This window comes from Agrococcus sediminis (assembly GCF_007923295.1).
Lineage (GTDB): Bacteria > Actinomycetota > Actinomycetes > Actinomycetales > Microbacteriaceae > Agrococcus > Agrococcus sediminis.
Genome location: NZ_VOIR01000012.1, coordinates 222,917 through 276,524 on the forward strand (window position 1 = coordinate 222,917; position 53,608 = coordinate 276,524).

Annotated in this window: 64 protein-coding genes (2 of these 64 cut by a window edge); 2 read left to right on the forward strand and 62 right to left on the reverse strand. The window is 73.1% G+C overall.

The window, feature by feature from the left end; genetic code table 11:
• The 26 genes from FQ330_RS04715 to FQ330_RS04840 all read right to left on the reverse strand — a co-directional run.
• Positions 1 to 281, reverse strand: the start of a protein-coding gene (locus tag FQ330_RS04715; protein WP_146355663.1) for a PTS mannitol transporter subunit IICB. Its footprint begins 1,294 nt before the window's first position; only the first 281 of its 1,575 coding nucleotides appear in the window; the start codon lies at positions 279 to 281; its stop codon lies beyond the left edge, outside the window.
• A gap of 25 nt (positions 282 to 306) precedes the next feature.
• A complete protein-coding gene (locus FQ330_RS04720) occupies positions 307 to 561 on the reverse strand; it encodes an HPr family phosphocarrier protein (protein ID WP_128189870.1) in 255 nt (84 codons plus the stop codon).
• Positions 562 to 639: 78 nt separating this feature from the next.
• A complete protein-coding gene (gene map / locus FQ330_RS04725; protein WP_128189869.1) occupies positions 640 to 1,470 on the reverse strand; it encodes a type I methionyl aminopeptidase in 831 nt (276 codons plus the stop codon).
• The gene (locus FQ330_RS04730; RefSeq protein ID WP_128189868.1) at positions 1,470 to 2,051 is read right to left on the reverse strand and encodes an adenylate kinase; all 582 of its coding nucleotides are present in this window, start codon (positions 2,049 to 2,051) and stop codon (positions 1,470 to 1,472) included. The genes map and FQ330_RS04730 overlap by 1 nt, the downstream gene beginning before the upstream one ends.
• Positions 2,052 to 3,383, reverse strand: a complete 1,332-nt coding sequence (gene secY / locus FQ330_RS04735) for a preprotein translocase subunit SecY (protein ID WP_128189867.1) — start codon at positions 3,381 to 3,383, stop codon at positions 2,052 to 2,054.
• A gap of 60 nt (positions 3,384 to 3,443) precedes the next feature.
• A complete protein-coding gene (gene rplO / locus FQ330_RS04740; protein WP_128189866.1) occupies positions 3,444 to 3,908 on the reverse strand; it encodes a 50S ribosomal protein L15 in 465 nt (154 codons plus the stop codon).
• A complete protein-coding gene (gene rpmD / locus FQ330_RS04745) occupies positions 3,901 to 4,089 on the reverse strand; it encodes a 50S ribosomal protein L30 (protein WP_021010879.1) in 189 nt (62 codons plus the stop codon). Before rpmD ends, rplO begins: the two co-directional genes overlap by 8 nt.
• Positions 4,086 to 4,802: a 30S ribosomal protein S5 gene (rpsE, locus tag FQ330_RS04750; protein WP_225792692.1), complete on the reverse strand. Its 717-nt coding sequence runs from the start codon at positions 4,800 to 4,802 to the stop codon at positions 4,086 to 4,088. The genes rpmD and rpsE overlap by 4 nt, the downstream gene beginning before the upstream one ends.
• Positions 4,799 to 5,170: a 50S ribosomal protein L18 gene (rplR, locus tag FQ330_RS04755; protein WP_128189875.1), complete on the reverse strand. Its 372-nt coding sequence runs from the start codon at positions 5,168 to 5,170 to the stop codon at positions 4,799 to 4,801. The genes rpsE and rplR overlap by 4 nt, the downstream gene beginning before the upstream one ends.
• Positions 5,170 to 5,706 (reverse strand): 50S ribosomal protein L6, encoded by a 537-nt coding sequence (gene rplF / locus FQ330_RS04760; protein WP_128189865.1) that lies wholly within the window; start codon positions 5,704 to 5,706, stop codon positions 5,170 to 5,172. Before rplF ends, rplR begins: the two co-directional genes overlap by 1 nt.
• Positions 5,707 to 5,712: 6 nt before the next feature.
• Entirely contained in the window at positions 5,713 to 6,111 is a 399-nt protein-coding gene (gene rpsH, locus FQ330_RS04765; protein ID WP_128189864.1) for a 30S ribosomal protein S8, read from the reverse strand.
• An 82-nt stretch (positions 6,112 to 6,193) separates the two neighbouring features.
• Entirely contained in the window at positions 6,194 to 6,754 is a 561-nt protein-coding gene (gene rplE, locus FQ330_RS04770; RefSeq protein WP_128189863.1) for a 50S ribosomal protein L5, read from the reverse strand.
• Positions 6,747 to 7,118 (reverse strand): 50S ribosomal protein L24, encoded by a 372-nt coding sequence (rplX, locus tag FQ330_RS04775; protein WP_128189862.1) that lies wholly within the window; start codon positions 7,116 to 7,118, stop codon positions 6,747 to 6,749. The genes rplE and rplX overlap by 8 nt, the downstream gene beginning before the upstream one ends.
• A gap of 3 nt (positions 7,119 to 7,121) precedes the next feature.
• The gene (gene rplN, locus FQ330_RS04780; protein WP_123697054.1) at positions 7,122 to 7,490 is read right to left on the reverse strand and encodes a 50S ribosomal protein L14; all 369 of its coding nucleotides are present in this window, start codon (positions 7,488 to 7,490) and stop codon (positions 7,122 to 7,124) included.
• Positions 7,491 to 7,516: 26 nt separating this feature from the next.
• Positions 7,517 to 7,801: a 30S ribosomal protein S17 gene (gene rpsQ / locus FQ330_RS04785; protein ID WP_146355665.1), complete on the reverse strand. Its 285-nt coding sequence runs from the start codon at positions 7,799 to 7,801 to the stop codon at positions 7,517 to 7,519.
• Positions 7,801 to 8,118: a 50S ribosomal protein L29 gene (gene rpmC, locus FQ330_RS04790; protein WP_146355667.1), complete on the reverse strand. Its 318-nt coding sequence runs from the start codon at positions 8,116 to 8,118 to the stop codon at positions 7,801 to 7,803. The genes rpsQ and rpmC overlap by 1 nt, the downstream gene beginning before the upstream one ends.
• Complete coding sequence (gene rplP, locus FQ330_RS04795) at positions 8,118 to 8,537, reverse strand: 50S ribosomal protein L16 (protein ID WP_128189859.1); 420 nt, start codon at positions 8,535 to 8,537, stop codon at positions 8,118 to 8,120. Before rplP ends, rpmC begins: the two co-directional genes overlap by 1 nt.
• Before the next feature lie 2 nt (positions 8,538 to 8,539).
• Positions 8,540 to 9,274, reverse strand: coding sequence for a 30S ribosomal protein S3 (rpsC, locus tag FQ330_RS04800; protein WP_128189858.1), 735 nt, complete (start codon positions 9,272 to 9,274; stop codon positions 8,540 to 8,542).
• The gene (rplV, locus tag FQ330_RS04805) at positions 9,274 to 9,642 is read right to left on the reverse strand and encodes a 50S ribosomal protein L22 (RefSeq protein ID WP_123697049.1); all 369 of its coding nucleotides are present in this window, start codon (positions 9,640 to 9,642) and stop codon (positions 9,274 to 9,276) included. The genes rpsC and rplV overlap by 1 nt, the downstream gene beginning before the upstream one ends.
• Positions 9,643 to 9,666: 24 nt before the next feature.
• Positions 9,667 to 9,948: a 30S ribosomal protein S19 gene (gene rpsS, locus FQ330_RS04810; protein WP_021010891.1), complete on the reverse strand. Its 282-nt coding sequence runs from the start codon at positions 9,946 to 9,948 to the stop codon at positions 9,667 to 9,669.
• A gap of 12 nt (positions 9,949 to 9,960) precedes the next feature.
• Positions 9,961 to 10,800, reverse strand: coding sequence for a 50S ribosomal protein L2 (gene rplB, locus FQ330_RS04815; RefSeq protein ID WP_128189857.1), 840 nt, complete (start codon positions 10,798 to 10,800; stop codon positions 9,961 to 9,963).
• A 19-nt stretch (positions 10,801 to 10,819) separates the two neighbouring features.
• Entirely contained in the window at positions 10,820 to 11,119 is a 300-nt protein-coding gene (gene rplW / locus FQ330_RS04820; RefSeq protein ID WP_128189856.1) for a 50S ribosomal protein L23, read from the reverse strand.
• Complete coding sequence (gene rplD / locus FQ330_RS04825; RefSeq protein ID WP_128189855.1) at positions 11,119 to 12,066, reverse strand: 50S ribosomal protein L4, sunset domain variant; 948 nt, start codon at positions 12,064 to 12,066, stop codon at positions 11,119 to 11,121. Before rplD ends, rplW begins: the two co-directional genes overlap by 1 nt.
• 2 nt (positions 12,067 to 12,068) lie before the next feature.
• Positions 12,069 to 12,719 carry a 50S ribosomal protein L3 gene (rplC, locus tag FQ330_RS04830; protein WP_128189854.1) on the reverse strand — a complete coding sequence of 217 codons (651 nt, stop codon included), beginning with the start codon at positions 12,717 to 12,719 and terminating at the stop codon, positions 12,069 to 12,071.
• A gap of 8 nt (positions 12,720 to 12,727) precedes the next feature.
• Positions 12,728 to 13,036: a 30S ribosomal protein S10 gene (gene rpsJ, locus FQ330_RS04835; RefSeq protein WP_021010896.1), complete on the reverse strand. Its 309-nt coding sequence runs from the start codon at positions 13,034 to 13,036 to the stop codon at positions 12,728 to 12,730.
• Between the two features lie 378 nt (positions 13,037 to 13,414).
• On the reverse strand, positions 13,415 to 13,645 hold the full coding sequence (locus FQ330_RS04840; RefSeq protein WP_146355669.1) for an antitoxin: 231 nt from the start codon (positions 13,643 to 13,645) through the stop codon (positions 13,415 to 13,417).
• A gap of 101 nt (positions 13,646 to 13,746) precedes the next feature.
• On the opposite strand from FQ330_RS04840, the gene FQ330_RS04845 reads away from it, so the two are divergent.
• Entirely contained in the window at positions 13,747 to 14,646 is a 900-nt protein-coding gene (locus FQ330_RS04845; protein ID WP_146355671.1) for an arginase family protein, read from the forward strand.
• Here the strand turns inward: FQ330_RS04845 and FQ330_RS04850 are convergent.
• Genes FQ330_RS04850 through hutH form a run of 6 tightly spaced genes read right to left on the reverse strand, consistent with a single transcriptional unit; the run spans position 14,627 to position 22,136 of the window.
• The gene (locus FQ330_RS04850) at positions 14,627 to 15,772 is read right to left on the reverse strand and encodes an FAD-dependent oxidoreductase (RefSeq protein WP_192575846.1); all 1,146 of its coding nucleotides are present in this window, start codon (positions 15,770 to 15,772) and stop codon (positions 14,627 to 14,629) included. The two genes, FQ330_RS04845 and FQ330_RS04850, sit on opposite strands and share 20 nt — an antisense overlap.
• Complete coding sequence (locus FQ330_RS04855; RefSeq protein WP_146355675.1) at positions 15,769 to 16,491, reverse strand: methyltransferase domain-containing protein; 723 nt, start codon at positions 16,489 to 16,491, stop codon at positions 15,769 to 15,771. The genes FQ330_RS04850 and FQ330_RS04855 overlap by 4 nt, the downstream gene beginning before the upstream one ends.
• On the reverse strand, positions 16,488 to 17,630 hold the full coding sequence (locus tag FQ330_RS04860; RefSeq protein WP_146355677.1) for a type III polyketide synthase: 1,143 nt from the start codon (positions 17,628 to 17,630) through the stop codon (positions 16,488 to 16,490). The genes FQ330_RS04855 and FQ330_RS04860 overlap by 4 nt, the downstream gene beginning before the upstream one ends.
• Before the next feature lie 32 nt (positions 17,631 to 17,662).
• Positions 17,663 to 18,877 (reverse strand): imidazolonepropionase, encoded by a 1,215-nt coding sequence (hutI, locus tag FQ330_RS04865; RefSeq protein WP_146355679.1) that lies wholly within the window; start codon positions 18,875 to 18,877, stop codon positions 17,663 to 17,665.
• Positions 18,877 to 20,532: a urocanate hydratase gene (gene hutU, locus FQ330_RS04870; RefSeq protein WP_128190613.1), complete on the reverse strand. Its 1,656-nt coding sequence runs from the start codon at positions 20,530 to 20,532 to the stop codon at positions 18,877 to 18,879. The genes hutI and hutU overlap by 1 nt, the downstream gene beginning before the upstream one ends.
• Entirely contained in the window at positions 20,532 to 22,136 is a 1,605-nt protein-coding gene (gene hutH / locus FQ330_RS04875; RefSeq protein ID WP_146355681.1) for a histidine ammonia-lyase, read from the reverse strand. Before hutH ends, hutU begins: the two co-directional genes overlap by 1 nt.
• Before the next feature lie 144 nt (positions 22,137 to 22,280).
• Here hutH and FQ330_RS04880 point away from each other — a divergent pair, with 144 nt between their 5' ends.
• Positions 22,281 to 23,027 carry an IclR family transcriptional regulator gene (locus FQ330_RS04880; protein ID WP_225792693.1) on the forward strand — a complete coding sequence of 249 codons (747 nt, stop codon included), beginning with the start codon at positions 22,281 to 22,283 and terminating at the stop codon, positions 23,025 to 23,027.
• A gap of 4 nt (positions 23,028 to 23,031) precedes the next feature.
• On the opposite strand, the gene FQ330_RS04885 is transcribed toward FQ330_RS04880, so the two are convergent.
• The 30 genes from FQ330_RS04885 to FQ330_RS05025 form a co-directional block, all read right to left on the reverse strand.
• A complete protein-coding gene (locus FQ330_RS04885; RefSeq protein ID WP_146355683.1) occupies positions 23,032 to 23,571 on the reverse strand; it encodes an OsmC family protein in 540 nt (179 codons plus the stop codon).
• A 135-nt stretch (positions 23,572 to 23,706) separates the two neighbouring features.
• Positions 23,707 to 23,964, reverse strand: a complete 258-nt coding sequence (locus tag FQ330_RS04890; RefSeq protein WP_146355685.1) for a hypothetical protein — start codon at positions 23,962 to 23,964, stop codon at positions 23,707 to 23,709.
• Positions 23,965 to 23,991: 27 nt separating this feature from the next.
• Positions 23,992 to 24,471, reverse strand: a complete 480-nt coding sequence (locus FQ330_RS04895; protein WP_146355687.1) for a hypothetical protein — start codon at positions 24,469 to 24,471, stop codon at positions 23,992 to 23,994.
• Positions 24,472 to 24,559: 88 nt separating this feature from the next.
• Positions 24,560 to 24,790: an SCO4848 family membrane protein gene (locus FQ330_RS04900; RefSeq protein ID WP_146355689.1), complete on the reverse strand. Its 231-nt coding sequence runs from the start codon at positions 24,788 to 24,790 to the stop codon at positions 24,560 to 24,562.
• A complete protein-coding gene (locus FQ330_RS04905) occupies positions 24,783 to 25,214 on the reverse strand; it encodes a DUF1801 domain-containing protein (RefSeq protein ID WP_146355691.1) in 432 nt (143 codons plus the stop codon). The genes FQ330_RS04900 and FQ330_RS04905 overlap by 8 nt, the downstream gene beginning before the upstream one ends.
• Positions 25,215 to 25,223: 9 nt before the next feature.
• On the reverse strand, positions 25,224 to 26,012 hold the full coding sequence (locus FQ330_RS04910; protein WP_146355693.1) for a hypothetical protein: 789 nt from the start codon (positions 26,010 to 26,012) through the stop codon (positions 25,224 to 25,226).
• 85 nt (positions 26,013 to 26,097) lie between these two features.
• Positions 26,098 to 27,291 (reverse strand): elongation factor Tu, encoded by a 1,194-nt coding sequence (gene tuf, locus FQ330_RS04915; RefSeq protein WP_146355695.1) that lies wholly within the window; start codon positions 27,289 to 27,291, stop codon positions 26,098 to 26,100.
• Between the two features lie 149 nt (positions 27,292 to 27,440).
• Positions 27,441 to 29,555, reverse strand: a complete 2,115-nt coding sequence (gene fusA / locus FQ330_RS04920; protein WP_128189941.1) for an elongation factor G — start codon at positions 29,553 to 29,555, stop codon at positions 27,441 to 27,443.
• Positions 29,556 to 29,643: 88 nt separating this feature from the next.
• Positions 29,644 to 30,114 carry a 30S ribosomal protein S7 gene (rpsG, locus tag FQ330_RS04925; protein WP_128189940.1) on the reverse strand — a complete coding sequence of 157 codons (471 nt, stop codon included), beginning with the start codon at positions 30,112 to 30,114 and terminating at the stop codon, positions 29,644 to 29,646.
• Complete coding sequence (rpsL, locus tag FQ330_RS04930; RefSeq protein WP_021010916.1) at positions 30,114 to 30,488, reverse strand: 30S ribosomal protein S12; 375 nt, start codon at positions 30,486 to 30,488, stop codon at positions 30,114 to 30,116. The genes rpsG and rpsL overlap by 1 nt, the downstream gene beginning before the upstream one ends.
• Positions 30,489 to 30,723: 235 nt before the next feature.
• The gene (locus tag FQ330_RS04935; RefSeq protein ID WP_146355697.1) at positions 30,724 to 31,371 is read right to left on the reverse strand and encodes a hypothetical protein; all 648 of its coding nucleotides are present in this window, start codon (positions 31,369 to 31,371) and stop codon (positions 30,724 to 30,726) included.
• 10 nt (positions 31,372 to 31,381) lie between these two features.
• Entirely contained in the window at positions 31,382 to 33,058 is a 1,677-nt protein-coding gene (locus tag FQ330_RS04940; RefSeq protein WP_146355699.1) for a hypothetical protein, read from the reverse strand.
• Complete coding sequence (locus FQ330_RS04945) at positions 33,055 to 33,330, reverse strand: hypothetical protein (protein WP_146355701.1); 276 nt, start codon at positions 33,328 to 33,330, stop codon at positions 33,055 to 33,057. The genes FQ330_RS04940 and FQ330_RS04945 overlap by 4 nt, the downstream gene beginning before the upstream one ends.
• Positions 33,331 to 33,401: 71 nt before the next feature.
• Positions 33,402 to 34,025 carry a protein TPRXL gene (locus FQ330_RS04950; RefSeq protein ID WP_146355703.1) on the reverse strand — a complete coding sequence of 208 codons (624 nt, stop codon included), beginning with the start codon at positions 34,023 to 34,025 and terminating at the stop codon, positions 33,402 to 33,404.
• Complete coding sequence (locus FQ330_RS04955) at positions 34,022 to 34,822, reverse strand: hypothetical protein (RefSeq protein ID WP_192575847.1); 801 nt, start codon at positions 34,820 to 34,822, stop codon at positions 34,022 to 34,024. Before FQ330_RS04955 ends, FQ330_RS04950 begins: the two co-directional genes overlap by 4 nt.
• Complete coding sequence (locus FQ330_RS13250) at positions 34,819 to 35,439, reverse strand: hypothetical protein (protein WP_192575848.1); 621 nt, start codon at positions 35,437 to 35,439, stop codon at positions 34,819 to 34,821. Before FQ330_RS13250 ends, FQ330_RS04955 begins: the two co-directional genes overlap by 4 nt.
• Before the next feature lie 40 nt (positions 35,440 to 35,479).
• Complete coding sequence (locus FQ330_RS04960; protein WP_128189933.1) at positions 35,480 to 36,700, reverse strand: hypothetical protein; 1,221 nt, start codon at positions 36,698 to 36,700, stop codon at positions 35,480 to 35,482.
• Positions 36,701 to 36,719: 19 nt separating this feature from the next.
• On the reverse strand, positions 36,720 to 37,028 hold the full coding sequence (locus FQ330_RS04965; protein WP_128189932.1) for a flagellar protein FlgN: 309 nt from the start codon (positions 37,026 to 37,028) through the stop codon (positions 36,720 to 36,722).
• A gap of 158 nt (positions 37,029 to 37,186) precedes the next feature.
• Entirely contained in the window at positions 37,187 to 37,474 is a 288-nt protein-coding gene (locus FQ330_RS04970) for a WXG100 family type VII secretion target (protein ID WP_128189931.1), read from the reverse strand.
• Positions 37,475 to 37,645: 171 nt separating this feature from the next.
• Positions 37,646 to 37,933, reverse strand: coding sequence for a WXG100 family type VII secretion target (locus tag FQ330_RS04975; protein ID WP_128189931.1), 288 nt, complete (start codon positions 37,931 to 37,933; stop codon positions 37,646 to 37,648).
• A gap of 82 nt (positions 37,934 to 38,015) precedes the next feature.
• Positions 38,016 to 42,584, reverse strand: coding sequence for an FtsK/SpoIIIE domain-containing protein (locus FQ330_RS04980; RefSeq protein WP_146355707.1), 4,569 nt, complete (start codon positions 42,582 to 42,584; stop codon positions 38,016 to 38,018).
• 16 nt (positions 42,585 to 42,600) lie between these two features.
• A complete protein-coding gene (locus FQ330_RS04985; RefSeq protein ID WP_225792694.1) occupies positions 42,601 to 43,326 on the reverse strand; it encodes an FHA domain-containing protein in 726 nt (241 codons plus the stop codon).
• Positions 43,319 to 44,800, reverse strand: a complete 1,482-nt coding sequence (locus tag FQ330_RS04990) for a serine/threonine-protein kinase (RefSeq protein ID WP_146355709.1) — start codon at positions 44,798 to 44,800, stop codon at positions 43,319 to 43,321. The genes FQ330_RS04985 and FQ330_RS04990 overlap by 8 nt, the downstream gene beginning before the upstream one ends.
• Complete coding sequence (locus FQ330_RS04995; RefSeq protein WP_146355711.1) at positions 44,797 to 46,161, reverse strand: FHA domain-containing protein; 1,365 nt, start codon at positions 46,159 to 46,161, stop codon at positions 44,797 to 44,799. Before FQ330_RS04995 ends, FQ330_RS04990 begins: the two co-directional genes overlap by 4 nt.
• Positions 46,158 to 46,985 carry a PP2C family protein-serine/threonine phosphatase gene (locus FQ330_RS13255; protein ID WP_192575849.1) on the reverse strand — a complete coding sequence of 276 codons (828 nt, stop codon included), beginning with the start codon at positions 46,983 to 46,985 and terminating at the stop codon, positions 46,158 to 46,160. Before FQ330_RS13255 ends, FQ330_RS04995 begins: the two co-directional genes overlap by 4 nt.
• Positions 46,982 to 48,481 carry an RDD family protein gene (locus tag FQ330_RS05005; protein WP_146355713.1) on the reverse strand — a complete coding sequence of 500 codons (1,500 nt, stop codon included), beginning with the start codon at positions 48,479 to 48,481 and terminating at the stop codon, positions 46,982 to 46,984. Before FQ330_RS05005 ends, FQ330_RS13255 begins: the two co-directional genes overlap by 4 nt.
• On the reverse strand, positions 48,478 to 50,781 hold the full coding sequence (locus tag FQ330_RS05010) for a transglutaminase family protein (RefSeq protein WP_146355715.1): 2,304 nt from the start codon (positions 50,779 to 50,781) through the stop codon (positions 48,478 to 48,480). Before FQ330_RS05010 ends, FQ330_RS05005 begins: the two co-directional genes overlap by 4 nt.
• Positions 50,778 to 52,154 carry a DUF58 domain-containing protein gene (locus FQ330_RS05015; RefSeq protein WP_146355717.1) on the reverse strand — a complete coding sequence of 459 codons (1,377 nt, stop codon included), beginning with the start codon at positions 52,152 to 52,154 and terminating at the stop codon, positions 50,778 to 50,780. Before FQ330_RS05015 ends, FQ330_RS05010 begins: the two co-directional genes overlap by 4 nt.
• Positions 52,151 to 53,131 (reverse strand): AAA family ATPase, encoded by a 981-nt coding sequence (locus tag FQ330_RS05020; protein ID WP_225792695.1) that lies wholly within the window; start codon positions 53,129 to 53,131, stop codon positions 52,151 to 52,153. Before FQ330_RS05020 ends, FQ330_RS05015 begins: the two co-directional genes overlap by 4 nt.
• A gap of 16 nt (positions 53,132 to 53,147) precedes the next feature.
• On the reverse strand, positions 53,148 to 53,608 hold the final stretch of the coding sequence (locus FQ330_RS05025; protein ID WP_146355719.1) for an Ig-like domain-containing protein. Its footprint extends 5,638 nt past the window's final position; only the last 461 of its 6,099 coding nucleotides appear in the window; its start codon lies beyond the right edge, outside the window; it ends in the stop codon at positions 53,148 to 53,150.

The following is a 53,608-nucleotide window of genomic DNA, read 5'->3' on the forward strand; positions in this document are numbered from 1 at the left end:
ATGACCGCGAAGGCGCCGACCACCGCGCCGCGCGTGCCGTAGACCATCCGGCCGCCGGTGCCGGCGATGAGGATGGGCAGCAGGTAGTGGATCGTCGGGCCGACGATGCTCGCGAGGCTCTCGTTCGGGAGGGGCCCGACCGGGATGAACAGCGCGGTCAGGATGCCCCAGGCGATGAGCGCCGGGATGTTCGGCATGATCATGCCGGAGAGGAAGGTGCCGAACCTCTGGACGGCGACGCGCGCCCCGCCCCGCTGTCCGGCGGGTGCGGTGGTGGTCATCATCGACTCCGTGCTGTGAAGGGGATCAGGCGTCGTGGTCGGTGGCGAGCAGCTGCTCGAGCTCGTCGAGCGCGGCCTCGTCGTCGGTCGTGATCGTGACGGTGTCGCCCTTGCTCACGCCGAGCGAGATCACCGAGAGGATGCTCGCGGCGTTGACCTGCTTGTCGCCCTTCGTGACCGTGACGGGCGCGGATGCGCGCCCTGCGGCCTGCGCGAAGAGGGAGGCGGGCCGGGCGTGCAGCCCGTGCGACGACTCGACGGTGACGGTGCGCTCGGCCATGCTGCTCCTCCGCGACGGGGCCGCGACCGGCCCGGGTGCAGTCACGCTACCACCGGCTCCCGGGAGCTGGCGGGGGCCTCAGCGGTCGGGGATGGGGGTCGGCTCGATGCCGAACGGGGCGAGGCCCGCGGCGCCGCCGTCGAGCGCCGTGAGCACCCAGATGCCGCCCGAGTGCACCGCGACGGAGTGCTCCCACTGGCACGCGTCGGCGCCGTCGGCGCTGCGCACGCTCCAGCCGTCGTCGTCGACCGTGGTCTCGATGCTGCCGGCGTGGATGATGGGCTCGATCGCCACGCACAGGCCCGGCTTCACGGCCGGCCCCATGACGCGGGTGCGGTAGTTGAACACCGGCGGGTCCTCGTGCATGCTCGCGCCGATGCCGTGGCCGATGTAGTCCTCGCTGATGCCGTAGTCGCTGTGCGCCTCGATGTGCTCCTCGATCGCGATGCCGACCTCGCCGAGCTGCTTGGCGCCGGCGAGCGCGGCGACGCCAGCCCAGAGCGCGCCGCGCGTGACGTCGCTCAGCCGCTGCCGCGCGGCCGCGGTCTCGGGGTCGCCGCCGGGCACGACGACCGAGATGGCGGCGTCGCCGTGGAAGCCGCCGATCGTCGCGCCGCAGTCGACGGTGATGAGGTCGCCGGGCTGCAGCGGCTCGTCGTCGGGGATGCCGTGCACGACGACGTCGTTGACGTTGACGCAGAGCGTGTGCTCGTACCCGGGCTCGAGCTGGAAGTTCGGCACCGCGCCGTGCTCGCGGATCACGCGCTCGGCGATCGCGTCGAGCTCGAGCGTCGTGACGCCCGGGGCGATCGCCGCCTCCACCGCCTCGAGGGCGAGCGCGGTGATGCGGCCCGGCTCGCGCATGCCGGCGAGCTCGCGCCGCGACTTGTAGGGCCCGCGCCCGCGCATCAGGCGCGGATGCCGCGCTCGGCGAGGCCGGCGAGGATGCGGTCGGTCACCTCGTCGACGGCGCCGATGCCGTCGACCTCCACCACGAGGTCGCGATCGCCGAAGATCGCGATCAGCGGCGCGGTCTCGCGCTCGTAGACCTCGAGCCGGCGGCGGATGACCGCCTCGGTGTCGTCGCTGCGGCCCTGCTGCTCGGCGCGCGCGAGCAGGCGGCGGACGACCTCCTCGGTGTCGGCGACGAGCCGGATCACCGCGTCGAGCTGCTCGCCGCGGCGCAGGTTCACGCCGTCGAGGAACTCGACCTGCCCCGCCGTGCGCGGGTAGCCGTCGAGCAGGTAGCCCTCGGCGGCGTCGTCCTGCGCGAGCCGGTCGTCGACGAGCTCGTTCGTGAGCTCGTCGGGCACGTAGTCCCCCGCGTCGAGGATCGCCGTCACGCGCTGGCCGAGCTCGGTCTGCTCCTTGATGTTCTGCCGGAAGATGTCTCCGGTCGACACCGCGGGCACGCCGAGCGCGGTCGCGATCCTGGCAGCCTGCGTGCCCTTGCCCGCACCGGGCGGACCGACGATGAGGAGGTTCGGCATCTAGCGGATGAGCCCTTCGTAGTGGCGCTGCTGCAGCTGCGCGTCGATCTGGCGGACCGTCTCGAGGCCGACGCCGACGATGATGAGGATCGAGGCGCCGCCGAACGGGAAGTTCTGGTTGGCGCCGACCGTGGCCAGCGCGATCAGCGGGATGAGCGCGATCAGGCCCAGGTAGATCGATCCGGGGAACGTGATGCGGGTGAGCACGTAGTCGAGGTACTCGGCGGTCGGCCGTCCCGCGCGGATGCCCGGGATGAAGCCACCGTACTTCTTCATGTTGTCGGCCACGTCCTCCGGGTTGAAGGTGATGGCGACGTAGAAGTAGGTGAAGCCCACGATCAGCAGGAAGAACACCAGCATGTAGAGCGGGTGGTCGCCGGTCGTGAAGTTGGCCTGCACCCACAGCACCCAGTCGGCCGGCGCGGAGCCGTCGGCGGGCATGTTGAACTGCGCGACGAGCGCGGGCAGGTACAGCAGCGACGACGCGAAGATGACGGGCACGACGCCGGCCATGTTCACCTTGATCGGGATGTAGGTGGACTGGCCGCCGTACATCCGCCTGCCGACCATGCGCTTCGCGTACTGGACGGGGATGCGCCGCTGCGACTGCTCGACGAAGACCACGAGGCCCATGATGAGCACGCCGACGAGCAGCACCATGACGAAGGTGTTGAAGCCCTGGGTCTCGAGGATGATGCCGAGGGCGCCGGGGAAGGTCGCGGCGATCGACGTGAAGATGAGGAGCGACATGCCGTTGCCGACGCCGCGCTCGGTGATGAGCTCGCCGAGCCACATGATGAGGCCGGTGCCGGCCGTCATGGTGAGGATCATGAGCGAGATGGCCCACCACGAGTCGTTCGTCAGCAGGTTCTGGCACTGCGGCAGCGCGGGGCCGCCGGTGGCCGAGAACAGCGCGCCGGAGCGCGCGACGGTGATGAGGGTCGTCGACTGCAGCACGCCGAGCGCGATCGTGAGGTAGCGCGTGTACTGCGTGAGCTTCGCCTGCCCCGACTGGCCCTCCTTGTAGAGCGCCTCGAAGTGCGGGATCACCACGCGGAGCAGCTGCACGATGATCGCCGCGGTGATGTAGGGCATGATGCCCAGCGCGAAGATGCTCAGCTGCAGCAGGGCGCCGCCGGAGAACAGGTTCACCAGCTGGTAGAGCCCGGTGGCCGTCTGGTTCGCTGCGATGCACTCCTGCACGTTGCCGTAGTCGACGAACGGCGCGGGGATGAACGACCCGAGCCGGAACACCGCCACGATGGCGAGCGTGAAGAGGATCTTCCGACGCAGGTCGCGCGTCCTGAAGATGCGTGCGATGGCACTGAACACGTGCAGCCTTCCGAGAATGGCAAGTGGGGCGGCCCGCGCACGGACCGCCCCTCAGCCTACTTACTTGACCGAGCCGCCTGCGGCCACGATCTTCTGCTCAGCAGCTGCCGAGACCTTGTCGACGGCGACGGTCAGCGCGACCGTCAGCTCGCCGCCGGCGAGCACCTTGACGAGCTCGTTCTTGCGGACGGCGCCCTTGGCGACCAGGTCGGCGACGGTGACGTCGCCCCCGTTCGGGAACAGCGCCTGCAGCTGGCCGACGTTGACGACCTGGTACTCCGTGCGGAACGGGTTCTTGAAGCCGCGCAGCTTCGGAGCGCGCATGACGCTGTTCAGCTGGCCGCCCTCGAAGCCGGGACGCACCGAGTAGCGGGCCTTCGTGCCCTTCGTGCCTCGACCGGCCGTCTTGCCCTTCGACGCCTCACCGCGACCGACGCGCGTGCGGGCGGTCTTCGCGCCCGGCGCGGGCCGGAGGTGGTGCACCTTGAGCGACGGCAGCTCGGCCGACTCGTTCTTCTCAGTCATTCTGGATCTCCTCGACCTTGACGAGGTGCCGGACCGTGTTGACGTAACCGCGGTTCTGCTCGTTGTCCTCGCGCTCGACCGACTGGCCGATGCGCTTGAGGCCCAGCGAGCGCAGCGTCTCGCGCTGGTACTGCTTCTCGCTGATCACGGACTTGATCTGCGTGATCTTCAGCTTGCTCACTTGGATGCCGCCTTCGCGATCTCAGCCTCGTGCTTGGTGTGCTCCGCCTCGGCGCGGAGCAGGCGCTCCGGCACGACGCGGTCGACATCGAGGCCACGACGGGCGGCCACTGCGCGGGGCTCCTCGAGCTGGCGCAGCGCCGCCACCGTCGCGTGGACGATGTTGATGGAGTTCGACGAGCCGAGCGACTTGCTCAGGACGTCGTGGATGCCGGCGCACTCGAGGACGGCGCGCACGGGGCCGCCCGCGATGACACCGGTACCGGCGGCAGCGGGACGGAGCAGCACGACGCCGGCAGCGGCCTCGCCCTGCACCGGGTGCGGGATCGTCTTGGCGATGCGGGGGACGCGGAAGAAGTTCTTCTTCGCCTCCTCGACGCCCTTCGAGATGGCCGTGGGGACCTCGCGGGCCTTGCCGTAGCCGACGCCGACCATGCCGTCGCCGTCGCCCACGACGACGAGCGCCGTGAAGCTGAAGCGGCGGCCGCCCTTGACGACCTTCGAGACGCGGTTGATCGTCACGACGCGCTCGAGGAACTGGTTCTCCGTGCCGCGGTCGTCACGACGCCCGCGCTCGCCGCGCGTGCCGCGGTCGCGGCTGCCGCGGCGCTGCTCGCGAGGCTCGTCGCGGTGGTCGCCGCCCTGGCCGGCCTCAGCGGGCGCAGCCTGCTGCGTGGTGTCCGTCACCTGCGTGTCCTTGTTCTCTTCGCTCACAGTCCCAGCCCTGCCTCTCGTGCGCCGTCGGCGATCGCGGCGACGCGACCGGCGTAGCGGTTGCCGCCGCGGTCGAACACGACCGACTCGATGCCGGCCGCCTTGGCGCGCTCCGCGACGAGCTCGCCGACGCGCTTCGCCTTGGCGGTCTTGTCGCCGTCGAAGCCGCGGAGGTCAGCCTCCATCGTGGATGCGGACGCCACGGTGACGCCCTTCGAGTCGTCGACGACCTGCACGAACACGTGGCGTGCCGAGCGGGTGACGACCAGGCGCGGCACCGACGCGGTGCCGACGATCTTCTTGCGGAGGCGTGCGTGGCGACGACCGCGGGCAGCCGACTTGCTCTTGCCTCGGGTACCGATGCCCATCACTTACCAGCCTTTCCAGCCTTGCGGCGGATCTGCTCGCCCGCGTAGCGGACGCCCTTGCCCTTGTAGGGCTCCGGCTTGCGCAGCTTGCGGAGGTTCGCGGCCACCTCGCCGACGGCCTGCTTCGAGATGCCGCTGACGGTGACCTTGTTGTTGCCCTCGACCGTGAACGTGATGCCGGCGGGCGGCTCGACGCTGATCGGGTGCGAGTAGCCGAGCGCGAACTCGATGCCCGTGCCCTTCGCCGCCACGCGGTAGCCGGTGCCGACGACCTCGAGCGACTTGGAGTAGCCCTCCGTGACGCCGAGGATGTCGTTGGCGATCAGCGTGCGGGTCAGGCCGTGCAGCGAGCGCGACTCGCGCTCGTCGTCCGGGCGCGTGACCTGGATCTGGCCGTCGGCCACCTCGACCTGGATCGGCTTGGCGATCGGGACCTGGAGCTCGCCCTTGGGGCCCTTGACGGTGACGACGTCGCCGTGCACCGTGATGTCGACACCCGAGGGGATGTCGATGGGAAGACGTCCGATTCGTGACATGTCAGCTCACCACACGTAGGCGAGGACTTCCCCGCCGACGCCCTTCTGCTCGGCCTCACGGTCCGTGAGGAGGCCCGAGCTCGTGGACAGGATGGCGACGCCGAGGCCGCCGTGGACCTGAGGGATCTCGGCCGAGCGTGCGTACACCCGGAGGCCGGGCTTCGACACGCGCTTGAGGCCGACGATCGCGCGCTCGCGGTTCGGGCCGTACTTCAGGCTGAGGGTCAGCGTCTTGCCGACGCGTGCGTCCTCGACCTTCCAGGCCGAGATGAAGCCCTCGCGCTCGAGGATCTCGGCGATGCTCGCCTTCAGGGTCGACGACGGCAGCGTGACCTCGTCGTGCATGGCCGTGTTGGCGTTGCGCAGACGCGTCAGCATGTCGGCGACCGGATCGGTCATCGTCATGGGTGGTTCTCCGTTCTGGTTTCGCTGCCCGTTCCGCGGACAGCGACCTTGAAGCTGCTCGGCGCCGGCGGCGCCGATGGGGTCAGGACTGGAAGGGGAAGCCGAGCGCCTTGAGCAGCGCGCGACCCTCGTCGTCCGACTTCGCCGTCGTGACGACGGTGATGTCGAACCCGCGGACGCGGTCGATCTTGTCCTGGTCGATCTCGTGGAACACGGACTGCTCCTGGAGGCCGAACGTGTAGTTGCCGTTGCCGTCGAACTGCTTCGGGCTCAGGCCGCGGAAGTCGCGGATGCGGGGCAGCGCGAGCGTCAGCAGACGGTCGAGGAACTCCCACATGCGGTCGCCGCGGAGCGTCACGTGCGCACCGATCGGCATGCCGTCGCGCAGCTTGAACTGCGCGATCGACTTGCGTGCGGCGGTCACCATCGGCTTCTGTCCGGTGATCTGCGTGAGGTCGCGGATCGCGCCCTCGATCACCTTCGAGTCGCGCGCGGCCTCGCCGACGCCGGTGTTGACGACGATCTTGGTCAGGCCCGGCACCTGCATGACGTTGCCGTAGCCGAAGTCCTCGCGGAGCTGCGGCACGATCGTCTCGCGGTACTGCTGCTTGAGCCGGGGCAGGCGCACAGCGGTGTCAGTCATTGCTCTTGATCTCCTTGCCCGACTTGCTCGCGACGCGGACCTTCGTCGTGGTCGTGACGCCGTTCTTCTCGACGGTCTTGACCTCGCGGCGGACGCGGGTGGGCTTCTTGGTCTCGGGGTCGATCAGCGCGACGTTCGACACGTGGATCGGGGCCTCGTGGGTCTCGATGCCGCCCGTGCGGGTGCCGCGGTTGGTCTGGCCGACCTTGATGTGCTTGGTGACGAGGTTGACGCCCTCGACGATCACGCGGTTCTGCTCGGGCAGGACCTCGATCACGCGACCGGTCTTCCCCCGGTCGCCGCCGCGCGACTCGCGCGCGCCGGCGATGACCTGCACGAGGTCGCCCTTCTTGATGCTGGCCATGGGTCAGATCACCTCCGGTGCGAGCGAGACGATCTTCATGAAGCGCTTGTCGCGGAGCTCGCGACCGACGGGGCCGAAGATGCGCGTGCCGCGGGGGTCTCCGTCGTTCTTCAGGATGACCGCTGCGTTCTCGTCGAACTTGATGTACGAGCCGTCGGGACGGCGGGTGGACTTCACGGTGCGGACGATGACGGCCTTGACCACATCGCCCTTCTTGACGGCACCGCCGGGGATGGCGTCCTTGACCGTGGCGACGATGGTGTCGCCGAGGCCCGCGTACCGACGGCCGGAGCCGCCGAGGACGCGGATGGTCAGGAGCTGCTTGGCGCCGGTGTTGTCGGCGACCTTGACGCGGGATTCCTGCTGGATCATGTCTGGATCTCCTTCGAGGCCGAGGCCTACTTGGCCTTCTCGAGGATCTCGACGAGGCGCCAGCGCTTGGTGGCGCTCGTCGGGCGGGTCTCTGCGATCAGGACGCGGTCGCCGATGCCGGCGGCGTTCTGCTCGTCGTGCGCCTTGACCTTCGAGGACTTGCGCAGGACCTTGCCGTAGAGGGGGTGCTTGACGCGGTCCTCGACCTCGACGACGACGGTCTTCTCCATCTTGTCGGAGACGACGTAGCCGATGCGCGACTTGCGGTAGCCGCGCTGGACGGTCTCGTCCTTGGGCTGCTCAGTAGCCATCAGTTGTCCTCAGCCTTCTCGGCCTCAGTGGCCTTCGCGGCCTCGTCGGCCTTCTTCGACTTCTTCTTGTCCGCAGCCTTCTCGACCGGCGCCGGGGAGGCGCTGATGCCGAGCTCGCGCTCGCGGATCACGGTGTACAGCCGCGCGATGTCGCGCTTGACGGCGCGCAGGCGGCCGTGCGAGTCCAGCTGGCCGGTGGCCGACTGGAACCGCAGGTTGAACAGCTCCTCCTTGGCCCGCTTCAGCTCGACGACGAGACGCTCGTCGTCCATGCTGGCGAGCTCGGCGGGCAGGAGCTCCTTGGAACCGATCGCCATTATGCGTCAGCCTCCTCGCGCTTGATGATGCGTGCCTTGAGCGGCAGCTTGTGAATGGCTCGCATCATCGCCTCGCGTGCGAGCTCCTCGTTGACGCCGGCGACCTCGAACAGGACGCGGCCCGGCTTGACGTTCGCGACCCACCACTCGGGCGAGCCCTTGCCGGAGCCCATGCGGGTCTCGGCGGGCTTCTTCGTGAGCGGACGGTCGGGGTAGATGTTGATCCACACCTTGCCGCCGCGCTTGATGTGGCGCGTCATGGCGATACGAGCGGCCTCGATCTGGCGGTTCGTGACATACGCAGGCGTGAGCGCCTGGATGCCGAACTCGCCGAAGCTGACCTTCGTGCCACCGGTGGCCTGACCGCGGCGCTTCGGGTGGTGCTGCTTGCGGTGCTTGACTCGACGGGGAATGAGCATGATTACGCCTCGACTCCTGCTGCTGCCGGCGCGTCGCGGCGGGGACCCCGACGCTCGCGCTGCGGCTTCTGGTTCGCCTGCTCGCGAGCCAGCTCGCGGTTGGTGAGCTCACCGTTGTAGATCCAGACCTTCACGCCGATGCGGCCGAAGGTGGTGCGGGCCTCGTAGAAGCCGTAGTCGATGTTCGACCGGAGCGTGTGCAGGGGCACACGTCCCTCGCGGTACGACTCGCTGCGGCTCATCTCGGCACCGCCGAGGCGGCCCGAGACCTTGATCTTGACGCCCTTGGCACCGGCGCGCTGCGCCGACTGCAGGCCCTTGCGCATCGCGCGGCGGAATGCCACGCGGGCGCTGAGCTGCTCGGCGATGCCCTGCGCGACGAGCTGAGCCGAGGCCTCGGGGTTCTTGACCTCGAGGATGTTCAGCTGGATCTGCTTGCCGGTGAGCTTCTCGAGGTCGGCGCGGATGCGCTCGGCCTCGGCGCCGCGGCGACCGATCACGATGCCCGGACGGGCGGTGTGGATGTCGACGCGGACGCGGTCGCGGGTGCGCTCGATCTCGATGCGGGCGACGCCGGCGCGGTCGAGGCTCGTCGCGAGCATCCTGCGGATGCGCACGTCCTCGGCCACGTAGTCGGCGTAGCGCTGCCCCGGCTTGGTCGACTCGGCGAACCAGCGCGACACGTGGTCGGTGGTGATGCCGAGGCGGAAGCCGTACGGGTTGACCTTCTGTCCCATTACTTCTCGTCCTCCGTGGTCGGCGTCGCGAGCACGACGGTGATGTGGCTCGTCCGCTTGTTGATGCGGAACGCGCGACCCTGTGCACGCGGCTGGAACCGCTTGAGCGTGGTGCCCTCGTCGACGAATGCGCGCGACACGTACAGGTCGGCGTCGTCGAGGAACTCGTTCGTCGCGTCGGCCTTGACCCGGGCGTTCGCCATCGCCGAGGCGACGAGCTTGTAGACCGGCTCCGAGGCGCCCTGCGGGGCGAACTTCAGGATCGCGAGGGCCTCCTCGGCCTGCTTGCCGCGGATCATGTCGACGACGCGGCGGGCCTTCTGAGGGGTCACGCGGATGTGACGAACGCGAGCGATCGACTCAACCATTGCCTTCTCCTTCCGTCGCCGCGCTTAGCGGCGACGACCCTTCTTGTCGTCCTTCACGTGACCGCGGAAGGTGCGGGTGGGCGCGAACTCGCCCAGCTTGTGGCCGACCATCGTCTCGGTGACGAAGACCGGGATGTGCTTGCGGCCGTCGTGCACGGCGATCGTGTGGCCGAGCATGGCCGGGACGATCATCGAGCGGCGCGACCACGTCTTGATGACGTTCTTGCTGCCGGCCTCGTTCTGGCGAACCACCTTGGTGAGGAGGTGGTCGTCGACGAACGGACCCTTCTTGAGGCTGCGGGGCATCGGACTCTCCTACTAGCGCTTCTTCTTGCCGGTCGGGCGGCGGCGGACGATGAGCTTGTCGCTCGGCTTGTTCGGCCGGCGGGTGCGGCCCTCGGCCTGACCCCACGGGCTGACGGGGTGGCGGCCACCGCTCGTCTTGCCCTCGCCACCACCGTGCGGGTGGTCGACCGGGTTCATCGCGACACCGCGGACGGTCGGACGGACGCCGAGCCAGCGCTTGCGGCCGGCCTTGCCCCAGTTGATGTTCGACTGCTCGGCGTTGCCGACCTCGCCGATCGTGGCGCGGCAGCGGGCGTCGACGTTGCGGATCTCGCCCGACGGCAGGCGGAGCTGCGCGTAGGGGCCGTCCTTGGCGACGAGGCGGACCGATGCGCCGGCCGAGCGGGCCAGCTTGGCGCCGCCGCCCGGACGGAGCTCGATCGCGTGGACGACCGTTCCCGTCGGGATGTTGCGCAGCGGCAGGTTGTTGCCCGGCTTGATGTCGGCGCCTGCGCCCGACTCGACGATGTCGCCCTGGCCGAGCTTGTTGGGGGCCAGGATGTAGCGCTTCGTGCCGTCCTCGAAGTGCAGCAGCGCGATGCGCGCCGTGCGGTTGGGGTCGTACTCGATGTGCGCGACGCGGGCGTTGACGCCGTCCTTGTCGTTGCGACGGAAGTCGATGACGCGGTACTGGCGCTTGTGGCCGCCGCCGATGTGGCGGGTCGTGATGCGACCGGCGTTGTTGCGGCCACCCGTCTTGGGGAGCGGGCGCAGCAGCGACTTCTCGGGCGTCGACCGGGTGATCTCAGCGAAGTCTGCGACGGAGGAGCCGCGACGACCGGGGGTCGTCGGCTTGTACTTGCGGATTGCCATGTGCTTGTTCCTTCCGTCCTCAGCCGACAGCCGTGAAGATGTCGATCGAGCCGGACTTCAGCTTCACGATCGCGCGCTTGGTGTCCTTGCGCTTGCCGATGCCGAAGCGGGTGCGGCGCGTCTTGCCGACGCGGTTGAGGGTGTTGACGCGCTCCACCTTGACGCCGAAGATCTTCTCGATCGCGAGCTTGATCTCGGTCTTCGAGGCGCGCGGGTCGACCTCGAAGGTGTAGCTGCCCATGTCGATGAGCGCGTAGCTCTTCTCGGACACGATCGGGCGGATGATGATGTCGCGAGGGTCCTTGTTGTAACCGCTCATCAGTTCTCGTCCTTGTCTGCCGCAGCGGCCTTCGAGCCCTTGCCGGCCTCGACGAAGCCAGCGGCCTCAGCGGCCTCGGCAGTGCGGAACCACACCTCGGCCTCGGTCTGCTCGAACCAGCGACCCTCGGGGCGGTGGAACTTCATCGAGTTCGCGTTGCCCTTGATCGGGAAGCCCTCGGGGGCGGAGCCGTCGGCCAGCGGTGCGGCCGAGTCGGCGCCGAAGTCGCCCTCGGCGACCTCTGCCTCAGCGGCAGGGGCGGCCTCGTCGGCCGTCGCCGGCTGCTCGACGGGAGCGGCGGCCACGACGGCCTCGCCCTTCGTCTTCGCGGCGACGAACGCCTCGTAGGCGGTCTTCGAGAAGACGATGTCGTCGCTCACGAGCACGTCGTACGCGTTGAGCTGGTCCCACGACAGGACGTGCACCTCGGTGAGGTTGCGCACCGAGAGGAACGCGGTCTCCTCGGAGCGGTCGAGCACGATGAGCACGTTCTTGACGACGCCGAGCGCGGCGAGCATCTCGACGGCTGCGCGCGTCTTCGGGGCCTCGGCGGAGCCGAAGGTCTCGACGACGTGCAGGCGGCCGCCGCGAGCGCGGTCGGACAGCGAGCCCAGCAGGGCCGCGGCGATCATCTTCTTGGGGGTGCGCTGCGAGTAGTCGCGCGGCGTCGGGCCGTGGACGATGCCACCGCCGGTCATCTGGGGCGCGCGGATCGAGCCCTGGCGCGCGCGGCCGGTGCCCTTCTGCTTGAACGGCTTGCGGCCGGCGCCGGAGACCTCGCCGCGACCCTTGGTCGAGTGCGTGCCCTGGCGTGCGGCAGCGAGCTGCGCGACCACGACCTGGTGGATCAGCGGAACGTTCGTCTGGACGTCGAAGATGCTGGCGGGCAGCTCGACCGAGCCTGCCTGCTTGCCCTTCGCGTCGACGATGGCGACCTGTGCGGTCATGCTCAGGCTCCCTTCACAGCGTTGCGGACGAAGACGAGTCGGCCGCGGGCACCGGGGACGGCGCCCTTGACGAGCATGAGGCCCTGCTCGACGTCGATCGAGTGGACCGTGAGGTTCAGCACCGACACGCGCTCGCCACCCATGCGGCCGGCCATGCGCATGCCGCGGAAGACGCGGCTGGGCGTGGACGAGGCACCGATGGAGCCCGGCTTGCGGTGGTTGCGGTGGGCACCGTGCGAGGCGGAGACGCCGGCGAAGTTGTGGCGCTTCATGACACCGGCGAAGCCCTTGCCCTTGGAGGTGCCGACGACGTCGACCTTCTGGCCTGCGGCGAACAGGTCGACGGCCAGCTCCTGGCCGAGCTCGTACTCGCCGGCGTTGTCGGTGCGCACCTCTGCGAGGTGGCGGCGGGGGGTGACGCCGGCGGCGTCGAAGTGGCCGGCGGCGGGCTTGTTGACCTTGCGCGGGTCGACCTGGCCGGCAGCGATCTGGATGGCCGCGTAGCCGTCCTTCTCGTGCGTGCGGATCTGCGTGACCACGTTCGGCGTGATCTCGAGCACCGTGACGGGGACGAGCTTGTTCTGCTCATCCCACACCTGGGTCATCCCGAGCTTCTTGCCGAGCAGGCCGCGAGTCGTCGTGATCTTCGACATGGCGTTCCTTAGAGCTTGATCTCGATGTTGACGTCAGCGGGCAGGTCGAGGCGCATGAGCGAGTCGACGGCCTTGGGCGTCGGATCGATGATGTCGATGAGTCGCTTGTGCGTGCGCTTCTCGAAGTGCTCGCGGCTGTCCTTGTACTTGTGGGGAGAACGGATCACCACGACCACGTTCTTCTCCGTCGGCAGCGGCACAGGGCCCACCACCGTCGCGCCCGCTCGGGTCACGGTGTCGACGATCTTGCGCGCCGACGAGTCGATGACCTCGTGGTCGTACGACTTCAGTCGGATGCGGATCTTCTGTCCCGCCATGGCTGACTCTCTTTCCTGTCGACGCAGCCGCTCGGACTGCTCGCAACACACCTGTCAGTGCACCGCTGTTCTTCTGTCAATGCCCCGGAGGGCGCGCACCGCCGCTGAGCACGGTCATGCCGCGCTCGGCTTCGGCGAAGTTCTTGTCGGCTGCCCGCGGCCCAGGATCGTGATCGTCCTGTGCACTGCCAGGGCAGTGAGCGGCGTGAGACGCCGCGTTTGCAACCTGTCGATTCTCGCACGGATCAGGATGTCCGTGCAACCCGGGCGTGTCGCGCCTGCTGCCGCGTCGTTCCGCGGCTGCGGCCGGCCGCGCCGCCATCCTCCCACGCACGGCGGAGGGGCGGGGATCGCTCCCCGCCCCTCGGTGCTCCCGCGCTACTGGCGCGGCTCGTCGTCCTGCGGCTGCGCCCCGGCAGCGTCTGCGTCGGAGTGGCCGAGGAAGCCGTCGGCGTGCTCCTGCACGCCGTCGGTGTGCTCGGCGAAGCGCCCGCCCGAGAGCCGGTCGAAGCCGTCGCCGGCGGCCTGGATGCCCTGGTCGCTGTGCTGCTCGCCCTGCTCGTTGTCGAGCGCGTCCTTCGCCTTGTTCACGAAGTCATCGATGCCCATGCATGCCTCCTGTCCCGTCGCGCGGATCGCGGCGTGCCCACCACCGAACCACACCCGCGGCGATCGCGCCAGTGCTCCGGCCCGATCGCTACGCTCGCGGCATGGCGCTCCCCCACGATCCCAGCTGGCCCCGCGCGGGCGGATGGCCGCAGCTCGCCGAGGCCGAGGGGGCCGTCGACGCGGTGCTCGTCGGGCTCGGGACCCACGCGACGTCGCTGAGCCCCACCGCCGCGCACTCGACGCCGCCCGCGGTGCGCGAGGCGCTGCGCCGCTACTCGCCGCACGCCGCGGCGGCGCCGCTCGCGGGGCTGCGGATCGCCGACGCCGGCGACGCGGCCGACCCCGACGGCGACGAGGCAGGCGCTGCGGCGCTCGTCGCGGGGGCCGCGGCCCGCGCGCGGCTCGTGCTCGCGATCGGCGGCGACAATGCCGCGACCGTGCCCGCCGCCCTCGGCGCCTGGGGCGCATCCGTCGGCTCCGCCGGCCTCATCACGATCGACGCGCACCACGACCTGCGCGACGGCCGCAGCAACGGCTCGCCGGTGCGCCGGCTGCTCGAGGCGGGCCTCGACGGGCGCCGCGTCGTGCAGATCGGGATCCAGGACTTCGCCAACTCCGCGGCCTACGCCGAGCGGGCCGAGGCGGCGGGCATCACGGTGATCGCCCGCGACGCGTGCGAGGCGGCCCCGATGCACGAGATCGCCGCCCGCGCCGTCGCGATCGCCGCGGCCGCCGGCGGACCGGTGCACGTCGACGTCGACGTCGACGTCTGCGACCGAGCCGTCGCGCCCGGCTGCCCGGCCTCCACCCCCGGAGGGCTCAGCGCCTGGCAGCTGCGGCAGCTCGTGCGCGCCCTCGCGGCCGCGCCCGAGGTGACCTCGATCGACTTCACCGAGGTCGACGCATCCGCCGACGCCTCCGACGGGCGCACCGTGCGGCTCGTGGCGCTCGGGATCCTCGAGGCGCTCGCCGGCCTGGCGCTCAGAGCCCCCGCATCGTGAACGCGCGGGCCACGGCCGCCCGCCCCGGCGGCAGCGCGAGCGCCCGCACGAGCAGCATGCGCGCCGCGAGCTCCGTGCCGCCGGCGGGCGAGCCCATCCCCATGTTCCAGGCGGCGCGCCGCATCGCGCGCTTGGCCGCCTCGCCGCGCGCGAGGGCGTAGGCCGCGAGGGCCTCGGCGCCGCGACGCTCGTCGGCGAGCGCACGCGAGAGGGCCGCGTCGAGGGCCAGCGCGTCGAGCCAGCCGAGACTCATGCCCTGGCCGCCGATCGGGCTCACCTCGTGCGCCGCGTCGCCGACGAGCGCCACCCGCCCGACCGCCGCGCGCTCCGCGAGGTGCTGGCGCGCGACGAACGCGCTCGGCTCCGCGCCCGCGGGCAGCCGCGGCGGGTCGACGAGCCGCTCGTCGAGGAGGCGCTGGAACCGAGCGAGGCCGATGCCGGGCTCCGGCTCCCGCAGCCGCACCACCCAGCGCCGCCGGCCGCCCGGGAGCGGGAACGACTCGACGATGCCGCCGGGCTCGAGGTGCAGGTGCGCCTCGCCGTGCTGCGCATCCGGGCGAGCACCCGCGCCCTCCGGCTCGTCGACGTCGACCATCGCGTACGCGCCCCAGCCGTGGCGGAGCCGCCAGCGCACGCCGAGCATCGCGCGCACCGCGCTGCGCACGCCGTCGGCGCCCACCGCCCAGCGCGCCTCGACCGGGGCGCTCCCCTCGATCCCGAGCCCGACGGCGTCCGCCCGCTGGGTCAGCGCCACGACGCGCGCGCCGGTGCGCAGCGCGCCGGGCGCGAGCGCCGCGAGCCGCTCGCGCAGCAGCGCCTCGGTGCGGTGCTGCGGCAGCGCGCGGATCGGCGCCTCGTCGAAGCGCAGCCGCGCGAGCTCGCGCCCGCCGCGCAGCGCCGCGCCCGCGGTGATGGCAGTCGACTCCGCGCGCACGGCGTCGCCGACGCCCGCCGCGTCGAGGGCCGCGAGCCCCGGCGGGTGGATGCCGAACGCGCGCGACGCCGCCGACGGCGCGGTGCGCCGCTCGAGCACGACGACGTCGAGCCCCCGCTGCGCGAGGAGGCACGCGAGGTGCAGGCCCACGGCGCCCGCCCCGACGACCGCGACGTCGTGGCGCGCGCTCACGGCGCCTCCCGCACGAGCTCGAGCCGCGACGGCAGGCCGCGCCGCACGCTCCACCCCGGCGGCACCGCGGCCGCGAGCTCGGCGGGCGTGCTGCTGCGGCGGATCGAGGCGAGGCCGTCGGGGCGGATGAGCGTGCCGCGCAGGAGCGTGGGCTGCAGCGGCCAGGTGGCGGCGGCGAAGGCCGCGTACGCGAGCGGCGAGCGGGCGATGTCGCCGTGGACGGCGACGCCGCCCGGCGCCGTCAGCCGCTCCGAGTCGGCGAGCACCGCGCCGAGCTCGGCGGGCGACAGGTGGTGCAGCACGTGGTTCGACACGACGACGTCGAAGCGCTCGCCCGCGGCGACCAGGTCGCCGGTCGTCGCCTGGCGCAGCTCGAGGCCCGGCACGGGGCCGAGCCCGCGCGCGTAGGCCATCGCGCGCGCATCCGGATCGATCGCCACCACGCGCAGCCCGCCGCCGTCGCGCGCCGCCCAGCGCAGCAGCCGGCGCGGCAGGTCGGCGCCGCCCGTGCCGACGTCGAGGAGCCGCACCTGCCGCCCCGCGCGCAGCCGCGGGCGGATCCAGCGGCGGTAGAGCGCCCCGCGGCCCGACACCGCGGCGTTGACGAGGTCGAACCTCGCGTAGGTGCGCGCGAGCACCTCGGGGTCGCAGCCCGGGTCGTCCATCGCTTCGCGCGCATCCGGGTCGCGATCGCGCAGCGCCCAGCGCGGCACGCTCATCCCTGGACGGTGAGCAGCGCCGACTCGACCGTGAGGCCGGGGCCGAACGCCATCGCTGCGACGCGCTCGCCGTCGGCGGCGTCCGAGCGCAGGATCCGGTCGAGCACGAACAGCACGGTGGCGCTCGACATGTTGCCGAAGTCGCGCAGCGTCTCGCGCGCCGGCACGAGCTGCGCCTCGGAGAGCCGCAGCGTCGACTCGACCTTGTCGAGGATGCTGCGCCCGCCCGGGTGGATGGCCCAGTGCCTGACCGCGTCGCCCGCGCGGCCCTCGCCGAGCGCGGCACCCAGCGCCGCCTCCTGCGAGAGGAGCGGCTCGATCGCGCCCACGATGTGCTCGCCGATGAGCGACGGCACCGCGTTCGAGAGCACCATCTCGAAGCCGTGGTCGCCGATCCGCCACGCCATGTCGCCCTCGCCCTGCGGCGTCGTGCGGGTCGCGAACGCGTCGAGCCGCAGCGCGCGCTCGCCCTCGGCCGTCGGCCGCGCGGTCACGACGCCCGCGCCCGCGCCGTCGCCGAAGAGCGACGTCGCGACGATCGTGTCGGGATCGTTGGAGGTGCGCAGGTGCAGCGTGCAGAGCTCGACGCTCACGACGAGCACGACCGCCGACGCGTCGGCCTCGCACAGCTGCGCCGCGAGCCGCAGCGCCGGCACCGCCGCGTAGCAGCCCATGAAGCCCAGGTGGTAGCGCTGCACGCCCGCGGGGAGGCCCAGGTCGCGCGCGAGCACGAAGTCCGGCCCCGGCGCGTAGAAGCCGGTGCACGAGACCGTGATGACGTGCGTGACGTCGGCGGCCTCGAGGTCGGGCACCGCCGCGAGCGCCGCGCCGCCCGCCTCGACGTAGAGGCGGCTCGCGTGCTCGGCGTAGCGGTCGTTGCGCAGCCGCGTGCCGGGGTCGAGCAGGAGGCCGGTGCTGCGGTCGAAGAACGCGGGCTCCTCGGGCCCGTCGCCCGAGAGCGTCAGCTCGTCGACGACCGTGTAGCGGTGGTCGATGCCCGAGACGCCGAACGAGGTCGAGACGATGCGCTGGGCGAGCCGCGACAGGCCGGGCTGCGCGCCGAACACCTCCGCCACCTCGGTCTGGACGAGCCGCGTGGGCGGCACGGCAGTGGACAGGCCCCTCAGCGTCACCGTCATGCGGCGAGCGTAGTGGCGGCGCCTGTGCGTCGCTACGACAGCCGGTCGGGCGCCACGACGAGGTCGCCCGCGCGCCAGACGGCGTGCACGAGCGGCACGCCGGGCCGGTAGGCGAGGTGGGTGACCGAGGGCGCGTCGAGCACCTGCAGGTCGGCGCGCGCACCGGGGCGGATGCGTCCGAGGGGCGCGAGCGGCCGGCCGTCGCGGCCCGTGCGGGGCGCGTCGCGGTCGATGGCCGCCGCACCGCCGAGGGTCGCCGCGCGCACGGCCTCCTCGACCGTCAGGCCCATCTGCAGCACCGCGGTCGCGACGCAGTACGCCATCGACGTCGTGTAGCTCGTGCCCGGGTTGCAGTTGCTCGCGATCGCCACGACGGCGCCCGCGTCGAGCAGCCGGCGGGCGGGTGCGAGCGGCATGCGGGTCGACAGGTCGCACGCGGGCAGCACCGTGGCCACCGTGCCGCGGCCGCCGTGCCAGCTGTCGGCGAGCATCGCCACCTCGTCGTCGTCGAGGAAGGCGACGTGGTCGACGCTCAGCGCGCCGAGCTCCACTGCGAGCCGCGTGCCGGGGCCGGGCCCGAGCTGGTTGCCGTGCACACGCAGGGCGAGCCCGCGCGCCCGAGCGGCCTCCAGCACCCGCCGCGACTGCTGCTCGTCGAAGGCGCCGCGCTCGCAGAAGACGTCGACCGCGTCGACGTGCGGCGCGACGGCCTCGAGCATCTCGCCCGCGACGAGGTCGACGTAGCCCTGCGCATCCGAGCCCTCCGGCACGAGGTGCGCGCCGAGGAAGGTGACGGCGTCGGCGCGGGCGGCGGCGATGCGCGCCGAGCGCAGCTCGTCGGCGACCGTGAGCCCGTAGCCCGTCTTCACCTCGAGCGCCGTCGTGCCGCCGCGGAGCGCCTCGTCGGCGAGCCGGTCGAGGTTCGCGGCCAGCTCGTCGTCGCTCGCGGCCCGGGTCGCCGCGACGGTGACGCCGATGCCGCCCGCCGCGTACGGCTCCCCCGCCATGCGCGCCTCGAACTCGGCGGTGCGGTCGCCGGCGAAGACGAGGTGGGTGTGGCTGTCGACCCACCCCGGCAGCACGGCGCGGCCGGCGACGTCGACGCGCGCGTCGGCGGCGGGCGCAGCGGCGGCCTGACCGACCCACGCCACGAGCCCGCCCTCGAGCACGACGGCCGCGTCGCGCATCCGTCCGAGCTCGTCGTCGTTCGTGGTGAGCTCGCCGATGCCCGTGACGAGGGTCGACATCAGCCGCGCCGCATCGGGATCGGCACGCCGTGCGCCTCGGCGAAGCCGATCGCCTCGTCGTAGCCGGCGTCGACGTGCCGGATGACGCCCATGGCCGGGTCGTTCGTGAGCACCCGCTCGAGCTTCTCGGCCGCGAGCGCCGTCCCGTCGGCGACGGTCACCTGCCCGGCGTGGATCGAGCGGCCGATGCCGACGCCGCCGCCGTGGTGGATCGACACCCAGCTCGCGCCCGAGGCCGTGGCGACGAGCGCGTTGAGCAGCGGCCAGTCGGCGATCGCGTCGGAGCCGTCGCGCATCGCCTCGGTCTCGCGGTACGGGCTCGCGACCGAGCCCGCGTCGAGGTGGTCGCGGCCGATCACGATCGGCGCCGAGAGCTCGCCGCTCGCGACCATCTCGTTGAAGCGCAGGCCCGCGAGGTGCCGCTCCCCCGCACCGAGCCAGCAGATGCGCGCCGGCAGGCCCTGGAAGTGCACGCGCTCCTGCGCCATGCGGATCCAGCGCTCGAGGCGGCGGTTCTCGGGGAACAGCTCGAGGATCGCCTCGTCGGTGCGCCGGATGTCCTCCGGGTCGCCCGAGAGCGCCGCCCAGCGGAACGGTCCCTTGCCCTCGCAGAAGAGCGGGCGGATGTAGGCGGGCACGAAGCCGGGGAACGCGAAGGCGTCCTCGAAGCCGCCGAGCCTCGCCTCGGCGCGGATCGAGTTGCCGTAGTCGAAGACCTCGGCGCCGGCGGCCTGGAAGCCGACCATCGCCTCGACGTGCCGCGCCATCGAGGCGCGTGCGCGCTCGGTGAAGCCCTCCGGGTCGCGCGTGCGCTCCGCCTCCCAGTCGTCGAACGCGACGCCGCTCGGCAGGTAGGCCAGCGGGTCGTGCGCGCTCGTCTGGTCGGTGACGACGTCGATCGGCGCGCCCATCCGGAGCAGCTCGGGCACCACGTCGGCGGCGTTCGCGCAGAGGCCGATCGAGAGCGCGCGCCCGGCGTCCCTCGCCTCGACGGCGCGCGCGAGCGCATCTGCCACATCCGTCGCCTCCACGTCGAGGTAGCGGTGCTCGATGCGGCGGCGGATGCGGCTCGGGTCGACCTCGACGCAGATCGCGACGCCGTCGTTCATGGTGACGGCGAGCGGCTGCGCGCCGCCCATGCCGCCGAGGCCCGCGGTGAGGGTGATCGTGCCGGCGAGGCTCTCGCGGCCGAGCTTCGCCGCGACCGCGCCGAACGTCTCGTAGGTGCCCTGCAGGATGCCCTGCGTGCCGATGTAGATCCAGCTGCCTGCGGTCATCTGGCCGTACATCGTGAGCCCCGCGGCCTCGAGCCGGCGGAACTCGGGCCACGTCGCCCAGTCGCCGACGAGGTTGGAGTTGGCGATGAGCACGCGCGGTGCCCACGCGTGGGTGCGCATCACGCCGACCGGCCGGCCCGACTGCACGAGCAGGGTCTCGTCGTCCTCGAGGGCCTCGAGCTCGCGCACGATGGCGTCGTAGCTCGCCCAGTCGCGGGCCGCCCTGCCCGTGCCGCCGTAGACGACGAGCTCGTCGGGGTGCTCGGCGACCTCCGGATCGAGGTTGTTCATGAGCATGCGCAGCGCCGCCTCCTGCTGCCAGCCCTTCGCCGTCAGCTCGCTGCCGCGCGCCGCGCGCACCGGTCGTGCTCCGCGCATCATGCGCCTCCCTCTCGCTCGATCCCCACCTGGAACGCCTCGTCGGCATCCGCCGTCCACGCCTCGCCGCCCTCGGCCAGCCCCGCCTCGATGAGCGCGCCCCCGCCGACCACGAAGGCGACGGATGCCTCGATGTCGCGGGCGAGGAACCGGTCGGGCCCGATGCCCGGCACGAGGCGCCGCAGCCCTGCGATCACGCGACCGGTGCGCTCCCCCGCGGGCTCGGCGCGCAGCTCGATGCCGCGCGCGGCCGTCATCACCTCGATCGCGAGCACCCGGCCGAGGCCGTCGACGGCGCGGCGCAGCTTGCGCGCGGCGCCCCAGCCCATCGAGACGTGGTCCTCCTGCATCGCGCTCGACGGGATCGAGTCGACCGAGGCCGGCACCGCGAGGCGCTTCAGCTCGGAGACGATCCCCGCCTGCGTGTACTGCGCGATCATCAGGCCCGAGTCGACGCCCGGGTCATCGGCGAGGAACGGCGGGAGGCCCCACGAGCGCGCGGGGTCGAGGAAGCGGTCGGAGCGGCGCTCGCTCATCGACGCGACGTCGGCGATCGAGATGGCGAGGAAGTCGAGCACGGCCGCGACCGGCGCGCCGTGGAAGTTGCCGTTCGACACCACCCGGCCGTCGGCCAGCACCACGGGGTTGTCGATCGCGCTCGCGAGCTCGACCTCAGCCACGCGGGCCGCGTGCGCCGCCGTGTCGCGAGCGGTGCCGTGCACCTGCGGGGCGCAGCGCAGCGAGTAGGCGTCCTGCACGCGCGTGTCCTCGGGCCCCTTGTGGCTCGCGACGATCGGGCTGCCCTCGAGCAGCGCCGCGATCGTCGCGGCGCTCGCCGCCTGGCCCGGGTGCGGGCGCAGCGCCATGAGGTCGGCGGCGAACGGCGCATCGGTGCCGAGCAGCCCCTCGACGCTCATCGCGGCGGCGAGGTCGGCGGTCGCGAGCAGCTTGTCGAGGTCGGCGAGCGCGAGGCAGAGCATCGCGAGCATGCCGTCGGTGCCGTTGACGAGCGCGAGGCCCTCCTTCTCGGCGAGCACGACGGGTGCGAGGCCGGCGCGCTCGAGCGCGGCCGACGCATCCATGACCTCGCCGTCGAGCCGCCCCGGCCCGCTCACCTCGACGACGCCCTCGCCCATCGCCGCGAGCGCCACGTGCGACAGCGGCGCGAGGTCGCCCGAGCAGCCGAGCGACCCGTACTCACCGACCACGGGCGTGATGCCGGCGTTGAGCATCGCGGCGTAGAGCTCGGCGGTGGCGCGGCGCACGCCGGTGCGCCCGGTCGCGAGCGTCTGGAGGCGCAGCAGCATGAGGCCGCGCACGACCTCGCGCTCGACCGCCTCGCCGCTCGAGGCGGCGTGCGAGCGGATGAGCGACTGCTGCAGGCGCGTGCGGTCGCCGGGCGCGATGGCGGTGTTCGCGAGCGCGCCGAAGCCGGTCGAGATGCCGTAGTGCGGCCGATCGTCGGCCGCGAGCGCGTCGATGACGACGCGGGCCGCGTCGATGCGCTCGAGCGCCGCGGGGCTCAGCTCGACCCGCGCGTCGAATCGGGCGACCTGCACCACCTGGTGCCGCGTGAGGGGGGCGTCTCCGATGACCACTGCCATGCCGCCATTCCAGCGCCCCGGCCGGGCGCGCGCATCCGCCTGGCGCAGCTTCGTGTCTGAGATATCGGACGCCGCCTACACTGGGGCGATCAGCGGCCGGGGCGGGGCCGCGACGAGCGGAGGGTGCCGATGGGGATGCCGCGGATGCCGGCGGCCAGGAGCGCTCTGCGCGTGCTGTCGCTGCTCGCCGAGCAGGCAGGGCCCGTGCGGGCCGCGACCATCGCGCGCGAGCTGGGCCTGCCTCGCTCGAGCGCGTACCAGCTGCTCCAGGTCATGCGCGACGAGGGCTTCCTCGTGCACTACCCGGAGCTCGGCGCCTGGGGCCCGAGCGCGCGGGTGCAGCAGATCGGCTCGCGCGTCGCGGCCGCGACCCGGCTCGAGCGGCTCGCGCAGCCGATCCTCGACCGGCTCGTCGCGCGATCGCCGATCCCCGCGACGAGCCACCTCGCGGTGCTCGCCGGCAGCGACGTCGCCTACGCCGGGCGCGGCGAGGGGCGCCGATCCCCCGTGACGGTCTCGCGCGTGGGCGTGCGGCTGCCCGCGGTGCGCACGGCGACCGGCCGCGCGATGCTCGCGGCGCTCGGCGACGACCAGGTGCGGGCGCTGCTGCCGCACGACCGCGACCTGGCCGGCGAGCGGCCGGCGACGCGGTCCGCCCTCACCGCGCTGCTCGCGGGGGTGCGGCGGCGCGGCTGGGCGACCGAGGACGGCGAGGTCGACGCGGCCTACGGCTCCGTCGCGGCCGCCGCCCGCGACGCCGCCGGCTACCCCGCGGCGTCGGTGGGCCTCACGTTCCGGCTGGTCGACGCCGACGAGGCCGCGTGGGCGGCGCTCGGCGGCGCGAGCGCCGCGGCCGCCGCCGAGCTGACGCGCAGGCTCGGCGGCGGCTGAGACGTCAGGCCAGGCGGGTCTCGACCGGCGTCGGGTTCGAGAAGAGGTCGTGCACGGGGCAGTGCGCGTCGACGAGCCGGCGCAGCTCCTCGAAGCGGGCGCGCTCGTGGGGGCCGTCGATGTCGACGACGACCCGCACGCCGGCGAACCCGGGGCGCACGTCGTCGGCGCCGAACAGGCCGCGCACGTCGAGGTCGCCCTCGGCGCGCAGCTCGAGCCGGTCGATCGCGAGCCCGAGCCGCTTGGCGTACAGGCGGTAGACGACGGTCTGGCACGCGAGCAGCGCGCCGAGCGCCGCCTCCACGGGGCTCGCGCCGGCGTCGTCGCCCGCGAGGCCGGCCGGCTCGTCGATGAGCCACTCGTGCCGGCCGGCGCGGATGCGCGTCGCGACCGCGCCCTGGGCCTCGCCGTCGGCGCGGAAGACGAGCCGGGCGTTCGCGACGTCGGCGGCGAGCCGCTCGCCCCATGCGCGCTCGGCTTCGTCGAGGCGCGCCTCGCGGTCGGCGTCGGTGACGGGGGCGGCGGATGCGGTGGTGATGCTCATGCGGATCTCCTCGGTTCGGGGATCCACACGCTAGGGAGCGACGCGGCGGGCGCGGAAGCCCGCCGCGTCGCACGGCGTCACGCGGCGTCGCGGGGCGTCACAGAGCCGCCGTGCCGTCGACCCGCGACCGCCGCCTCAGACGGGCCGGTCGTCGGCGTCCGGCCGCGGCGGCGACGCCTGCGCCTGCGCGGTCAGGGATGCGTCGTCCGGGTCGAGGTCGGCGTGGTCGGCGAGGTGCTCCCGCTCGATCGCCGCCCGTGCGCGATCCGCGAGCTCGTCGAACGACCTGCCCGACATGTCGCCGGGGACGTCGGCCGGCGCATCGGCGTCGACCGCGAGCTCCGGGGCGTCCTCGTCGCGGCGCGGCTCCTCGTCCTCCTCGTGCTGCACCATCTGGCCCTCCTCTGCTGGGCGCGCGGCTCAGGGCTGCGCGCGGTCGGTGTCGTCGAGCGCGGTCGCGTCGCCGGCCGGGTCGCCCACGGGCGCGGTCGGGTCGAGCGTTCCGGGCCCCTGCGGCGCCTCGGGCGCTCCGGGCGCTCCGGGCACGGGGGCGTCGGGGCCGCCCGGACCGGCGGGCGCTCCCGGCACGTCGGGGGTGCCGGGCGCCCCGGGGGCCTCGGGTGCGCCGGGCCCGGGCTGCAGCGGCTCGCCCGGCTCCTCGGGGCTGCCGCCCGGCTGCTCGGCCTCGAGCTCCGCGATGCGCTCGCGATGCTCGTCGATGCGGTCGAGGCCCTCCTGCACGACGCGCTCGTAGCGCTCTCCGGTCGCCTCGGCCGCGAAGTCGGCCTGCCCGTCGCGGTCGGCGTTCGGCGCCGGCGCCGGCGGCTCGCCGCCGGTGGGGAGGGGCTGCTCGTCGTCGAGCGGCTGGTCGCCGCCGTCGCGGATGTCGCTGTCTGCCATGCTCGCACCTCTCGTTCCTGGCCGACGCCGGTGCGCCGGCGCAGCCAGTAGAGCACCGGAGCCTGGGAGCGGCATCGACGCGGGGGCGTCAGCGCGCGAGCAGCCACCAGATGCCGGCGACCGCCTGGGCGATCGCGATCACGATCGCGATCGCGACGAGCGTCACGTGCACGGTGAGGAACCGCGTCGGCCGGCCCTGCGCATCCCTCGCCCGCTCGTCGCGCGCGACGCGGCGCAGGAATGCCGGCCACACGACGACGCTGAAGGCGGCGCCGACGAGCAGCAGCACGGCGCCGGTGACCCCGGCCGCCTCAGCCATCGGCCCGCCGGTCGTCCTCGCGGCTCCACGCGATGCGGATGAGCCGGCGCAGCACGCCCTCGTCGACGAGCTCGAGGCGCTTGACGTAGACGCAGCCCGCGCCCTCGGTGTACGCGCCGAGCTCGGGCAGCAGCGCCGCACCCTCGGGCAGGTCCTTGAGCCCGTAGAGCGACAGCGCGCCCTTCCGCGGCGAGAACGCGACCTTCGGCCACTCGCCCTCCGTCCGCGAGGTGGGCGACGGCGAGACGTAGCGGTAGCTGCCGTAGCCCACCATCGACGGCCCCCAGAGCACGGGCTCGGCGCCGGTCTCCTCGCGCATGATGCGGTCGAGCCGGTGCCCCTCCTCGACGCGACGGGCGGGCTGCGCGGCGTCGAGGAACGCCTCGACGGAGGCGTCGGTCGGCTGCGTCTTCGGCTCTGCCATGCGTCCAGGCTACGCGCGTGCGGACCGCTCGGGCCCGCGCGCGGCAGTGAGCCGGCGGCGCACCGCGGCCGACAGCGCGGCGGGCCACCACGGCGACGCCCCCGCGACGCGCTCTGCGAGCGCGGCGAGGTCGCCGGCGGCCCGCGCGTCGGAGCGGGCGAGGATCGCGTCGAGCTCGGCCGCGAGCGCGGGATGCGTCCGCTCGGCCCGCCGCCACGGGTCCTGCGCGTCGGCCACCGGCGACACCGCGGGCTCGAGCAGGCGCGCCAGCACCAGCACGCCGCCAGCCGCCTCGAGCAGGTGCCGGCGCGCCACGAGCCGCTCGCCGCGGGCGGCGCGGCCGCCGCCGACGAGCAGCGCCCGCAGCAGCGCCGTCGCCACGGTGCCCGGATCGCGGGACGGCGGCACGAGGGTCGGGCGGATGCGCTCCGGCAGGTCGCCGAGGCGGTCGACGGCGACGCGGTGCGCGTCGGAGCGGCTCTCGGCCAGCTCCTCCGGCGTGAACACCGCGTACTCCAGCAGATGGCCGTCGTCGGTCACGACCCAGGCGCCGTGCTCGGTGTCGCGCTCGTGCAGCACGATCCGCGCCGGGGGCACCGGCAGCCAGGCGGTGCTCGCGCGCAGGCGCGGGGCGGCATCCGCCTCGGCGATCACGAAGAAGTCGTGGTCGCTCCAGTCGTCGGCCCGGTGCGCCGTGCCGGCGGTGCTCCCGAGGAGCACGAGCCCGAGCACGCCGTCGGCCCGCTCGGCCCACTCGACGAGGGCCGCGGTCAGGGCGTCGTGGTCGGCCGGCTGCATGCTCGCATCGTACGCGTCGCCGCGCGCCGCCGGATACGCGGAAGGGCCCCGCCGGAGCGGGGCCCTTCGCTGTGGTCCGAGTGGACTACTTGACGATCTTCGTGACCGTGCCGGCGCCGACCGTGCGGCCACCCTCGCGGATGGCGAAGCCGAGACCCTCCTCCATGGCGATCGGCTGGATCAGCTCGACCGTCATGTCGGTGGTGTCGCCGGGCATGACCATCTCGGTGCCCTCGGGCAGCGAGATGACGCCGGTGACGTCGGTGGTGCGGAAGTAGAACTGCGGGCGGTAGTTCGTGAAGAACGGGTTGTGGCGGCCGCCCTCGTCCTTGGACAGGATGTACGCCGTGCCCTCGAAGTTGGTGTGCGGCGTGACCGAGCCCGGCTTCACGACGACCTGGCCGCGCTCGACGTCCTCGCGCTTGGTGCCGCGGAGCAGCAGACCGCAGTTCTCGCCGGCCCACGCCTCGTCGAGCTGCTTGTGGAACATCTCGATGCCCGTGACCGTGGTCTTCTGCGTCGGGCGGATGCCGACGATCTCGACCTCGGAGTTGATCGCGAGCGTGCCGCGCTCGGCGCGACCCGTGACGACCGTGCCACGGCCGGTGATGGTGAAGACGTCCTCGATCGGCATGAGGAACGGCTTGTCGCGGTCGCGGACCGGGTCCGGGATGTTGTCGTCGGCGGCCTGCATGAGCTCGAGGATCGCGTCGACCCACTTCTCCTCGCCCTCGAGCGCCTTGAGCGCCGAGACGCGCACGACGGGGGCGTTGTCGCCGTCGAAGTCCTGGCTCGAGAGGAGCTCGCGGACCTCCAGCTCGACGAGCTCGAGGATCTCCTCGTCGTCGACCATGTCGGACTTGTTGAGCGCGACCATCAGGTACGGCACGCCCACCTGCTTGGCGAGCAGCACGTGCTCGCGCGTCTGCGCCATCGGGCCGTCGGTGGCGGCGACCACGAGGATCGCGCCGTCCATCTGGGCAGCACCCGTGATCATGTTCTTGATGTAGTCAGCGTGACCCGGCGCGTCGACGTGCGCGTAGTGGCGCTTCGGCGTCTCGTACTCGATGTGCGAGATGTTGATCGTGATGCCGCGCTGGCGCTCCTCGGGAGCGGAGTCGATCGAGGCGAAGTCGCGCTGCACGTTGGTCGCCGACGGGTACTTGTCTGCAAGGACCTTCGAGATGGCCGCCGACAGCGTCGTCTTGCCGTGGTCGACGTGACCGATCGTTCCGATGTTGACGTGCGGCTTGGTCCGCTCGAACTTGGCCTTAGCCACTGTGTCCTCCTAGGACTGTTCTCATGAGTGCACCGCCGCGTCCGCGGCAGGCGTTCGGGTGGTGTTGGAATATGGTACTTGGCTCGCCGGTCCACGCGAAACCGAGCGGGCCGACGGTGGGCCGGGGCGGCTCGCGCCGCCCCGGCGGGTCACTCGCCCTTGCTCTTCTGGACGATCTCGTCCGCGACGGCCTTGGGGACCTCGGCGTAGGTCGAGAACTCCATCGAGTAGACGGCGCGGCCCGAGGTCTTCGACCGGAGGTCGCCGACGTAGCCGAACATCTCCGACAGCGGCACGAGGGCCTTGACGACCTTCACGCCCTGGGCGTCCTCCATCGACTGGATCTGCCCGCGGCGCGAGTTCAGGTCGCCGATGACGTCGCCCATGTACTCCTCCGGCGTGCGCACCTCGACCGCCATGAGCGGCTCGAGGAGCACCGGCTGAGCCTTGCGCGCTGCCTCCTTGTAGGCCATCGAGCCGGCGATCTTGAACGCCATCTCCGAGGAGTCGACGTCGTGCGCCGCGCCGTCGAGCAGCGTCGCCTTGACGCCGACCGTCGGGAAGCCGGCGAGCACGCCGACCTGCATCGCGTCCTGCATGCCCGCGTCGACCGAGGGGATGTACTCACGGGGCACGCGACCGCCGGTGACGGCGTTCACGAACTCGTAGGTCTCCTCGCCGGCCAGGTCCATCGGCTCGAGCTTGATCTGCACCTTGGCGAACTGGCCGGAGCCACCCGTCTGCTTCTTGTGGGTGTAGTCGTACTTGTCGACGGTGCCCTTGATGGTCTCGCGGTACGCGACCTGGGGCTTGCCGACGTTGGCCTCGACCTTGAACTCGCGCTTCATGCGGTCGACGAGGATGTCGAGGTGCAGCTCGCCCATGCCCTTGATGACCGTCTGACCGGTCTCGGGGTTGTTCTCGGTGCGGAAGGTCGGGTCCTCCTCGGCCAGCTTCTGGATGGCGAGGGAGAGCTTCTCCTGGTCGGCCTTCGTCTTCGGCTCGATCGCGACCTCGATGACGGGCTCGGGGAACGTCATCGACTCGAGGACGACCTGGTTTGCCGGGTCGCACAGGGTGTCGCCGGTCGTGGTGTCCTTGAGGCCGATCACCGCGTAGATGTGGCCCGCGGTCATCGAGTCGACCGGGATCTCCTTGTTGGCGTGCATCTGGAAGATCTTGCCGATGCGCTCCTTCTTGCCCTTGGTGGAGTTCGCCACCGCGGCGCCGGAGTCGACGTGGCCCGAGTAGACGCGCACGTAGGTGAGGCGGCCGAAGAACGGGTGCACGGCGACCTTGAACGCGAGGGCCGCGAACGGCTCGTCGCGGTCGGCGTGGCGCTCGATGATGACCTCTTCGTCGCGCACGTCGTGGCCGGGGATGGCCGGCACGTCGAGCGGCGTCGGCAGGTAGTCCACGACCGCGTCGAGCATCGGCTGCACGCCGCGGTTCTTGAACGCCGAGCCGCAGAGCACGGGGTAGATCTCCGAGGCGACCGTCATCTTGCGGATGGCCGCCTTGATCTCGGCGACCGTGAGCTCCTCGCCCTCGAAGTACTTCTCCATGAGCGCGTCGTCGGTCTCGGCGACCGTCTCGAGCAGCGCCTGGCGGTACTCCTGCGCCTTCTCGACGAGATCGGCGGGGATCTCCTCGATGGCGTACTCGGCGCCCATCTTCACGTCGCCCTTGGCGTCGCCGCGCCAGGTCTTCGCCTTCATCTCGACCAGGTCGACGATGCCCTCGAAGGCGCTCTCCGAGCCGATCGGCAGCTGGATGACCAGCGGGCGGGCGCCGAGGCGGTTGATGATGGTGTCGACCGTGAAGTAGAAGTCGGCGCCCATCTTGTCCATCTTGTTGACGAAGCAGATGCGCGGGACGTCGTACTTGTCGGCCTGGCGCCAGACGGTCTCGGACTGGGGCTCGACGCCCTCCTTGCCGTCGAAGACGGCGACCGCGCCGTCGAGCACGCGGAGCGAGCGCTCGACCTCGACCGTGAAGTCGACGTGGCCGGGGGTGTCGATGATGTTGATCTGGTTCTTGTCCCAGAAGCAGGTCACGGCGGCCGACGTGATGGTGATGCCGCGCTCCTGCTCCTGCTCCATCCAGTCGGTGGTCGAGGCGCCGTCGTGGGTCTCGCCGATCTTGTGGTTGACGCCCGTGTAGAACAGGATGCGCTCGGTCGTCGTGGTCTTGCCGGCATCGATGTGGGCCATGATGCCGATGTTGCGGACCTTGTTCAGGTCGGTGAGCACGTCCTGTGCCACAGGGTTCCTCCGATGAGTGGATGGAGCGGGAGTTGGGGGATGCCGCGCTGCGGGGACCCCGGCCGTGGGCCGGGATCCCCGGAGGCGATCACCAGCGGTAGTGCGCGAAGGCCTTGTTCGACTCGGCCATCTTGTGCGTGTCCTCGCGACGCTTCACCGCGGCGCCGAGGCCGTTGGACGCGTCGAGGATCTCGTTCTGCAGGCGCTCGGTCATCGTCTTCTCGCGACGAGCCTTGGCGTACGAGACGAGCCAGCGCAGCGCGAGCGTGTTCGCGCGGTGCGGCTTGACCTCGACGGGGACCTGGTAGGTCGAGCCGCCGACGCGGCGCGACTTGACCTCGAGGGTCGGGCGGATGTTGTCGAGCGCCTTCTTGAGCACTGCGACCGCGTCCTGGCCCGACTTGGTGCCGACGCCGGCGAGCGCGCCGTAGACGATGCGCTCGGCGAGGCCCTTCTTGCCGTCGAGGAGGATCTTGTTGACGAGCTGCGAGACGATCGGTGCGCCGTAGACGGGATCGGCAACGACCGGGCGCTTGGGGGCGGGACCCTTGCGAGGCATTACTTCTTCTCCATCTTCGCGCCGTAGCGGCTGCGAGCCTGCTTGCGGTTCTTCACTGCCTGGGTGTCGAGCGCGCCGCGCACGATCTTGTAGCGCACGCCGGGGAGGTCCTTCACACGACCGCCGCGGACGAGCACCATCGAGTGCTCCTGGAGGTTGTGGCCCTCACCGGGGATGTAGGCGGTGACCTCGGTGCCGTTCGAGAGCTTCACGCGGGCGACCTTGCGGAGCGCCGAGTTGGGCTTCTTGGGGGTGGTCGTGTAGACGCGGGTGCAGACGCCGCGCTGCTGGGGGTTCGCCTTCAGCGCCGGCGCCTTGGTCTTCGAGACCTTCGGCGACCGACCCTTGCGGACCAGCTGCTGGATAGTGGGCACGTTGCTTCTTCCTGCTGCACGGTGACAGCGTTTCGATGTGGTTCGCCGGCTGGGCCGGCTCCATCGGTGATCCCCCGCGCACGCTCTCGCGTGCCCTCTTCAGGTGGTGGATATGCCGTGGGGGCTGGCGGGTTCGGACCCGCTGCCCACGTGCGGCCCGTGCGCTCCTCGCGCATGGCGCAAGGCGCGCATGTGCGCACACCCGATCAAGGATAGGGCCACGCCGCATGCACGGTCAAGCGCGCGGGCGGGCCGCGCGGCGCAGCTCGTCGGCGAGCGCGATCGGCCGCTCGAAGCGCACCGCGAGGGCGATCGCGTCGCAGAGCGCGAGCAGCAGCTGCGGCGGGGCGACGAGCGGCACGTCGAGGTGCAGCAGCGCCGCGCGGCGCTCGCCCGGCACGGTGATCCAGCAGTCGACCGAGAGCGCGGGGAGCTCCGCCCCGCCGCCCGCCTCGCGCACCGTCGGGCGGCGCAGGATGCGCGAGCCGGCGGAGCGCAGCACGCGGTCGTCGGCGCCCGGGCGCGCGGTGCCGCCCTCGCCCTCGTGCGCGGCGCGCAGCACGAGCGGCACGAGGGCGGCCAGCACGTCGTCGGGCCCGGTGCTCGCCGCGGTCGGCACGGCGATGCCGGGGTGGACGGATGCGGCGGCCGGCATGGGCACGTCGGCCTCGAGCGCGATCCCGAGGTGCAGCTGCTCGGCGCCGCCCGCCTCGGCGCGCTCGAGCGCCGCCTCGAGCCTGCGCCGCAGCGCGATGCGGGCGCCCGCGCGGTCGTCGGCGCCGCCGTGCAGCTCCTCGGCGAGGGAACGGATGCGGGCCGGCGCGTCGGGCTGTCCGAGCGGCATCGCGAACCACCGGGCCGGCAGCGCGAGCACGAGGCTCATGCCCGCCCCATCAGCGGCCGCGCACGAAGATCGACGAGTGGGGCTGCTCGAGCCCGACGAAGTAGCGCTCGAGGTCGTGGAGCGCCATCCAGGTCGCCGGGCGCGAGCCCGCGAGGTCGCCCTGCTCCTGCATCGTGGCCTGGTACGACCGCCCGTCGTGCGGCACGGGCCCGGCGAACCCGGGCGGCGGCACCCGCACCGTGGTGCGGTGCGCGTCGGCGGCGAGGCTCGGCAGCCTCGGGTCCTCGGCGAGCGGCACCGGGTCGACCGTGCCGTCGCCGCGCCCGTGCTCGAACGCGAGCACGGGGATGTGGCCGCCGATGGCCGTCGCGTCGATGCCCGCTCCCGCCACGACGACCGCGTCGACGTCGTACGCGGCGGTGAAGGCGGGGTCGGCCGCGAGGCGCGCGGCCGTGAGCCCGCCGAGGCTCCACCCCGACAGCAGCACGCTCGCCCCCTGCGGCACGCCCGCCTGGCGCATCGCCTCGACCACCGCACGCTCGAGCTGCGTGGGCCCGTGGCCGAGGGTCGCCGCCACGCCGGCGTGCACGTCGTTGATGGAGGACGAGCCCGGCTTCCACATCTGCGTGCTGGGGATGTGCACGCGCCACACCGTCGCCGCCCCGTCGGTCACCGCGGTCACGGTGACCATCGTCGAGGCGGCCGGGTCGGTGCCCGTCGGTCCGCCGGCGTGCGCGTCGACGCCGCGGTTGTCGGCCTGCAGGCGGGCCAGGTGGTCGCCGAAGCCGCCCGGCTCCCCCGTGCGCGCCGGCTGCGCGCCGCTCCACACGAGCTGCGGCGCGCCCGCGTCGCCGGCGACGAGCCAGTCGGCGAGCCACGGCAGCGTGCCGTGCAGCCAGCCGATCGTGCCGCCGACGAGCGCCGCCTCGAGCGAGCCGGTGGCGACGAGCGTGCGCACGAAGGCCTCGAACCCGCCGCCTGCGACCCACGAGCCGAGGACGAGCAGCGCGAGCCCGCCGATGAGCAGGCCGACGAGCCCCGTCGCCATCACGGCGATCGCGAGCGCGGCCGCGACGACGGCCGCGACGGCGGCGAGGACGATCGCGCCGAGCCACCGGATCGCCTCGACGAGCGCGTCGGCCACCGCCTCGAGCAGGTCGCCGACGGCGCCGCGCACGTCGTCCCACAGCGAGTCGCGCAGCGACGAGCCCGCGACCTCCGCGCGGATGCGGGCCGCCGCATCCGCCGCCGCCCGCTCCTTGCGCTCCCGCGCCAGGGCCCACGCGTCGGCGGCGGCCTCCCGCGCCGCGGCGTGCTGCGCGACGACGCGCTGCTGCTCGGCGACGAGGGCGGCGGCTGCGTCGGCACCGGCGGCCTGGACGGCCAGCCGGTCGCGCTCGGCCGCGGCCGCCGTCGCGGCGGCGTCGGCCGCCCGCCACCGCGCATCCGCCTCGTCGGCCTCGTCCTGCGCGACGCGCAGCTGCTCGGCGTAGTCGACGAGCGCCTCGCCCGCGACGGCGTAGCGCGAGGTCGCGCGCCCGAGCTGCTCGGCGACCTCGCCCGCCGCCTCCCGCACGCGGTCGAACGCCTGCGCCCGGGTGGCCTCCTCGTCGCGGATCGCGTCGAGGTGCGCGATCGCCTGCTCGATCGCGGCGGCGGTGCGGCGGTAGGCGTCGCCGTGGCCCTCGACGACCGGCCACCGCCCCTCGAGCTGCCCGAGGCTCATCCGTCGGCCGCCAGCCGCCGGTCGGCGTGCCGGAAGGCGTCGGCGATCCCGTCGACCGTCGCCGCGAGGCGCTCCGCGGCCTCCTGGAAGCGCTCGCGCGTGTCGTCCCACGTGTCGGCGAAGTCGAGCACCCGCGCGGCGAGCAGCTCGTGGCCGACCGCCTCGGCGACGGCCCCGCTCGTGCGATCGGAGGCGCCCAGCTGCCGGGCCACGTGCTCGAGGTGCGAGACCGCGCCGTCGAGCTCCGCGTAGGAGATGCGGATGTCGGTCATGGAGCCCCCTCGCCTGCGACGCTAGGGAGCGCGGCGCCGGGCGGGAATGGGGAGGACTCCCCATGGCGCGCCTACGGGCGGGGGCGCACCCAGCGCAGCGTCGACGCGCACGCGTCGAACAGCACCCGCATGCCGTCGACGAGCGGGTCGTCTGCCTCGACGTCGAGCGGGCGGGCGAGCGTCGCCGTCAGCTGCAGCGCCGCGCGGCGGTGCGTGCCCGGCATGGGCGTGAGGTAGACCACGGTGAGCACCCGCATCGACTCGTCGCCCATCGACTCGAGCCGGTCGCGCTCGAAGCGCACGATGCGGCGGTCGTCGTCGAGCGCGGTCGCGCCGTACTCGCGGATCGCGTGGCGCACGACGTCGTCGAGCGACACGTCGGGCTGGGCCCGGCGCACCGAGGCGAGGATGGATGCGGGCATCCAGAGCGTGTCGTCGCCCGGCTCGGTGGGGGTGAAGAACGCGCGCACGTCGCCGCGCCGCATGCTCTCGAACGACTCGCGCAGCATCGACTGCGCCTGCGCGAGCAGGTCGGGCCGGTGGGCCTGCATGGCCCGCGCGCGCACGCTCGCCGTCATCGCCTCCTGCTCGGCGCGGTCCGGCCGGTGGCGCGTCCAGCCCGGCGGCAGCTCGAGCTCGAAGTCGGGCTCGGGCGGCGCGCCGAGCGCGGCCCGAAGGTCGGTGTCCTGGCTCATCGGCGTCCCCTCGCCTCGGTGTCGATGCGGTGCAGCGTGCCGAGCTCGGCGCGCTGCGCCCGCTCCCCTGTCTCGGCCGGGATGCGCCCGCGCTCGACGAGCAGCGCGATGGCGCCGTCGCGGTCGGCGCGGATGCGGTCGAGCTCGCTCGCGGGGATCGTCGCGAGGGCGGCGCGGAGGCGATCGCCGTCGTGCGCGCGCTCGGCCGCCTCGCGCTCCGCCGCGCCCGCGTCGACCCGCGAGCCGGCGACGAGCACGAGCACGCCGAGCGCGAGCCCGAGGACGCCGGCGATGAGCACGGGCACGCGCCACGGGCCCGCGTCGGCGACGGCCTGCAGCGCCCCGGCGCTGCTCATCGCCCACGCGGTGAGGCCTGCGAGGACCGCGGTGCCGAAGCCGAGCAGCAGCAGCGTGCCGTGGCGCTCGCGGCGGCCGCGCAGCCACCAGCCGGCGGCCACCGCCTGCACGACGGCGGCGATCGCGAAGCAGGCGCCGGCGATCGGCACCGAGGTGCTCGCGTCCATGCGGTGGAGGCCGAGCGGGTCGCCGAGGATGGCGGCGAGGCCGATGAGCGGGGCGATGAGCGCGAGCAGCGCGGGCAGCATGAGCCACAGGCCCGCCATCCCGCTGCCCTTCGCGGCGGCGACGCGGGCGAGCCCGGCGCCGTCGTCACCCATGTGGGCGAGGGCCTCCGGATGCCGCTGCAGCGCGTACGCCTCGAGGATCCCGAGGCGCGGCTCGGCGGCGGCGGAGAGGTCGTCGGCCCAGGCGAGGGCGCTCTCGTGGCGCAGGCTCACGCGGCACCCTCCTCGAGCGGCCAGCCGGCCTCGTCGGCGACGAACGCCGGGTGCGGCGAGCCGCGGAACGCCGAGCCGTCGGGCCGGTGCACCTCGATGCCGTCGACGAGGTCGCGCAGCCCCGGCATGCACAGCGCCAGCACCTCGGCGAGCGTCGGCTCGACCGACACGACGACGGTCGCCGCGCCGTCGTCGAACGCGTAGAGCACGAAGCCCGCGGCGGCGCCCGGCTGCACGTCGTCGATGGAGGCGGTCGCGCTCACCTGCACGCCGTCGCCGAGCGCCGCGCTCCCGAAGGGCTGCACGGCGGTGCCGGACTCGTGCCAGTCGGGGATCGCGGCGCTGTCGACGACGCGGGCGCGCACGACGGCGAACACGGGCAGCGCGCCCGGCCACACCTGCCACGCGAGCAGGTCGTCGGGGTCGCGCCGCGACAGGCCGGCCTCGAGCAGCACGGGCACCGCGCGGTCGAGCTCGGGCGTCCACCGCTCGCCGAACGCGCGCCGCAGCCCCTCGGAGCGCTCGGCCACCCAGCCGGCGTCGTCGCCGCCCGGCTCGGGCATGCCGAGCCAGCCGGGAGCGGCCGTGCTCGCAGAGATCCGCCACATGTCCGTCACCGCTCGCACCCTCCGTCGCCGCCCGTCGCCGAGCCCTCGCTCACCAGAGGATGTCGAAGGCCGGGAACCGCTTCTTGATCGTCTCATGCCCGCTGAACATCGAGATCCAGCCGTCGTACTTGAGCGGCACGCCCATCAGGCCGTGCATGAGGTCGGATGCGGTGGCGAGCGCGGGGAGGATGCCGGTCGCACCGTCGCTCATCTTCTCGTAGGCGGCGATGTCGCGCCCGGTCAGCAGCCGCGCCATCACGTCGCCGATGCCGTTGGGGTTGTTGCCGGTGACGAACTGGCGCAGGCCCCCGAGCACGCCGCTCGCGCCGCGGCCGTGGAACAGGTAGGCGAAGCCGAGCTCGCGCGCCTGCGAGCCGGCGGCGCTCCATGCCGTCTTGCCGAAGGCGCCGCCGAACATGTCGTCGGCGAAGCTGAACTTGCCGCCGGCGATCTTGCCGAGCTTGCCGAACGGCAGGACGCCGACGATCGCGAGCCCGAGCTGCATCCAGCCGGCGTCGCCGCGCATCTTCTGGTAGATCGTGAGCGCGAGCGCGATCACGCCGATCACGGCGCCGATGAGGGCCAGGATCGGCCCGCCGACGATGATCGCGAGCACGCCCACCACGAGGCCGGCCCAGGCCAGCGCCTTCTGGAGCCCGGCGACGAACCCGTCGACGTTGTCCCAGAAGCCGTCCTTCACCTTGCCCTCGAGCACCTCGCCGATGTCCTTCGCGGCGGTGTCGAACGCGTCCTCCCACGTGTCGTAGTCGGCGTCCCAGCGACCGGCCTCCGCCTCCCACGCCTCGTAGGCGGCGAGCTTCGCGGCGTCCTCCTCGGCCTGCTGCTGCGCCTCGGGGCTGTCGGCCTCCGGCTCGAACCAGCCGCCCGTGCCGCGCGGCTCTACGGAGCCGGGCAGCGACTGGAACGTCGCCCAGAGCGCGGCGCACTCGTCGACGTGCACGGTGATCTTGGGCTGCACGTCGGCGAGCGCCTCCCCGTAGGCGATGAGCACGGGCCCGGTGGGCTCGTAGAGCTCGCCGGCCTCGCGCAGCAGGCCGTAGGTGTCGCCCACCACCTCGCGCAGCTTCTCGACCGCGAGGCCCCGCTGGCCGTCGGCGCCGTCCTTCACCTGCTCGAGCGTGTCGGCGCTCGCGATCATCGACTGGCCGAGCTGCTCGATGCGCTCGCCGCGCTCGACGATGCTGCCGGCGTCGCCCTCGACGTACTCGATCCAGCGGCCCTTGGGCGACTGCGGTCCTGCGTACACCATCTCGGTCTCCTCCGTCGGATCAGGCCGCGGCGTCGGAGGACTCGAGCTTCAGCGCGGCCTCCTGGTCGAACTCGGCGAAGCCCTCGAGCACGCCCTGGACGTGGTCGCGCACCTTGGTCATGTCGCGGGCGAGGTCGACCCGCTTGTCGTTCCAGCGGCTCTCGAAGTCGCCGGCCCGGTCGCGGAGGTCGCCGCGCCCGAACGGGCGCCCGATCGCGGCCTCGAGCTCGCTCGACCGGTCGCCGGCGCTCTCGAGCTCGGTGATGATCTCGTCGAGCTGCATGCGCAGAGCGAGCAGCTCATCGAACGTGATGAGCACGTCGTGCATGATCTCCCCTTGCTCGGCGCGGCAGTCGCGCCCTCCGTCATTCCCAACCTATGCGGGGCCGCCGCGCCCGGCGATGGGGAGGACTCCCCACCCGGTGCGCGCCGCTCCGCTCCGCGTGGAGGGGGCCGACGTCGCCGGCCCCCTCAGCGAGCATCGGCTCAGCTGCCGGCCATCTGCTCGTCGAGCGACTGGATCGCCTGCATCATGCCGCGCAGGGCCTCGCCCATGTCGGAGATGCCCTCGATCGCCTGCTCGAGGCCGGTCGTCAGCTCCTCGTAGCCCTCGCCGAACTTGCCCGACGCGTGCTGCGTCTTGAAGTCCTCGCCCAGCAGGGTGTCGACCTGGCTCTTCAGGTCCTTCAGGACACCCGAGATGTCCTCCTTGCCGGTGTCGAGCTTGCCCGCCACCGACTCCATCTCGGCATAGGAAGCACCGAAATCGCTCATGGCCGTCTCCTCTTCGGATCGTGTTCCGCCGGCCCGACCGGGCCACCTGAGGAAGACTCTACGATTCGCGCGCTGGGAGCGCGATGGGGAGAGGTGCCCACCCGGATCGCCCTGCCCGGACCACGCGGAAGGGGCCCGGCATCGCTGCCGGGCCCCTCGATGCCGCTGCGGTCAGCTGCCGGCCATCTGCTCGTCGAGCGACTGGATCGCCTGCATCATGCCGCGCAGGGCCTCGCCCATGTCGGAGATGCCCTCGATCGCCTGCTCGAGGCCGGTCGTCAGCTCCTCGTAGCCCTCGCCGAACTTGCCCGACGCGTGCTGCGTCTTGAAGTCCTCACCCAGCAGGGTGTCGACCTGGCTCTTCAGGTCCTTCAGGACACCCGAGATGTCCTCCTTGCCGGTGTCGAGCTTGCCCGCCACCGACTCCATCTCCGCATAGGAGGCGCCGAAATCGCTCATGGGTCCGATCCCTTCATCGTTGCCGATCCATGGCCCAGCCGGACCATCCGAGACCCCACGCTACGGAGGGGCCCCTCCCCCATCAATGGGGAGGACTCCCCATGCCCGCGGGCTCGGGCTGCGCCTGCGGGGCGAGCGCGGCGCCCTCCGGCACGAGCGGCAGCTGCACCGTGACCGCGCGGCCCTGCTGCACGAAGATGCCGCGGCCCTCGGGGAAGTCGCCGCGCTTGACCTTCGGGAAGGGCACCTTGAAGACCGAGTCGCCGTCGTAGGCGTCGGGCTTCAGCACGATGCCCTTCCGGCCGGCCTTGAAGTCGCCGATGAAGCCGTACCCGCCCGTCACCTGCGTGATGTCGGCGTCGCCGATCAGCAGGTGGTCGCTGCGGTTGACGGCCTGGAAGAGCGCCTTGAGCGCCCGCTCGGCGTCCGAGTCGGCGAACTGCGGCACGTTCTCGACCACGATCATGATGCGGCCCGGGATCGACTCGTCGCCGACGATCTCGGCGAGCTCGGTCGCGAGCTCCTTCGCGGCATCCGGCTTCGTGACGCTGCGCACCCACGGCCGGAACCCCTCGAGCGCCGACCGGCGCCCCGCGAAGTGGAACAGCCGCACGTCGGGGTCGAACCGCTCCATCGCCACGACCAGCGCGCGCATCGCGTTCGTCTTGCCCGATCCGGGCGGCCCCGCGACGATGAACGTGCCGACCGGGTCGAAGTCGCGCGGCGCGAGCGTGTCCTCGGCGACGCCGAGCACCGGCAGGTCGTCGACGCGGTCCGGCAGCTGCTCGAGCGAGAGCCGCGTGGGCAGCGCCCCGATCTCCTCGACGTCGGGCGCGCCCTGCTCGCGCAGCGCCTGCGCCAGCTGCCCCATGAGCTTCGTCTGCTCGGCCACGTTCGGCGTGCCGCCGAGCGTCGCGACCTGCATCTCGAGGCCGTCGACGATCGCGCGCCCCGGCGCCGACCGGTCGTCGAGCACGTCCTTCGGGGCGCCGACGAGCATGTAGCCCGACTCGTCCGAGAGGCGCAGCACGACGCGGCGCGAGATGTTCGAGCTGACCGCCGTCGGCACCGCGCCTGAGCGGTCGGCGGTGACGACCGCGTGGATGCCGAGCGGCCTGCCCTCGCCGAGGATGCGCATGAAGACCTGGTAGAACGGCGACCTGGCGCTCGTGATCTCCCAGTCGGCCTTGAACTGCGGGAAGTTGTCGAGCAGCAGGAAGATGCGGCTCGTCGACGGGTCGACGAGCTCGCGGTACTCGGTCAGGCTCGCGGCGCTCGCGGCGGCGAAGGCCTTCCCGCGACGGTCGAGCTCGCGGCCGAGCGAGCGCAGCAGCCGCTGCACGCGCTCCGCGTCGTCGCCGGCGATGATCGAGCCGACGTGCGGCAGCACCTCGAGCGACTTCAGCGCACCGGAGGCGAAGTCGAGGCCGTACACCTCGGCGCGGCTCAGCTCCGGCCGGATCCCGGCGGCGATGCCGATCGTCTTCAGCAGCGTCGACTTGCCCGAGCCGGAGGTGCCGTACACGAGCAGCGAGCCGTCGCGGTCGGGGTGGAAGTGCACGGCGTCCTGCCGCTGGCGCTCGGGGATGTCGGCCTTCCCGAGCACGATGCGGCCGTCGCCGTCCTGCGGCAGGTCGCGCAGGTCGACCGTCGTCTCCAGGTCGTCGAGCCACGGGCGGCGGGGCGCCGGGATGCCGGCGAGCCGCGTCGCCTCGATGAGGGTGCGCACCATGCGCTTCTGGTCGTTGGGGCCGAGGTCCTCGTCGTGCGAGTCCGACTCGGGCGCGGCCTCCGGCTCCCAGCGCTGCACCGAGCCGAACCGCAGCTCGGCGACCTTCACGTCGGCGGGCTTCGCCTCGTCGGGACGCGTCCACCCGCCCGCGTAGGCGGACTGGAACGGGACGAGCCGGCCCGGCCCCGTCTTCGCGATGCCGCGGCCGGGGATGGACGGCGGGAACGACGCGGCCACGGGGTCGTCGACGACGTCCTTGGAGTCGGACTCGTCGGCCATGCGCAGCGCCACCCGCAGGTTGGTGTTCGCGCGCAGGTTGTCCTTGATGACGCCGGCGGGCCGCTGCGTGGCCATGATGAGGTGGATGCCGAGCGAGCGGCCGCGCTGCGCGATGTCGACGACGCCGTCGACGAACTCGGGCACCTCGCCCGCGAGCGCCGCGAACTCGTCGATGACGAGCACGAGCGCCGGCGGCGTCTCCGGGTCCTGCCGCTTCTCGAGCTCGAGCAGGTCCTTCGCCTTCTTGCGGTTGAACAGGTGCTCGCGGTGGTGCAGCTCTGCGCGCAGGCTCGTGAGCGCGCGACGCACGAGGTGGGGGCTGAGGTCGGTGACGAGCCCGACGCAGTGCGGCAGCTCGACGCAGTCGGCGAACGCGGAGCCGCCCTTGTAGTCGACGAACAGGAACGTGACGCGGTCGGGGCTGTGCGCCGCCGCCATGCCGAGCACCCAGGCCTGCAGGAACTCCGACTTGCCGGCGCCCGTGGTGCCGCCGACGAGCGCGTGGGGGCCCTGCGTGCGCAGGTCGAGCGTCATCGCGTCCGTCGCGCCCTGGCCCATGATGGCTCGCAGGGTGCCTGCCTTCTTCAGCCGCGGCTTCTGCGCGCCCGAGCGGTCGAGGATCGTGCTGCCCTGCCGCCACCGGTCGACGACCGCGCTCGGGTCCTCGGCGAGCTCGGGCCCGACGAGGTTCAGCAGCATGACGGAGTCGGGGATGTCGGAGGAGTCGTCGATCACGATGCTCGCGTCGACGACGGGCGCGAGGCGCTTCGCGAGCATCTGCATGTAGTCGTTCGAGACGCCCTCGACGGTGACGCCCTCGTAGTCGACGCCCGAGCGCACCGTGCCGACGCGCGCGGCGCCGAGGCCCGCGGAGACGTCGACGAACGAGCGGCAGACGGCCGGCAGCGACTCCACCGTCGGCGCGACGAAGACGCCGTAGACGCCCACCGCCGAGCCGCGCTCGAGGATCTGCGTGAGGCGCGGGCGGTCGACCGGCGCGTCGTTCGTGACGACGAGCACGACCGAGGTCTGGATGCTCGTGACGGTGTCCTTCGCGGCGCGCTCGACGTCGGAGCCGTACCGCATCGGGTCCCACTCCTCGTCGAACGGCGTCTTGCGGTCGGGCGCGGCCTGCTTCGAGCGGCCGAGCACGAGCTCCTCGAGCGCGTTGAGCAGCGCGGCGCCGGCCGTGGCGGAGTCGGCGAGCGGCATCTGGTTGAAGGGGCTCGTCTCGCTCGTGGTGTGCGGCAGCCACTTCATCCACTCGAGCTCGCCCGTCCATTCCGCGTCGCAGATGGCCACGGTCACGACCTCGTTGGGGGCGTGCAGGCCGTACAGCTGCACCGCCAGGCCCCGCAGCGCATCCGCCGCGAGCGACTTGGGGCCCGCCACGCCGATCGAGCCGACCGCCGAGAACGACTCGACGATCGGCACGTCGTCGACGTAGCGGTAGCGCTCGCGCAGGCGCTCGACGCGCTCGATGTACTCGGGCAGGCCGTCCTGCGACTCCTCGTCCTTGATGGAGTTGCGCGACTCGGCGCGGCAGGTGCCGAGCCGCACCGAGAGGAAGTTCCAGTGCTCGGGGCGCCGGGTCCAGAGCATGGGGCCGAGCCGCATCGCGTGCTCGAAGACCTCGGCGACCGGCGGCACCTCGAGGCCGCGCAGCCGCTCCTCGACGGGCTTCTCGCGGTAGAGCGTCTCCTCGAGCTCCTCGTAGCGGGTCTCGAACAGCTGCGTCTCGAGCTTGCGCTTCTGCCCGTTCTGGGTGCGCATGTTGATGAAGTTGCCGAGCAGCATGAGCGGCGTCATGAGCGCGATGATGATCGACCGGGGGTTGTTGGTCATCGCGAACAGCGCGCCGGCGAGCAGGATGGGCGTCACGAGCATCGGCCACGGGAAGAGCCGCTGCACCATCTCCTTCGGCAGCCGCGGACCCTTGTAGGCGGTGCCCGGGTAGCGCGCCTCGACGCGCGGGCTGCGGTTGAACATGAGCGCGCCGCCGCGCTCGAGCACGGGGTCGGGGCCGGATGCGTCGAAGGCGCCCACGAGCGAGACGGCCAGGTCGGAGTCCCCGATGGTGAAGACCGCCCCCGGCACGACCCGCAGGCGGGAGACGAGGCCGCCGTCGACGAGCACGCCGTTCGCCGAGTTGAGGTCGACGACCTCGATGTGCGCGCCCACCTCGATGCGGGCGTGCCGCTTCGACACGAGCGGGTCGGCGAGCACGATGTCGTTCGCGGCGTCGCGGCCGATCGTCGCGTGCCCGCGGGCGAGCTGGAACTCCTGCCCCGCGAGCGGGCCGCGGACGACGCGCAGCACCGCGACCGCCTCGAGCGCGGTGCCTGCGCGGCCGCCCCGCTGCGCCCCGGCGTCGCCGAGGTTCACGACCTGCGTGTGGAATCCGCTGCCGATCGGCGCCTCGGCGATGAGCGCATCGGGCTGGAGCTGCACGAGCGCCTGCTCGGTGGGCGGGGCGACGGCGAGGGTGAGCGTGTCGGCATCGGAGCACGGGATCGAGCGCGCCGGGTCGGCGAGCGCGATCTGCCGCGCCACGTCCTCCACCGTCGCCGTCGAGTCGGCGGTGATGACGACGTCGGTCGCCTCGGTCGCCGGGCGGTGGAGGGTCAGCTTGACCTTCATGCAGGGATCCTCACGGTCAGTCCTGGTCGTCGGCGTCGCGCAGCGCCGGGTCGTCGAGCAGGTCGAGGTCGGCGCGGGTGACGAGCTGCGACGAGACGGCGTACTCGACGAGGCGGGCGCGACGGTTGCTCGCGAGCTTCCCGACACCGCCGCGCAGGCCCTGCACGCCCATCCGATCGAGCTTGTCGCAGACGTTGTCGAGCTTGCGGTTGAAGCGGCTCATCGTCCACCCGAGCCGCTCGGCGGCGGCGCCGCTCGAGGGCAGCTCGCTCACGCCCACCCCGTCGCGGCGCAGCATCGGCTCGGCGAGTGCCACGATGAGCAGCTTCTGCAGCTGCGTCAGGCCCACCGGCATGACCGTGGTCTCGCCCGACGAGCGGCGGCGGTGCTCGGTCGACATCGCGAACGAGGCGTCGTCGCAGTGCAGCCCCAGCTCGTACGTCGTGGGGCCCGCGGTGAAGACGATCGAGCACTCGGAGAACACGATCGGCAGTCGCGCGCCGGGCGAGAGCCACGACTGCACGGCACCGCCGGCGCTCGAGACGGTCGCCGACAGGCGCGAGCCGACGTTCGAGAGCCACCACAGGCCGTCGTGGTGGCGCAGCTCGAGGAACGCGCGGTGCAGGTACTGGTTGTCGTCGACCGTGAGGTCGCCCTCGCGGCCGATCACGAACGGCTTCGCCGGGTCGAGCGTGCACCACTCGCCGGCGAACTCGATCTGCAGCACGGGCGCCTCAGCCATCGACGCACCCCGTCGCGTCGTTCGAGGCGCGCCCGTCGGCCCGCACGAGCCGCACGAGCACGCACGTCTCGCCATCAGGATCGCGCTGCACGGCCACCTCCGGGGTGTTGACGATCGCGGTCACCGGGTCGGCGTCGCTCGGCTCGGTGCGGTACTGGAACGTGTCGCCGTCCTGCGGCTGGGCGTTGACCCAGCGGAACACGACGGTCTCACCGGCGGCCTCGCCGACGACGTTGATCGGCTGCGGCGGCCGCTGCGCGGGCGCCGGCGCGGCGACCGTCGCCGAGGGGTTCCCCGACGGCGGCGGCTCGTCGCCGGCCGCGAGCGCCATCCACACGATGCCGCCGCCGACGAGCACGACGAGCGCGGCGCCGACGATCGCCGCCGTGCGGCGCGGGCCTGGCGCCGCCGGGGCCGGGGCGTCCTGCACGACCGGTGCGGGCGCATCCGCCGCCGCCTGCCCGGGGCGCGGGCGGCGGATCGTGGCGTCGGGGGCGCCGAGCGCGCTCGGCGCCGGCTCGCCCGCGTGCGGGTCGATCGAGACGACCCCGCGGATGCGCGTCGCGCCGCCGTCCTCCTCGTCGACCTCGTCGGCGTCGAGCGAGTCGTCGAGCACGTCGAGCGGCGTCACCGGCAGCGCCATCTCGGCCTCGACCTGCTGCAGCGCGCGACCGAAGGCGACCGCCGACGCGTAGCGGCGCGAGGGGTCGGGGTCCATCGCCGACGCGAGGACCGCCTCGAGGCGCGGGGGCACGTCGTGGCGGGCGAGCGGCGAGATCTCGCCCCGCTGGATGCGGTCGATGAGGTCGACGCTCGTGTTGCTGCCGCCGGGCAGCTCGAACGGCGTGCGGCCCGCGAGCAGCGTCGAGAGCGTGGCGGCGAGCGAGAAGACGTCGGATGCGGGGCTCGACCGAGGCGGATCCTGGAAGGCCTCGGGCGGCGACCACGGGATCGACATGCCGCTCGTGTCGTCGGCGCCGCCGGCGCTCGTCGCGATGCCGAAGTCGGTGAGCGCGGGGCGGTTGTACGCAGTCACGAGGATGTTCGCGGGCTTGATGTCGCGGTGCAGGATGCCCGCCCGGTGCGCGGTCTCGACGGCGCCGGCGATCTGCACGCCGAGCGAGAGCACCTCGGGCACCGCGAACTTGTCGCGCCGGTAGCGCACGCCGAGGTTGGGCTTCGGGCAGTACTCCATCGCGAGGTAGGGGCGGCCGTCGGGCGCGACGGCGGCGCCGTAGATCGTCACGATCGACGGGTGGGTCGACAGCTGCGCCATGACGTTCGCCTCGTGGCGGAAGTTCTCGATGAGCTCGCGGTCGACGGCGTCGGGCAGCAGCACCTTCACGGCCACGCGGCGGGAGGGCAGCAGCTGCTGGTAGAGGAAGACGTCGGCGAAGCCGCCGGAGCCCAGCAGCGAGACGTAGTCGTAGCCGGGCAGCTCGGGCGGGGCCGAGGGCGCGCGCTTCGGGCTCATCGGGTCGTCCCGTCGGGGGCCGCGTCGCCGACCGGCTCGATCGTGAGCACGACGCCGTCGCCGAGGTCGAGGCGGTCGCCGAGCTGCAGGATCGTCGACGCCTCGGGCCGCAGCCGCTGCGGCGCCGAGCCCTCGCGCAGCAGCAGCGTGCCGTTCGTCGAGCTGAGGTCGACGGCGACGATGTTCCAGTCCTCGATGCGCAGCTCGAGGTGGCTGCGCGAGACGTCCTCGCCCGGGCTGTCGACGGTCACGAGGCGCGGCACGCGGCCGTCCTCGACCCGGCGGGAGCGCGGGCGGCGGCCGACGACCACGCCGCGGCCGAGCGGCACGCGCTCGCCGGAGGGCAGCACGGCGACCGCGACCTCGGGCCGGCGGCGCTGCGCGGCGGAGCTCTCGTCGACGCGCGCGCCGCACTGGGCGCAGTGCGCCGTGCCGGGCGCGTTCACGTGGCCGCGCGGGCACAGGGTCGAGAGCACGAGCGGTCCGGTGGCGGGCGCCGGCTCGCGAGCGCCGCCCTCGGCCCGCTCGGCCTGCAGCCGGCGCGCCTGCTCGGCGGTGATCGTCATGCCGTCGTGGTCGCCGGCGGCCGCGGGCGGGAGCACCGGCTCGGGCGCGGATGCGGCGGCGGGTGTCGAGGGCTCGGCCGCGCGTGCGGGCGGTGAGGGCTCGGGGATCGCCCGCACGTCGACCGCGGGCCGGATGAAGCCCGGCACGGAGTCGATGAGGCCGCCGATCGGGTTGCCCGTGTCGGCGGGGACGTCGGCCGCTGCGCGATCCTCGTCCGGCGCGGGCGGCGTCAGCGCGGGGGCGGGGGCCGGCGCGGGGGCGGGGGCCGGCGTCGGCGCGGGAGCCGGCGCGGGCATGGGCGCCGTCTGCCCGAACGCACCCGCCGCCGGCGCGGGCGCGGGCTCCGGCGCGGCGTCCGCCGCCGGCAGCGCGGGCTCGGGCTCGACGACCGGCGCGACGCGCACGGCGGCGACGCGGACGACGCCGCCGTCGAACGGGAGCGTCGCGGCGTCGAGCGCCGCGAGGCCGCCCGCGGCCACCGCCTCGTCGGGCCGCAGCGCATCCGCCGCCCACTCGGCGCCGAACCGGTCGGGCAGCGCGGCCTCGGCGGTCGTCGCCGGCACGCCGAGGCGGCGCAGCAGCGTGCGCTCGCCCGGCAGGTCGACGAGGCCCAGGAGCGCGGCGGGCTCGACGTCGAGCACCGCGCGGAGGTCGTCCACCGACTCGACCGCGGCCGCGGCGTCGTGCAGCGCCCGCGCCCGTACGGGCGGCAGGTCGCGCTCGCAGACCAGCACCACGCGGCCGGCCGCGACGCACCAGGCCTCGCCGGGCGCGTACTCGATGCGTGCGCTCATCGCAGCGCCTCCCTCGGGATCGTGTCGTCGACCGACTGCGCGTGCGTGTCGTGCAGGTCGCCGTCGGCGAGGGCGACGGCGTCGACGTCGACGACCACCACCGAGACGTTGTCGGGCGCGCCGGCGTCGAGGGCGCGGCGCAGCAGCAGCGCCGCGGCGGCGGCGGGCGAGGCGACGTCGCCGAGGATCTCGGCGATCTCGTCGTCCTCGACCTCGCCGGTGAGCCCGTCCGAGCAGACGAGCAGGCGCTGCCCGCGCTCGGCGGGGCGCAGCCACACGTCTGCGGCCTGGCGCTCGCCGGGCCCGAGGGCGCGCGTGATGACGTTGCGGTGCGGGTGGCTGCGGGCCTCGGCGCGGCGGAGGGCGCCTGCCTCGACGAGCTCCTGCACGACGGAGTGGTCGACCGTCACCTGCTGCAGCGCGCCCTGCTCGAAGAGGTAGGTGCGCGAGTCGCCGATGTTGAGCACGAGCCAGTGGGCGACGCCGTCGACGTCGACGAGCACCGAGCCCGTGAGCGTCGTGCCGCCGATCGGCTCGCCGAGCGCGCGCGTGCGCACGTCGTCGAAGGCGCGCTCCACCGCCTCCTCGACGCACGCGACGTCGGCGAGCGTGCGGCCCTTGAGGCTGCGGAACGCCTCGACCGCGAGCGCGCTCGCGACGTCGCCGGAGGCGTGGCCGCCCATGCCGTCGGCGACGAGGAAGACCGGGAAGGAGGCGAAGACGGAGTCCTCGTTGACCGTGCGGCGCGCGCCGGGGTGGGTGGCGCCCGCCCAGCGCAGCGCGATCGACGGGTGGCTGAAGCGGAACTCGCCGACGGCGCTCACGCGAACCCCTCCACCGTCACGGTGCGGTCGCCGAACCGCACGACGTCGCCGGGCACGAGCGCGAACGGCGCACCCGGCGCGAGCGGGTGCTCGACACCGCCGCGCACGACGCTCGAGCCGTTCGTCGACGCGCGGTCGACCGCCGCGAGCGGCGCCGCGGTGATGAGCAGGTGGGTCTTCGAGATCGAGCGCGTGTCGTCGGCGATCGGCAGCAGGTGCTCGACGACCTCGCCGGCGGCCGGCGCGGGGTTGCGCCCGATGAGCGCGGCGCCCGTGATGGCGAACCGGTCGCCGCTGTCGAACGCGAGCGTCGCGACAGCCGCGCGGGTCGACGCCCGCGCGCGCGTGGCGCCGAGGTCGTCGTCTGCCTCGACGACCTCCACGCGGCGCACGGTGCGGTCGTCGATGCCCTCGTCCGAGCCGTCGTCGAAGCCGCCGTCGAGATCCGGCTCGATGATCGTGTGCTCGTCGATCGGGCCCGACGGCGCGGGGGCGGGGTGCGTCGGCGGGGCGACCGGACGGCTCGCGGCCGGGGCCGGGCGGCCGCCGGGCACGCTGTCGACGATGCCGCCGAGGCCCTCGCCGGCGCCGGGCGAGGGCGAGGAGGGTGCGATGGGGCGCGCGGCGCCGCTCAGCTCGCCCGGCCGGTACCCGCCGAGGCGGGCCCCGCCCGCCGGCATGCCCGGCACGGTGTGGCTGGGCGCGGGCTCCGTCGGCTGCGCGCCGATGCCGACGGCGTCGCCGCCGGGCTGCTGGGGGCGCGCGGCGCCCACGACGCCGGAGCTCGTGCGGGCGCCGGGCCGGTAGGCCTGCGCGAGCCGGTCGGCGGGGGTCGCGAGCGACGGCAGCTGCGACTTGGCCGCCTCCGGCTCGGCGGCGATCGTCTTCCGCGCGATGCGCATCTTCTTGTCGTGGTACGGATCCAGCCCGTCGCGGACATCCACGAACCAGGTGCGGCCGACCTTGTCGAGCCAGCCCCTGCCTCGCTTCTCGCTGTCGAGCAGCGGCGAGGCGAGGAAGAGCGCGGTGCCGAGCACGGGCAGCGCGCTGCTCGCCCACAGCACGAGCGCGCGCAGCAGCGCCCTGCCGACCCCGGGCCGCTGCAGCGTCGCCACGTTGACGCTGCGGATGCCGACGAAGGCCTTGCCGAGGGTCACGCCCCTGCGGCCGTGCAGCACGATCTGGACGATCGAGAACGCGGTGGCGAGGACGGCCGAGACGACGGTCGCGACCACCATCCACACGAAGTCCGGGTGCGACACGAGCCCGTAGGGCTGCAGCGAGCCCGTGACGACCTTCAGCACCGTCGGCAGCGCGACGATCCAGAACGGCAGGTGCACGAGCGCGAAGACGGCGAGGTCGATGGCCGAGGCGAGCGCGCGGCGCCCGAAGGGGGCGGGGCGCAGCCCGAGCGCGGCGGCGTACTCGGGGTCGGGCCGGCCCGACTCGTCGAGCCCCTCGACGACCGTCCTGCCCTCGTCGATCTCCCAGATCATCGTCGCCTCCGCTCCTGCCTGCGCCTCGCGAACGACCGCAGCGAGAGCGTGCTCAGCAGGCGTCGCCGCGGCGTCGCCTCCGAGCGCATGCCCTTGACGCTGCGCTCCACGTCCGCCCAGAACGCATCCACGTCATCCCGGGCCGGCTCGCCCGGTCCGAAGACGCCCTCGTCGACGAAGTCGCCGATGGCCGTCGCCCTCGACCGAGGGTAGCGATCCTCCACGACCCCGGCGACCTCGCGGCGGGTGACGCCGGCGGGGATGGGCAGGCCCAGGTCGACCGCGTGGTCGACGACCTCGTGCCAGCCGCCCGAGAGGCGGTCGCTCTCGCGCTCGGCGCGGAAGCGCCGCTTCCTCCGCGCGGCCTTCAGCGCGCCGACGACGAAGAAGGGCAGCAGGAGCAGCAGGAGCAGCAGCAGCACGCCGCCCGCGATCCAGAGCCAGATCCCCCACGAGGCGTCCTCGACCTCCTCGTCGTCCTCCTGGCCCTCGTCGGCGACCGTGTCGGGCGAGAGCTCGGCCGGCTCCTCCGGCGGCTGCGGCGGCTGCAGCACCTGCGGCTTGGGCTGCGGCTGCGGCTCGGGCTCCGGCTGGATGCTGTCGTTGTCCTCGGGCGGCGTGGGGTCGAACCGCACCCAGCCGTAGCCCTCGAACGGGATCTCGACCCACGCGTGCATGTCGCCGCCGGTGAGCTCGACCGGCTCGTCGCCGCCCGTGAAGCCGTCGTCCGGGTAGAGGCCCATCACGACGCGCGAGGGCACGTTGATGCGCGAGAGCGCGAGCGCGAACGCGGTCGCGTACTGCTCGTCGTCGCCGAGCAGCACCTCCTGGTCGAACATCGACTGGATGCGGGATGCGCCGTGGCCGGCGAGCGAGGGGAAGTCGCCCTCGAGGCCGTGGCTGAAGGCGCCGCTCGTCATCAGCCGCTGCATCTCGAGGATGTTCTCGAACTGGTTCTGGCCGGTCGCGCCGCGCTCGTTGACCCACGCCTGCAGCAGGTCGGGCACGACCGCGGGCTCCGGCACCTCGACGCTCGTGATCGCGACGCCCTCGAGCTCGTCGATGTCGGGCTGCTCGGGCACGATCGCCTCGAGCGTGTAGGCGTCGCCGGCGGCGAGCCCGTCGAGCGCGATCGCGGTGCCGGTCTGGCCGTTGTAGTGCAGCGAGCCCTGCAGCTCGCCGGCGCGCGGTCCGTCGAAGCGCAGCGACTGCGTGTAGCCGACGCCCGGCACCCAGATGCCCGAGTACGCCTGCAGGTCGACCCGCACCTCGACCGGGTCGCCCGACTGCTGCACGAGCACCTCGTCGCCGATGCGCGCGAACGAGCCGGAGCCGCTGGTCTGCTGCGCGCCGGCGACGGCGAAGACGGTGCCGTCGTAGTAGTCGAACGTGGCGATGCGCAGCCGCCCGTCCTCGGGCATGCCGCGGACGGTGAGGAGCGCCTCCTCGTCGAAGTTCTTGTGCCAGTCGCGGAAGCCGGCGAGCGGGCTCGGGTGCTCGGCGAGCTCGATGGGCGGCTCGACGACGTCGCGCAGCACGGCGCGGCTCTGCGGCTGGATCGGGATGCTCACGAGCGCAGCGACCGCCATGGCGGCGGCGATCATCGCGATCGCGCCGCGCGACCGCTGCCGGCGCGCGCGCACCCGGTGGCGCGTGTCGTTCGTGACCTCGACCTCGTCGTTGAGCCCGGTGCGCCACGACGCCCGGCGCCAGGCCCACCAGGCGACGACGACGCCCGCCACGACCACGCCGAGCGCGATCGGCCAGAAGGCGATCTTGGTGCCGAAGGCGATGCCGACGACGAGCGCGAGGAGCCCCGGGAGCATCGCGAGGGGCGCGCCCCGGCGCAGCCGCAGGGCGAGCACCGTCGCGAGCGTCGCGCACACGAGCATCGTGAGGAACGGCACCACGAGGAGGCTCGGGAAGCCCTCGGCGGGCGGCTCGGCGGTCAGCAGGCCCTTCCACGAGTAGACGACGCCGAGCAGCAGCTCGCGCCACGCCTCGAGCGTCGGGAGCACGCCGAACAGGGTGCTGCGCGGCACCGCGAGCGCGGGCCCCAGCACGATGAGCGCCAGCACGACGCCCGCGGCGGTCATGAGCCAGCTGCGCAGCGGCCGCAGGCTCGTCGCGACGCCCACGGCGATGCCGGCCAGCGCGCCGCCGATGCCGGCGACGAGGTACGCGTGGCCGCCGAAGACCGGCCCGAACGAGAGCGTCGCCGCGACCATGACGAGCAGCACGGCGCCGCAGTCGATCGCTGCCTGCACCGGCGTGCGCGGCAGGAGCTGGTCGCGGCTCACTGGAGCGCCACCCCCCGCATCACGCGCGGCAGGTCGCTGACCGAGCCGATGGTCGCGAGCGCGACGTCGCCGATGGGCCGGAGCTTGGGGCTCGCGCCCCGCACGACGGTGAAGACGATGACGCGCGCCTGCGTCGGCAGCAGCGTGCGCGCGCGGCGCACGAGCATGGGGTCGACGTTCGCGCCGGCGTGCAGCATGACGACGGATGCCCCGGCGTGCTGCCGCGCGATCGTCGCGGCGAGGTCGAGGAAGCGGTCGTGGCGCGGCGACCACTCGACGCCCGAGAGCGCGTCGAGCAGCCGCTTGCCGGTCGTCGCCGGCAGCGTGCGGCGCGAGGTCTGCACCACGACATCCATCTCGTCGCGCACCGCCTGCAGGCCGAGCGAGCCGAGGATCGAGATGGCGGTCTCGAACTCCTGCGGGTCGGCGTAGTCGTCGGGGCTCGTCGAGAGCCCGAGCGCGAGCACGCTCCGCCGGGTCTGCTCGAACTGGCGCACCATGAGCTGGCCGGTGCGGGCGGAGGACTTCCAGTGGATGTAGCGGCGGTCGTCGCCCGCGACGTAGTCGCGCAGCGCGTGGAACGCGATGTCGCTGCTCGTGAGGTCGCGGGTGGTGATGCCCTCGAGGTCGCGGATGAGGCCGGGCGCGGTCTCGTCGAGCTGCACCGTCTTCGGGTGGACGAAGAGCTCGACCGGATCGGTCCACTTCACCTGCCGTCGCAGCAGCCCCACGGGGTCGCCGCGCACCGAGCGCACGGGGCCGACCTGCAGGATCGTGCGGCGGCTCGTCGGGATCGCGAAGACGTCCTCGTGCACGTCGCCCGGCTGCATGCGCGGCAGGTGGAACGAGGCGAGCGCCTTCCCGACGGGCACCTCGATCGTCGCGGGCAGCAGCGGCTTCGTCGAGGCGGCGTGGATCTCGATCCGGCCGAGCGCCCGCTCGCCGACGACGACGCGCGTGTAGGCGAGGTCGAGCTCGATGCGGTACCGGTTGCGCCCGACGATGAAGCCGATGCCGCCGACGAGCAGCAGCGCCCCGGCGATGCCGATGACGATGAGCTCCTTCCAGCCGAGCCCGATGCCCGCGACGAGCGCGACGGCCGTGCCGACGAGCACCGCCCAGCCGAAGCCGGTGATCGGCTCGAGCACGGGGCACACCCGCACGCGCAGCCACCGCACCGCCTGCCGCCACCACGCCGAGACGACCGACTCGTCGCCCACGACCGCGTCGAGCGCGCGCTGCAGCGGCGTGCGGTCGCGCAGCGCTGCGCGGCGCAGCCGGGTGGTGCCGGATGCGCCGGTGTCGGCGACGCCGGCGATGTCGGTGTCAGGTGGGGGCGCGGTCGACGTCGCCCGCTCGGGCGCCGTCGTCATGCAGCGTGCTGCCGGTCCTGCGGCGCGGCGACGTCGGCGATGGCCCGGTCGATGATGCGGTCGCCGGTGACGCCCGAGAACTCGGCCTCGGGGTCGATGACGATGCGGTGCGCCCACACCGACTGCGCGAGCTCCTTGACGTCGTCGGGCAGCACGAACGCGCGGCCCTTCGACGCGGCCCACACCTTGACCGCGCGCATGAGCGCCATCGCGCCGCGCACCGAGACGCCCAGGCGCGTGTCCTTCGACTCGCGGGTGTGCTCCGAGAGCTGCGCGACGTAGTCGAGCACGGCGTGGTCGACGTGCACCGTCGAGGCGAGGTCGATCATCTCGGCGATCGCACCGGTGGTGATCACGGGCTGCACGCCGGCGGATGCGTTGCGGTTCGAGGCGCCGGCGAGGATGCGGACCGTCTGCTCGCGGCCGGGGTAGCCGATCGACGTCTTCATGAGGAAGCGGTCGAGCTGCGCCTCGGGCAGGCGGTAGGTGCCGGCCTGCTCGATCGGGTTCTGCGTCGCGATGACCATGAACGGGCGGCCGACCGAGTAGGGGGTGCCGTCGACGGTCACGCGGCCCTCCTCCATCACCTCGAGCAGCGCCGACTGGGTCTTCGGGCTCGCGCGGTTGATCTCGTCGGCGAGCACGATCGAGGCGAAGATCGGGCCCTTGTGGAACTCGAACTCGCCGGTCTTCTGGTCGTAGACGGTGACGCCGGTGACGTCGGAGGGCAGCAGGTCGGGCGTGAACTGGATGCGGTGGTTCGTGCCCTGCACGGTCGCCGCCATCGACTTCGCCAGCTGCGTCTTGCCCGTGCCGGGCGCGTCCTCGAGCAGCAGGTGGCCCTCGGCGAGCATCGCGGTGAACGCGAGCCGGATGACGTCGTCCTTGCCGAGCACGACGCCGCCGACGGTGTCGACGAGTCGGGTGAACGTCTCGGCGAACCACGCCGCCTGCTCTCGGGTCATCGGTGCGCTCATGCTTCTCTCCTGACGATCACGGCCACCGCACTCGGGGCGTGCTGAGGTTGACGTTGTCGGGGCCGCCGCTGATCTGCATCCAGGCGTCACCGGCGAAGCCGGAGTAGCACATCTTGTCGCCGTTCGCGCGGTTCTGCGTCGAGCCGCTCAGCGATCCGACGCTGACGGTGCCGCTCTGGAACTGGGCACCGCCGTTGGATGCAGTGTTGTGACAGCTGAACTGGTAGTTGCCGGGCCGGAGATCCTGCCAGTTGAGCTGGTAGTAGCGACACGGCTCACCATTCGCTCCCGCGCACGGGTTGGATCCACCCGCGTGGGCGATGTCGCCCTTCGACAGCGTCACCCGGGGATTGAGGCGCACCTCGGCGGTCGCCTGCGCGGTCGCGGTGGTCGTCTGCGCGCCGTGCCCGGTCGGGTCGGCGCCGGTCGAGGACTCGACGGTGATCCGCACGGTCTGCCCGCCCCGGGCGCCGACGG

Bases quoted from the DNA above. Each gene is read 5' to 3' on its own strand.
- FQ330_RS04720 (WP_128189870.1), bottom strand. From the start codon at position 561: ATGGCCGAGCGCACCGTCACCGTCGAGTCGTCGCACGGGCTGCACGCC.
- map (WP_128189869.1), bottom strand. From the start codon at position 1,470: ATGCGCGGGCGCGGGCCCTACAAGTCGCGGCGCGAGCTCGCCGGCATG.
- FQ330_RS04730 (WP_128189868.1), bottom strand. From the start codon at position 2,051: ATGCCGAACCTCCTCATCGTCGGTCCGCCCGGTGCGGGCAAGGGCACG.
- rplO (WP_128189866.1), bottom strand. From the start codon at position 3,908: ATGACTGAGAAGAACGAGTCGGCCGAGCTGCCGTCGCTCAAGGTGCAC.
- rplR (WP_128189875.1), bottom strand. From the start codon at position 5,170: ATGGGCATCGGTACCCGAGGCAAGAGCAAGTCGGCTGCCCGCGGTCGT.
- rplF (WP_128189865.1), bottom strand. From the start codon at position 5,706: ATGTCACGAATCGGACGTCTTCCCATCGACATCCCCTCGGGTGTCGAC.
- rpsH (WP_128189864.1), bottom strand. From the start codon at position 6,111: ATGACGATGACCGATCCGGTCGCCGACATGCTGACGCGTCTGCGCAAC.
- rplE (WP_128189863.1), bottom strand. From the start codon at position 6,754: ATGACTGACACCGCTGTGCGCCTGCCCCGGCTCAAGCAGCAGTACCGC.
- rplX (WP_128189862.1), bottom strand. From the start codon at position 7,118: ATGGCCAGCATCAAGAAGGGCGACCTCGTGCAGGTCATCGCCGGCGCG.
- rplN (WP_123697054.1), bottom strand. From the start codon at position 7,490: ATGATCCAGCAGGAATCCCGCGTCAAGGTCGCCGACAACACCGGCGCC.
- rpsQ (WP_146355665.1), bottom strand. From the start codon at position 7,801: ATGGCTACTGAGCAGCCCAAGGACGAGACCGTCCAGCGCGGCTACCGC.
- rpmC (WP_146355667.1), bottom strand. From the start codon at position 8,118: ATGGCGATCGGTTCCAAGGAGCTCCTGCCCGCCGAGCTCGCCAGCATG.
- rplP (WP_128189859.1), bottom strand. From the start codon at position 8,537: ATGCTCATTCCCCGTCGAGTCAAGCACCGCAAGCAGCACCACCCGAAG.
- rpsC (WP_128189858.1), bottom strand. From the start codon at position 9,274: ATGGGACAGAAGGTCAACCCGTACGGCTTCCGCCTCGGCATCACCACC.
- rplV (WP_123697049.1), bottom strand. From the start codon at position 9,642: ATGGTTGAGTCGATCGCTCGCGTTCGTCACATCCGCGTGACCCCTCAG.
- rpsS (WP_021010891.1), bottom strand. From the start codon at position 9,948: ATGCCCCGCAGCCTCAAGAAGGGTCCGTTCGTCGACGACCACCTCCTC.
- rplB (WP_128189857.1), bottom strand. From the start codon at position 10,800: ATGGCAATCCGCAAGTACAAGCCGACGACCCCCGGTCGTCGCGGCTCC.
- rplW (WP_128189856.1), bottom strand. From the start codon at position 11,119: ATGAGCGGTTACAACAAGGACCCTCGCGACATCATCATCCGCCCGATC.
- rplD (WP_128189855.1), bottom strand. From the start codon at position 12,066: ATGACCGCACAGGTCGCCATCGTCGACGCGAAGGGCAAGCAGGCAGGC.
- rplC (WP_128189854.1), bottom strand. From the start codon at position 12,719: ATGTCGAAGATCACGACGACTCGCGGCCTGCTCGGCAAGAAGCTCGGG.
- rpsJ (WP_021010896.1), bottom strand. From the start codon at position 13,036: ATGGCGGGACAGAAGATCCGCATCCGACTGAAGTCGTACGACCACGAG.
- FQ330_RS04840 (WP_146355669.1), bottom strand. From the start codon at position 13,645: ATGGGCATCGATGACTTCGTGAACAAGGCGAAGGACGCGCTCGACAAC.
- FQ330_RS04845 (WP_146355671.1), top strand. From the start codon at position 13,747: ATGGCGCTCCCCCACGATCCCAGCTGGCCCCGCGCGGGCGGATGGCCG.
- FQ330_RS04855 (WP_146355675.1), bottom strand. From the start codon at position 16,491: ATGAGCGTGCCGCGCTGGGCGCTGCGCGATCGCGACCCGGATGCGCGC.
- FQ330_RS04860 (WP_146355677.1), bottom strand. From the start codon at position 17,630: ATGACGGTGACGCTGAGGGGCCTGTCCACTGCCGTGCCGCCCACGCGG.
- hutI (WP_146355679.1), bottom strand. From the start codon at position 18,877: ATGTCGACCCTCGTCACGGGCATCGGCGAGCTCACCACGAACGACGAC.
- hutU (WP_128190613.1), bottom strand. From the start codon at position 20,532: ATGCGCGGAGCACGACCGGTGCGCGCGGCGCGCGGCAGCGAGCTGACG.
- hutH (WP_146355681.1), bottom strand. From the start codon at position 22,136: ATGGCAGTGGTCATCGGAGACGCCCCCCTCACGCGGCACCAGGTGGTG.
- FQ330_RS04880 (WP_225792693.1), top strand. From the start codon at position 22,281: ATGCCGGCGGCCAGGAGCGCTCTGCGCGTGCTGTCGCTGCTCGCCGAG.
- FQ330_RS04885 (WP_146355683.1), bottom strand. From the start codon at position 23,571: ATGAGCATCACCACCGCATCCGCCGCCCCCGTCACCGACGCCGACCGC.
- FQ330_RS04890 (WP_146355685.1), bottom strand. From the start codon at position 23,964: ATGGTGCAGCACGAGGAGGACGAGGAGCCGCGCCGCGACGAGGACGCC.
- FQ330_RS04895 (WP_146355687.1), bottom strand. From the start codon at position 24,471: ATGGCAGACAGCGACATCCGCGACGGCGGCGACCAGCCGCTCGACGAC.
- FQ330_RS04900 (WP_146355689.1), bottom strand. From the start codon at position 24,790: ATGGCTGAGGCGGCCGGGGTCACCGGCGCCGTGCTGCTGCTCGTCGGC.
- FQ330_RS04905 (WP_146355691.1), bottom strand. From the start codon at position 25,214: ATGGCAGAGCCGAAGACGCAGCCGACCGACGCCTCCGTCGAGGCGTTC.
- FQ330_RS04910 (WP_146355693.1), bottom strand. From the start codon at position 26,012: ATGCAGCCGGCCGACCACGACGCCCTGACCGCGGCCCTCGTCGAGTGG.
- rpsG (WP_128189940.1), bottom strand. From the start codon at position 30,114: ATGCCTCGCAAGGGTCCCGCCCCCAAGCGCCCGGTCGTTGCCGATCCC.
- FQ330_RS04935 (WP_146355697.1), bottom strand. From the start codon at position 31,371: ATGAGCCTCGTGCTCGCGCTGCCGGCCCGGTGGTTCGCGATGCCGCTC.
- FQ330_RS04940 (WP_146355699.1), bottom strand. From the start codon at position 33,058: ATGAGCCTCGGGCAGCTCGAGGGGCGGTGGCCGGTCGTCGAGGGCCAC.
- FQ330_RS04945 (WP_146355701.1), bottom strand. From the start codon at position 33,330: ATGACCGACATCCGCATCTCCTACGCGGAGCTCGACGGCGCGGTCTCG.
- FQ330_RS04950 (WP_146355703.1), bottom strand. From the start codon at position 34,025: ATGAGCCAGGACACCGACCTTCGGGCCGCGCTCGGCGCGCCGCCCGAG.
- FQ330_RS04960 (WP_128189933.1), bottom strand. From the start codon at position 36,700: ATGGTGTACGCAGGACCGCAGTCGCCCAAGGGCCGCTGGATCGAGTAC.
- FQ330_RS04965 (WP_128189932.1), bottom strand. From the start codon at position 37,028: ATGCACGACGTGCTCATCACGTTCGATGAGCTGCTCGCTCTGCGCATG.
- FQ330_RS04970 (WP_128189931.1), bottom strand. From the start codon at position 37,474: ATGAGCGATTTCGGTGCTTCCTATGCCGAGATGGAGTCGGTGGCGGGC.
- FQ330_RS04975 (WP_128189931.1), bottom strand. From the start codon at position 37,933: ATGAGCGATTTCGGCGCCTCCTATGCGGAGATGGAGTCGGTGGCGGGC.
- FQ330_RS04980 (WP_146355707.1), bottom strand. From the start codon at position 42,584: ATGAAGGTCAAGCTGACCCTCCACCGCCCGGCGACCGAGGCGACCGAC.
- FQ330_RS04985 (WP_225792694.1), bottom strand. From the start codon at position 43,326: ATGGCTGAGGCGCCCGTGCTGCAGATCGAGTTCGCCGGCGAGTGGTGC.
- FQ330_RS04990 (WP_146355709.1), bottom strand. From the start codon at position 44,800: ATGAGCCCGAAGCGCGCGCCCTCGGCCCCGCCCGAGCTGCCCGGCTAC.
- FQ330_RS04995 (WP_146355711.1), bottom strand. From the start codon at position 46,161: ATGAGCGCACGCATCGAGTACGCGCCCGGCGAGGCCTGGTGCGTCGCG.
- FQ330_RS05005 (WP_146355713.1), bottom strand. From the start codon at position 48,481: ATGATCTGGGAGATCGACGAGGGCAGGACGGTCGTCGAGGGGCTCGAC.
- FQ330_RS05015 (WP_146355717.1), bottom strand. From the start codon at position 52,154: ATGACGACGGCGCCCGAGCGGGCGACGTCGACCGCGCCCCCACCTGAC.
- FQ330_RS05020 (WP_225792695.1), bottom strand. From the start codon at position 53,131: ATGAGCGCACCGATGACCCGAGAGCAGGCGGCGTGGTTCGCCGAGACG.